Raw genomic sequence first — 57,671 nt, forward strand, 5'->3', positions numbered from 1 at the left:
GTTTCGGATAGGGGATGGTGATATAGGTTTCCAGCTTCGGCAGCAGCTTTCCTTCTATACGAATCGAGCCAACCGCAATCGTTCTTCTTGGGAATCGGAATACATACTCGTTACCGATGAGAAAAACTGTATTGTCCCAGCCCCAGCCTAATCGCTTCACTCGTTTCGATGACAGCTGTGGGAATTGTCTACCGATCAGCGTCCGCGCCTGCTCTTCGCTAATCTCCCACTCCGCATCCCATACATTCGTTCCTGACATGAATTGTCTGCCTCCTCGTCCCTTGCGTTATGTAGATACTTATATTCCTTTGGAGTTATGTATAACTTCCTACTATATCTTGAAATGCTTCAGTTGGAATATGCTTCAAAGCGAACAGAATCTTATGTCGCCAGTAAATATAGGAGGTTCGTTGATAATTATCAACTATCCACAACAAAGTTTAACATAGTCAAACAATAAAAAAAGAACACAAATCTATTTGTGTTCTTTTAAGAGATTATATCGTTTATCCCAGCCGCCACTCTACTATCCCTTCGTCAATACGATATGCCTTAAAGCCTTTTTGTTGGATTTTCTCGACCGCCTGCGTCGTGAATACGCAGTAAGGCCCGCGACAGTACGTTGCCATTTCTGTATTTTCAGGTACCGTCTCCAGGTATTCATCAAGCTCCTCCATAGGTACAGAAATAGAACCTTCCACATGATCGGCTTCATATTCGTCTTTTGGACGAACATCCAGCACGAGGAAGTTGCCGTTGTTCATCCGCTGCAGTACCTCTTCTTTGGAGATCGTCTGGACAGTCTGGTAATTGTTTAGGATATCCTGCTTGATGCGTGGCACGTCCGGAAGCTGATTCTCGGACACTTTCCATAACGATTGCAAAAATTCCGCTACCTGCGGGTTTGCCAGGCAATAGATTACATAAGTTCCTTTTTTGGTAAAGCGTACAAGATTCGCATCCAGTAGAATCTGTAGATGTCGCGATACATTGGCGACGCTCATACCGGATTGATGAGCCAGCGCTTCGACTGCTTTGGGACCATTGGACAGCAGATTCAGGATCTCCAGCCGTCTCTCGCTGGATAGACATTTTCCGATACGTGCATATTGGAGAAATAATTGTTCTTTATAATGATCAGCAATTTGCTTGTTATCCATAGTTGTACTCACCCTTTATATTCAATGACTTAATTGAATTCTATAATATTTAAATGTGAAATTCAATAGAATGCTCTCTTTCACAAAACATGATAGACCAAATCATGATAAACCAAACAAGCCGTCTCCCTTGGGAAACAGCCTGTCTCTACTATGAATGGTTCTCTACTGCATCTCTTGCAAATACCTCGTATCCGCAAAATAATGCATTTAGAAATCCAATATTTTTTTCTTTAGTGCATACTCTACCAATTCAGGACGGCTTTTGAGATTCAGCTTTTCCATAATCTTGGCTTTGTGCGCTTCTACCGTTTTAACGGAAATAAACAACTTTTCGGCGATTTCCTTATTACCGTATCCTTTAGCGATCAGCGGCAGAATCTCCAGTTCCCGGCGGGAAAGCAGTTCGTAGACATCCTCGCTGCCTGCACTGGTGTCATTTTTGACAAACTCGCGTACAAGTGAAGTCGCCAGCTTGGGATGAATGTAGGTGCCTCCCTCGTGAATCGTACGAATCGCGAGCAGCAGCTCTTCATCCGGCGCATTTTTGAGTACATAACCGGATGCTCCGTTACGCAGTACATGGAACAGATATTCTTCGTCATCATGCATGGTCAGGATCAATATACGGGTATCGGGGTAATCGTCCTTGATCTTGCCGGTAGCAATCAGTCCGCTCTCTCCCGGGGGCATACTGAGATCCATCAGGAGAATATCGGGCTGATGCTTGGCGACCATGGTATACGCCTCGATCCCGTCTGCTGCCGTGCCGACCACTTCCATATCCGGCTGAAAATTCAGTATCATCGCAAATCCGCTCCGGACAATCGCATGATCATCCGCGATTACAATTTTCATCTATTCTATCTCCTCACTGCTCCTGCGGCTGGGGCTGTACGGGAATCTCCACGACAATCCGTGTTCCCCTGCCTGCCGCAGAAAATATATTCACATGTCCGCCGACCAGTTCGGCGCGTTCCTGCATCCCGTAGAGACCCAGACCGGTTCCTGTAGGTGCATCACCTGGATTGAATCCTGCCCCGTCGTCTTCGACAATCAGCTGCAGCAGATTATCATTGTCCTGCAAAGAGACATGAATCATATCGACCTGTGCATATTTGAGTGCATTCAGAATCGCTTCCTGACCGATCCGGTAGATGACAGTCTCCAGTTCATTGCTGTAACGCCGCTGCTCCAGACCGGAATCGAATACAATGGTGAATCCGTAACTTTCATTAATCTTTTTGAAATGGGAGCGGAAAGCCGCCTCCAGTCCAAAATCATCCAGTGCAGCCGGGCGCAGCTCAACCGCCAGATTACGTATATCATCGAGCAACCGTGTCATGGAAGCCTCGGTTTGTTTCATTTTTTTGAGCAGTTCTTCGTCTGCTGTCATGTACTTGAGCACGCGCAAATCTATCACGGCACTCATCAGTTCCTGAGCTACACTATCATGCAGTTCTCTGGATATGCGTTTGCGTTCATTCTCCTGTGCTTCGATCACATGCTTCATCATTTTGTTCTGATAGAACTTTTCCTGCGTCTTGAATTGACGGGTCAGATCCCGCAGCATGAACACATATACACCATTCTCCCGGTCAATCGTATGGTATGTAGCCGCGTAAGGGACCATCCCTTTTTCCTTGGTATCCAGATATACCTGAAAAGAAGAGAATTCCTCCGATTCCGGACTGGTAAAATAGCATGCCAGACACGTACGCAGCTCTGTATCGCTCATATATCCACGGCAGACGCCGCAGATCGCCTGGGCTTTACCCTGATAGAGCTGCTGCAGTACATCTTCATTCACGATCTGTTCGGCTGCCGGATTCATGGCCAGCACCTTGCCCTGACGATTAAAGAAAAACATGGCTTCCATACTGTTGTTATACAGCTTTTGCATCAATGTATCCAACTGTTCTGTATCTCCTGATTGATTCAATTCAGCAGAAACTCCTTTCCGTTCAGCTCGCCAATACCACGACGCGTCAATTCCAGCAATTGCTGTACGCTCTGGCGCGTGACACGCTGTTCATCACGGAATCCGCCCAGCAGCACACCCGCTACTCTCGTATCATTCCAGACCGGTACTGCCCCAATACTCGTCAGTTGCTCTGTTCGGATAATCGGATAATTGAACAATGCATCCTGCGGGACATCATCATGAACCGACGAGAACATAAAGGGCTTGCCTGTTTTGAATACCATACCGGCTACCCCGCGCCCGCTCTGAAGCACAATGCCTCTGAAGCGTTCATTCAGATTGCCGGAAGCATATTTCCACTTGATTACATAGTGGTATTCGGCTGGTTCCACGAGCGCGAGCGCCATCAAATCATACCCACAGATCGCTCGGATCTGATCCAGCTCCAGCTGATAATCCACCTTGTTATTCATCGTATGGTCTCCTCATGGAACAGGGAAAGAAGGCAGCGCCCTCTCTCCTCAGCTCGATTTATGTCTTCTATACAGGATATAACTTCTGCCTACATAATTCAATGGAACACTCCACACATGCACCAGACGGGTAAATGGCCAGAATGCAAAAATCGCAAAACCGGTCAAGGCGTGGATTTTAAAAGAAACAGGTACATCCCGCATCAGCGCCGGATCCGGACTCAGCATAAACAGTCCGCGGAACCAGATCGAGATCGTCTCCCGGTAATCAAACTCCGGACGGGCAAAGTTGGTAAACAGTGTCGCATACAGACCCATAAAGACGATAAACAGTAGCAGCACGTTGACGATCAGATCGGATGCTGTACTTAGACGACGCACACTGCGAATCGTGAAGCGCCGCGCAGTCAGCAGGAACATCCCTGCCAGCGTCACTACGCCGAAGAATCCACCGCCATACACTGCGCCCATATGATACAGATGCTCGCTTACTCCAAGCGAGTTCATCCAGGTCTTGGGAATCCCCAGCCCTGCCACATGGCCGAGAATAACCGGGATTACACCCAGATGGAACAGCAGACTGCCGAGCATAAGCTGCTTTTTCTCAATAAATTCACTGGATTTGGCTGTCCAGCTGAACTGATCGGTCCGGTAACGGAATATATGTCCTACAATAAAAACGACGATACACATATAAGGGAATATCACCCACAAAAACTGCTCACTCATGTTCATGAGCTGGTGCCTCCTGTCTCACACAAGCTTTCAATGTCTCACGCAGTCCTTTGACCAGATGGTAATATGGACTGTTCAGCTTCTCCAGCGCCCGAACCAGATGGTATGTTCCATCTTCCAGAATGGCCAGCAGCATTTTAAAATTCTCTCCGGCACGCGGATCATGCTTCCACTCTGCCGCATACAGGAATTCGCACATCAGGGGCAGGAAGTCCGGCAGCTCGCCCTCGGGCATTTCCAGGCCGAACATCTCATACAGAATTTTGAGCTTGGCCAGCATCTGACCGCGCTCCTTGGCTTCTTCGAATTTGAAATAGGTCATATACAGTGCACAATCTTTTTGAAAATCAAAAGTCTCTGTGTACATCTCCTGAATCTGCTCCATGCTCAGATTATGCATGAGCTCCCAGTACCGGTGCGCATGTTCGCGCCCCGGATGGTTTTCTTCAAAAGACTCGGCCAGCAGATCCGGATGAAAATCCAGCTTCTCCGGATACATCAGCTGACGGGCAAAAAAGTGAAAAGAAGGTTTATACGTATATAACTGCATCAGATCAATCACGCCAGATCCCCCCGTAGAAGTTCTCGTCATGAACCGGACGACCATCTTTGTCGACCTGATTCGTACTCATGGAATCAATCGCGCTGCAGCCATTACAGCCGCTGCCCATGCTGGTATTGCCCATCATATCGCTGTAACCGGCCAGACCCTGTGCACGGTAAGGGTCCATATGACCTTCTTTGTGCGAAGTCGGGATAACGAAACGGTCTTCGTACTTGGCAATCGCCAGCAAACGATACATCTGCTCGATCTGACGTACAGTCAATCCGACCCGCTCCAGACGGCTCTCATCGAATTCCTGATTGGTAGACTTGGCACGCATATAAGCACGCATCATCGCCATACGCTGCAAGGATTCTTTTACTGTAACGGTGTCTCCTGCTGTCAGCATATTCGCCAGATACTGGATAGGTGTACGCATCTCTTCGATCGCCGGGAAAATCATATCCGGATTCTCGATTGAGTCTTTGCCTTCAAAATAGTTCATGATCGGGCTCAGTGGTGGTACATACCAGACCATTGGCATTGTGCGGTATTCCGGATGCAGCGGGAATGCCAGTTTGTATTCAATCGCCAGTTTGTATACCGGTGAGTTTTTCGCTGCTTCGATCCAGTCTTCGGTAATACCATCCTTGCGAGCCTGGGCAATAATAGCCGGGTCGTTCGGATCGAGGAACAGATCACACTGGGCTTTGTACAGATCCTGTTCATTTTCTAGGGAAGCTGCTTCGCTGACACGATCCGCATCATACAGCAGTACACCCAGATAACGAATACGGCCGGTACAGGTCTCCGAGCAGACCGTTGGCAGTCCGGCTTCTACACGTGGGAAGCAGAACGTGCATTTCTCGGCTTTGTTGGTCTGCCAGTTGAAGTATACTTTTTTGTAAGGGCAGCCGGTCATGCAGTAACGCCAGCCGCGGCAGGCTTCCTGATCGACCAGTACAATTCCGTCTTCATCCCGTTTGTACATCGCTCCTGATGGACACGAAGCGACGCAGCTCGGATTCAGACAGTGTTCGCACAGACGTGGCAGATAGACCATGAATGACTTTTCAAAGTTGAACTTGATCTCTTCTTCAATCTTCTCGATATTGGGATCGAGCGGGCCGGTAATATGCGCTCCGGCCAGATCATCTTCCCAGTTGGGACCCCAGTTCAAATCCATTTTTTCGCCGGTAACTGCCGAATGCGGACGGGCAACCGGTGAATGTTTTTGATCCTTGGCATTGGTGAGATTCTCGTAGTTATATGTCCATGGCTCATAATAATCGCGCATCTCGGGCATATCCGGATTATAAAAGATTTTACCGAGTGCGACTTTGGACAGCTTGCTGCCGGACTTAAGTTCCAGCTTGCCCTTGCGCAGCTGCCAACCACCGCGATAGATCTCCTGATCTTCCCAACGCTTCGGATAACCGATACCCGGCTTGGTCTCTACATTGTTGAACCACATATATTCTGCACCTTTGCGGTTGGTCCAGGTTGTTTTACAGGTCACGCTGCACGTGTGGCAGCCGATACATTTATCCAGGTTCATTACCATGGCGACTTGCGCTTTAATCTTCAAGCCAGTTAACCTCCTTCATTTTGCGGACAGCTACGTACACATCGCGCTGATTACCGATCGGGCCGTAGTAGTTAAATCCGTAACTGAGCTGTGCATAACCTCCGACCATCTGTGTCGGTTTCATATGAATGCGTGTCGGTGCGTTATGACTGCCGCCGCGCGTATCCGTAATTTCCGATCCCGGTACGTTAATATGCTTGTCCTGCGCATGATACATGAACATGGTGCCACGCGGCATCCGGTGACTGACTACAGCGCGTGCGGTTACGACACCATTGCGGTTATATACTTCCAGCCAGTCGTTATCGTTCAGATCATGGGCAGCTGCATCTTCATTGTTGATCCATACCGTTGGACCACCGCGGAACAGAGTCAGCATATGCTGGTTATCCTGGTAGGTGGAGTGAATATTCCATTTACCATGCGGTGTCAGATAGCGCAGTACCAGTGCATCCTGTCCACCACGAACTTCCTTGTCGCGAGGACCGAATACCATCGGCGGAAGGGTCGGCTTGTAGACCGGCATGGCTTCGCCAAACTGCTGGAAAATCTCATGATCGATATAGAAATGCTGACGTCCGGTCAGTGTACGGAAAGGCACCAGACGTTCAATATTGGTTGTAAATGGTGAATACCGGCGTCCCTGCTTGTTCGAACCGCTGAATACCGGTGTCGGAATAACTTCACGCGGCTGGGCGGTAATGCTCTGGAACGTAATCTTCTCGGCAGCCCGGTCGGCGGAGATGTCTCGCAGCTCTACACCTGAATCCAGTTCGGCTTGAGCGTAGGCTTTCTGGGAGACGCGTCCATTAGTAGCAGAGGACAGATGCAATATGGTATCTGCTACCTGCCGGGCGGTCTGTAGCTTAGGCAGTCCGTCCTTGACGGTCTCATCATAGTAGACACCGTTTAGACGCTTCAATTCTTCATATTCCTCGGCTACCGAGAAGCTGACTCCATGTGCTCCGGTCTTGCCGATCGCCAGATTCGGTCCGAGTGATACGTATTTATCATGAATCTTGGTGTAATCACGTTCTACAATACTGAAGCTTGGCATTGTCTTGCCTGGCTGGGCAGCTACTTCGCCTTTGGCCCAGTCTTTGACCATTCCCATTGGTTGTGAAATTTCTCCCATGGAATCATGACCGAGCGGTGCTGTTACCAGATCTTTGTATACCCCTGGCAAATGTGTTTTGGCCATATCGGAGAATGTCTCTGCCAGTCCGCGATAAATGTCCCAGTCGGATCTGGATTCCCATAGTGGATTAACCGCCGGATTGAACGGATGCACAAACGGGTGCATATCAGTGGAAGACAAATCGGTCTTCTCGTACCAGGTCGCTGCTGGCAGTACGATATCCGCATAGAGCGGTGTAGTCGTCATCCGGAAGTCCAGTGCTACCATCAGATCTAGCTTGCCCTGTACATCTTCACGCCATACGATCTCTTCCGGCTTGTCTTCTTCATTAGGTGTAGCCAGCAGATCATCGGATGCGCCGAGCAGATGCTTCATAAAGTACTCCTGGCCTTTGGCAGAACTGGAGATCAGATTGGAACGCCAGATAAACAGCGAACGCGGGAAGTTCTCCGGTGCATCCGGATCTTCTACAGCAAAGCGGGTCTGACGTGAAGTAATCTGCTCCACCGAACGCTTGATAATTTCTTCATTGGTCTTCAGACCTTCCTGTGCCGCCTCTTCCGCGAACAGCAGGCTGTTTTTGTTAAACTGCGGATAGGATGGGAGCCAGCCCAGACGTGCAGCGAGTACATTATAATCCGCTGGATGCTGATAATTGACTTCTCCACCTACCGGTGATTTGAGTGAATCTACACCGCTCTCTTCATACTTCCACTGATCGGTGGCAAAGTAGAAGAACGACGTCGCATTCTGCAGACGTGCCGGACCCTGCCAGTCTTTGGCAAAAGCAACCGTGGACCATCCTTCGATCGGGCGACATTTCTCCTGACCGACATAATGCGCCCAGCCGCCGCCGTTCACACCCTGTGAAGCAGTCAGTACAACCAGATTCAGAATAGCCCGGTAAATCGTATCACTGTTAAACCAGTGATTGATGCCGGCGCCCATGATGATCATCGAACGACCACCAGTATCAATTGAATTCTGGGCGAATTCACGGGCGATCTGTACAACGACCGACGCTTTGACACTTGTAATTTTCTCCTGCCAGGCTGGTGTATAATACGAGCTCGCATCATCGTAGCCGCGTGCGTTGTATTCACTGTCTGTGCGTGCTACGCCGTACTGACTCATCATCAGATCATAGACGGTGGCAATATAGCGCTCTGTTCCATCAGCCAGTGTGATTTTCTGTGCCGGAATCACGCGTTTAAAAATTCCGTTCCCACTATTATCAAAGTAAGGGAATACCACTTCCAGCCACTCGGCATCCGGTCCTTCTACACTGAGAGCAGGTTCAATGACCGTTCCATCTTCACGTTCCAGAATCAGATTCCATTTGGCATCCTTTTCCCAGCGCTGTCCCATCGTTCCGTTCGGTACGATCAGTTCGCCAGCGGTCTGGTCATAAATCACCGGCTTCCAGTCAGCGTGCTCGGACATATTGCCCAGATCACTGGCACGCAGGAAGCGGCCTCCTTTGAGAGAGTCTTCATGAGGGTCCAGCAGGATCATGAAAGGCATATCGGTATACTGCTTGGCATAGTTCATGAACATCGGTTCCTGACGCTGCTGGTAAAATTCATCCAGAATGACATGCGTCATAGCCTGTGCGAGTGCAGCATCCGTTCCCGGATGAGGAGCCAGCCAGTTATCGGCAAACTTCACGTTCTCCGCCAGATCGGGTGCGACCGAGACGACTTTGGTTCCTTTATAACGAACTTCGGTCATAAAGTGGGCATCCGGTGTACGGGTCAGCGGTACGTTCGACCCCCACATCATCAGATAGCCGGCATTGTACCAGTCCGAAGATTCCGGTACATCTGTCTGTTCACCCCAGATTTGCGGAGAAGCTGGCGGCAGATCCGCATACCAGTCATAGAAGCTGAGCATTTGTCCGCCCAGCAGCGAGATAAACCGCGCTCCCGACGCGTAACTGATCATCGACATAGCCGGAATCGGTGTAAAGCCAGCGATACGATCCGGTCCATATTTACGGATCGTATAAATCAGCTGTGCAGAGATCAGATACATCGCATCTTCCCAGCTAACACGTACATGACCGCCTTTACCGCGCGCTTTTTTGTAAATGTCGGCTTTGGCTGGATCTTCTACAATACTTGCCCAGGCATCAACCGGATTGGTGTGCTCTGCCAGAGCGGCCTGCCAGAGACGAACCAGCTTGCCGCGCATATAAGGATATTTGATACGCAGCGGACTGTATTCATACCAGGAAAATGTAGCGCCACGCGGACATCCGCGAGGTTCAAATTCCGGCATATCCGCACCACAGGATGGATAATCGATCTGCTGATTTTCCCAGGTGATAATTCCATTTTTCACAAATACTTTCCAGCTGCAGGAGCCGGTACAGTTGACGCCGTGTGTTGTTCGCACGACTTTATCATGAGACCAGCGCTGCCGGTACATATTTTCCCACTCGCGGTTTTTCTCTTCCAGAACGGACCAGTTATTCGAGTAGCTCTCAATCGGCTTGAAAAAATTCAGCTTATATTTACGTTTCATGAATGTTGAACACTCCTTATTTGTTATACAGAACGGACAGCGGAATCCGGCTGTATAATCATTCGGTCTTTTTATTATGGAATTGATTGTCTGTCATGCCCATTAGGGAATCCCCTTTGTATGTTCGGGAATGTCCTTATACATCGAAATACATTGAAAATTACCAATGGATAATCTACTTTTGCATCAGAATAGATGGTAAATTATAGGTAGTTACGAATGTTAACGATGGAAAAGCAATACGGGTAGCTTTTAAAAAGATATCTTCCTTTTATATGCCTACCTTGTACGAATGCAGAGCTACACCACAATACACATATATGAATATCTGTTCATTTCCATCGTCAACTTCAAAATTTGATCCAGAAGGGAGATCTGTAAGCGTTATCTTTTTTAAAGGAAATGCTGGCGATGATCTGTCTCACATGTATCTTATCCTCTTTACTAAAGGAGAAATGACTAATGTTGATGAAAAGATGGTTATGTGTATGTATTGCTCTGGTGATGATGCTGAGTTTTATTCCTGCTGTTCATGCCCAACAGGTTCAAAAAGAGGTGACTCCCGCTCTAATGGGCGAGTTGGATGGTACTTTATCACTTCATGGCTCTACAGATGTAGCTTATACCAATAAAATCGGATCAACTGGGAATACTAATCTGTCTCTATATCTTCCTCTCGCCGATAACGAGAAGATGATTGTATCTTATGAGTTTTACGACTATAACAAGAAAAAGTGGGAACCGCGTGATGTAAGAATTGTGCATGGTCCGGCAAGTGGATTTTTTGGAACCCTGGAATCCGAATTCGAGCAAGGGGAATTTAGAGTCGCTGTCAGTACCACCAGTGAAAATCCTAAATCGGCATTCTACCATGCTGAATTTGTTGCCTGGTAATATAAACTAGCAGATTAAAATAAAGCAAAAGTCAGCGCAAACGGAGATTTTTCCGTTCATGCTGGCTTTTGCTTCGTTTCGTTTTGATTATGCAACTGAATTATGTACTTTATTTTAATAAGCTTGAAATAGATCAGGATAACTGTTCTCCAATTGTCCAATACAACTATCTATCGATTATTCAATTCACATCTTTAGGATTATATACTTAATTATTTACATAATAAATCATTGATATGTGCAAACCATTTCACTAATTATTCTCGGACTTTGATTCCTAGCAACCGTATACTATTTTCATTTTATTGAACTTATACTCGCTAATATTATATCTTCCTTTATTCTTTAATAAGGATCTTCATCAAAATATCAGTATATAAAATAGAATCATATATCCACATCCACTTCTTCCTTCTGTTATTAATATCTGATTTAATACGATTTAAATCGTGCTATTTCGCTATTTTCTTTTTCCTGATTTACCATTAGATATATAGCTATTTAGAAGTAGTATTATTATATTGATTTACATAGTTTAGTATCTTTCTCTGAAGTAATTTCCATCCAGATCTTTATATATCTTCCTTATTCCAATTTTGTAATCGTTATCTTATAATAAGTTGCGTAAACGTTTGCACAACATTATATCAAGGAGGATTGATTTATTTGTTACCTGGTAAAATGAAGTTCAAAAAGTGGGCATCTCTTTTGTTTGCGATGCTGCTGCTCGTCTCGCTGCTATCTGCTGTCGGTGGTTCTACGACAAATGCGGCAGATAATTCAGTTACCGTGTATTACAAAAAGGGCTTTGCCACTCCGTACATACATTATCGTCAGGCTGACGGTAACTGGACGGCAGCACCTGGAGTGAAGATGACCGATGCCGAGATTAGCGGCTATGCCAAAACAACGATTAACATTGGTACGTATTCCAAATTGGAAGCGGTATTCAATAACGGTACCGGAACATGGGATAATAACGGTTCTAAAAATTATTTCTTCAACACTGGTACTTCCACCTATGTGCCAGGCGCTAACAGTGCTCCCGGTACTATTACTGCCGGTGCACCAGGCGGTACGGTAACACCTCCACCAACTGATCCGACGACACCACCGCCAGCAGACAATTTTGGACCGGTGGACTGGAGCAAGCGCAGTATCTACTTTATCATGACGGATCGCTTTGATAATGGCGATACAAGCAATGATAACTACGGTGGCTTCAACTCCAACAAAAGCCAGCCGATTCAGTGGCATGGCGGCGACTTCCAAGGGATTATCAACCGCCTGGACTATATCAAAAACATGGGCTTCACTGCGATCTGGATCACTCCAGTAACGATGCAAAAAAGCGTAGCTGCTTATCATGGCTATCACACGTATGACTTCTACTCTGTAGATGGTCATCTGGGTAACATGGCCAAATTCCAGGAGCTTGTCAAAACAGCTCATAGTAAAAACATCGCTGTTATGCTGGATGTCGTGGTTAACCATACCGGTGATTTCCTGCCAGGCAATGGCACAGCCAAAGCACCATTCGACAAACCAGACTGGTATCACAATGCCGGTGAGATTACTCAAAATGACTACAACTCCAATAATCAATCCCGTATCGAGAATGGTGATGTAGCCAGTCTCGACGATCTGAAGCAGGAGAGTCCGGCAGTTGCCACCGAACTGAAAAATTGGGGGAAATGGATCATCCAGCAATCCAATGTAGACGGCTTGCGTGTCGATACAGCCAAGCATGTACCAAAATGGTTCCTGAAAGACTTTGATACTGCGGTTAATACATTCACTATTGGTGAAATATTCCATGGTGATCCTGTCTATGTAGGCGACTACAGTAACTATCTGGATGCGGTACTGGACTTCCCAATGTATTACACAATGCGTGATGTATTTGCCAAAGATGGCTCCATGAATCTGATCAAAGAACGCTACACTCAGGATTCACGTTACAAAAATCCTAATCTGAATGGTACATTCCTCGATAACCATGATGTGAAGCGTTTCCTGAATGAAGCAACCGGCAAACCGGGCGCCAGTTCCGACAAATGGCCTCAGCTCAAGGCTGCTCTTGGCTTCCTGCTGACCTCACGTGGTATTCCGATTGTGTATCAAGGTACCGAACAAGGCTTCAATGGTGGTGACGATCCAGCCAACCGTGAAGACATGAAGTTTGATACCAACAATGAACTGTACAAATATATCGCTAAAGTCAACGCAATCCGCAACAGCCACCCGGCTCTGCAAAACGGTTCGCAAAAAGAGAAATGGGTCGACAATACATTCTATGCCTATCAACGCTCCAGTGGTACCGATGAAGTGGTTGTGCTGATCAACAACTCATGGGGCAATGAAACACGCACGATTCCGAACCTGGATAACTTCGGCAATGGAACTGTACTGAAAAATCAGATGGGTACCGATTCTGTAACCGTTAATGGTGGTTCTATCAATGTAACGTTGGGACCAAAAGAAGTAAAAATCCTGACGAAGTAAATATTTGTTGATTTGATTATCTTTTGAGGAGATGGAGCTAGAGACAGGATGGCTATCGTTTCCAAAAAAATCACAAAAAGAGAGCTGCTCATTAGCAGGCTCTCTTTTTGCATATTAAACGTCGCTATATCCTTAATCTGCTGCAAATTCGATTCATTCCTGCTTTGTTACTTCATGATAATTTTCCTGTAATTTGATTCGTATTCAAACACGCGCCTACTTTAAAGGACTTTAGAATCTATTTATACATTTACTTATAGTCCTAAAGAATCATATAATAAACAAATGCAAATATCGTTTTAACTAACGAACTATACATAAAGGTGGAGATTTTTTGAGGATATTCAGCTTAAACAAACCTTCTATCGGTTCTATCAAAATTTTAATCGCTTTTATTCTGCTCGGGTGCACTTTGTTTCCTGCTTCTTTTGCTGTTGCAGCCGACCAGATTGTATTTCCCAGTTCCGATCGAACGCGTTATGAAGTCATATTCGATTTTACCCAGTATGTAAACAACAATGCTCATATTGATATTACTGTCATTCAGTCTGATTTTGATACTGGTGCGCGAACTAGAGTGAATTACGCTTTTGAGGATTCTTCGTTGAATCCCAAACAAAAGCTGAATGGTAATATTTCCGAGATTCATGGAGTTATTGATGGCTCATCCAGTCAATTGCGTGCATATGCCAGTTTGCCTACAGAAGGTATTATTCCTGGCGATGGAGGGGAAGCATTATACCGATTCGATTTGACTACAGGTAGCCTGACTAAAATGGCAGAATACCAAGAAGCAACATGGATTACTATTTTACCTCAATTGCAGCTTTATCAAGTACATGATTATTTAAATAATGAGGTACATTTACATACTTACTCTCTTGATACAATGAAGCCCCTGTTTACAAAAGGCGCGTATAGTGCGATTGAAACTGTCGATCAGCTAAAAGCTTCATGCACCTCAGGCTGTCAGCATACCGACTATATTATATCTACTCTAAACAAAGATAATGAGCGGATTCAAAATTATAAAGTTCAGTCTCATGGCAAGCTTACACCTGTGCAAATCAAATATGAGGAAGTTGAAAAATCAGGGGCTACTATCCGATATTTACATGGAAATGGTGGCAAGTTGAAGCTGGAATATTACACAACACCGAATAAACAAAATGCTGCTCGTGTGACTTGGATTAAAGGCAGTAGCAAAAAAGTGATCCTAAATACCAAGGGCCGTATTTTTACTTATGCCTCACCCGTATTTTCTCCAGATGGCAAAAGCATTGCATTTGCTACCGAAATCCTTGGTGAGCATATGCGCAAACTCGATTTCACAGTATATGTGTATAATACCAAAGATATGAGTCTGGTAAGCAAAATCAAGCCAGATTACGGCCTTGGAGTGTACCGACTTATCTTTGATAGCAATACTTTGCTGCGTATTAAGTATGAAACTTCACGGCCCGGAGATTACAGAGATGTCTACCATGACCTTCTAACTGGTACCGCTGTTACCGCCGGGTATGATAGTCTGACTATCCGTGATGCGGATCATTACGATAATTTTAAATACGATCATCTATTTAGTCTTGAATTACCGGTTCCAGTACTTGTGAATAATAAATATATTCGCTATAGCAGACATGGTTCTTTCCGCAAAAACGGTAATATTTATGTTCCTCTTACTGATCTTGCAGCGCAAACTGGAACTCAAGTGACAATGGAACTGGCTGATATTCGATTGGAGCGTAATGGACATATAATGACGGTGAGCAAAAAATCTCTGGAATCACTCGGTGACAATTGGTTTATTCCTGTTCGCCAACTAGAACCGATTGGATTGAAAATGGCTTATAGTCGAAGCATAGCTGTTTTTCTTGAAAATACAGATAAATGATTTTATTTTCAATTACAGCACATTATAAATTCAATATTTTGGATTGAATATAAATACAATTCTTAAATCACTTTAATCTATGAATCCATATGAATCTCGGCAAATTGCTCTGCAGTCGCATACCCATAGATCCAGTAATCATTGCCTTTTTTGACATAGGGGATGCGTTCTTCCCTCAGTAGTGTAACAAATTCCTGCTCTATATCAAGCAGACGCGACTCAACCAGACGTCCCTGATACTCGAGACGTCTGGGTTTGATGCGCAAAGCCGGATTTTGCAAGGGGGTAAACCGAGCATCATCCGACATATCTCCAATAGCGGCATGCCAGTCTCCATTATAATTTACATCCTGTTCAAAATACTCCGGGTATGGCAGTTCCTCCAACACATCCTTCATCTGAAAAGGTGGAGCAAAAGGTAACCGTTTATAAATCCCCTGCAGCAGCCGGTTCCAGCGCGTATCGTTAAGAACCGAAGTCAAGCCCCGGCGTTCGACTTCCTTTTGGACTTTTATCTTGTATTTGTCATATTCCATTGGTCTAATATCTCCTGTCCTGATATCCTTATCCCCCTATTATAGCATCGCATGGTATAATGGTGGATCAGTCACACGTATAGTTGAAACTACAGGAGGCACCACAGCATGATTACCGATCCATATACACCGGAGATTGTCCAGGAGACGATCCGGTTTACAGAACTTTATACACGAATGGCCAGACAACTATTCGAGTCGCTGTTGACAGCAAAATGCAATCAGAACATGTCTATAGAACAAAAAGTTTCCCGTTTCGAAAATGTTATTGAACAAGATGACCTGAAGCCAATCTGGTATAAAGGCCAGTACTGGAATATCGATCCCCATGGAGAACACTGTCTTTTCAAAAGTGATAGCGGTCTGCCTATTGAAGTACGCATTCATGATAATAGCTGGATCGACGCAGGATTTTTCAGTCACTTTTTGCAGCATCTTCCGGCAGCACAGGTGCTGGTACGTCGTCTCAAACCGGCTGATTTCCACTCGGTCATTCAGCTTTTTGAATATATGACTGCACAGAATCTGCTAATCCAGCTCGATGGTACCAATTTCAAGTTGCAGCCGATCCAGTAGACTGTAACGAACCGTCAAGCTACATCCATTCAACCCAGATGCAGCAAGATCCATAGGTTTCCTTTTGCAAAGCTTGGCCTTTATATCTCATTATGTGCAGCAGCGATCAGATGATACGGACGATACTCCTGAATAGACAGCTCAATCAGCAGACGGGAGAGCAGCGTATCATCAATAATCGCTTTGCGTTTGGCTTTTAGAATAATCTGCTCCATATCCGCGTAGCTGCATCCCTCCATCTTTTGGCTTGCCCAGTCATGCAATCCTGACTCGCATGGAAATTCATCACATAACCGGCGAATATACTCCAGCCGCAGCTCGGCCGCCGGATTGCCATACACCATCTTGGTATCAAATCTCCGCCAGATCGCATTATCCAGTTCAGTCTCCAGATTGGTGGCTGCAATAAAAATACAATGTTCTGGGAATTCATCGAGACATTGCAGTAGTGTATTCACTACACGTGCCATTTCTTTGACCTCGTCATTATTATCCCGTGTACGGGCGACCGCATCGAATTCATCCATAAATAACACACAGGGCTCCAGACGCGCATATTCAAAAATTCTGCGTACATTGCTGCCTGTCTCACCGAGATGCGCATGAATCAATGCATCCAGACGGACGGTAACAAGAGGTAGCTCCAACTGATGCGCCAGATGAAAGGCTGTCAATGTCTTGCCTGTTCCTGGCGGACCGAACATCATGATCTTGTTGGGTACAGGTACATCATGGATCACAAATTTGTCTTTCATATCGATAATTTTCAGAAATTCGCTGGTGATCATCTTGTTCTCGGGTGACAGCACAATATGCCTGGCACGGTGTCCGCATTCTTTGACACTATAGACCGAAGCCATCTCAATCCCTTTGGTTAGCGGCATTTTGCCATAATTACGTCTATTCTTGCTCATAGGGGGTTAAGCACTCCTTATCATGTATAGGGATAGTGATTGATTTGTAAAAGTAGCCGGATTATCTATATGCGGTGAAGTCAGACTATCTAAATGAAGGAAGTGGATCATTCAGATTGCGCCAGCTGGAATTCATCTCTTCCGTTGTAAGCAGTGCTTCATCCAGACTCCGTTCAATCGCTGCGCGATCCATCTCTACTCCGATAAATACAAGCTTGGTTACACGGTCTCCCCACTGCTCATCCCAATCGGGCGTTCTGGGCACTTCTCCGTTAAAGTGTACATCCAACTCCTCCTGACTGAGTGCAGCTACCCACAATCCTGCCGGTGACAATTGTTTGGAAGTGCCCGCATGACTGAAACTGATCGCCATATGATTACGCGTTGCCAGCCAGATCAGCCCTTTGGAGCGAACGATCGTATTCGGATAATGAGTCACCCAGTGAAGTAACCGTTCTGGATGAAAAGGAATTTTCCGGCGATATACAAAAGAGTTGATTCCATATTCTTCGGTCTCCGGGGTATGTTGTTCTTTGAGCAATTCCTGAATCCAGCCCGCCGATTGGCTCGCCTTTTCGAAATCAAAACGTCCGGTATTCAAAATATCTGCCGGATTCACCTGTCCATATGTGGAGTGAATCAACCGAGCATCCGGCTGCAGAGCATGGAGTGCCTTTTCCAGACGTTCCAGTTCGGCTGCATTGACCAGATCGACTTTGTTGATGATTAGCACATCACAGAATTCTACCTGGTCAGTTAGCAGATGTACGATACCACGCATATCCTCTTCACCTGCTGCCTGCCCACGATCAAGCAGGGTCTCGCGTGAATAATAATCCTGCCAGAACTGCGGTGCATCGACAACCGTGACCATTGTATCCAGCCGGGTCAATCGAGTCAGATCAATCCCATTCTCCTCATCCACATAAGTAAAGGTCTGTGCGACAGGCACCGGCTCACCGATCCCGGTCGATTCGATCAGGATGTAATCAAATCGCTTTTCCCTGGCAAGCTTCTCGACTTCCACAAGTAGATCTTCACGTAGAGTACAGCAGATGCAACCATTAGACATCTCGACCAGCTTCTCATCGGTACGCGACAATCCGCCCCCATCCCGAATCAAATCAGCATCGATATTCACTTCACCCAGATCATTAACGATTACAGCAACCCGCAGCCCTTCTTGGTTATTGAGCACATGATTCATAATTGTCGTCTTGCCTGCACCCAGATAACCGCTAAGTACGGTTACCGGAATCCGCTCATCTACGTTGTTTTCTATGTTCATAGTTGTCATATTACCGACCACCTTTATACGTAATTATTACGATTATAGATTATGACCTAGAAAGCTTTTTTGTAAAATATGCTGATCTACTGTTGAACCTGTACCGGCCATGGCAGTGGGTTGGTAAATGTGCTCCAGTCCTGCTCCAGCTCTTCGTCATTTAACAGACATTCATCCAGCTCTGTCTCCAGTTCCATCCGGTTCATATCAATCCCGATCATGACCAGCTCAGTCAATCGGTCTCCCCAACGTTCATCCCAGCGCTCACGCACATCCGGCTCTTCTGCCAGAATAGTCTGCTGTTCCTCTGACGGCAGTGCAGCAACCCATTGACCTGCTGGCCCGAACTGTATGGATGGTCCTGCCTGACTGAGACTCGCAGCGAGGTCTCCGTCGGCGGCGAGCCAGACCAGACCTTTGGCACGTACGACCTGTTCCGGCCAGTAGCTCATATATTCAGCGAGACGCTCCGGGTGAAAAGGAGCCCGCCGACGATAGACAAAGGAACTGATTCCATACTCTTCGGTCTCCGGTGTATGCTCTTCCAGCTCCAATTCACGAATCCAGCCTGCTGATTGACTTGTTTTCTCAAAATCGAACAACCCGGTGTTTAAAATAGCTGACGGATTAACCTGTCCATTTGTTATGCGAATAATACGTGCTGTCGGCTGCAGCTGGCGAATAACCTGTTCCAATTGCTCCAGTTCCTCTGGATCTACGAGATCGCACTTGTTCAGCAGTAGTACATCACAAGTCTCAATCTGGTCGATCAGCAGATCGACAACATCACGGGTATCTTCGTTATCTGTCGCCTGGTTACGATCCAATAATGTCTCTCCGGATTCATAATCATGCCAGAAACGGTTGGCATCTACGACAGTTACCATGCAGTCCAGCCGCGCCAGCCCGGTCAGGTCAATCCCCAGTTCTTCATTGGCATACGTAAATGTCTGCGCAATCGGTACAGGTTCACTAATACCTGTCGATTCAATCAAAATATAATCAAATCGTCCTTCCAGCGCCAGCTTCTGCACTTCCTGCAGCAGATCGTCACGCAGAGTACAGCAGATACAGCCGTTGGACATTTCGACCAGTTTTTCTTCTGTACGCGATAATGTTCCCTGTTCCTTGACGAGTGCTGCATCAATATTAACCTCGCTCATATCGTTTACAATAACGGCTACTTTTAGTCCCTGACGATTATTCAGCACGTGATTCAACACTGTGGTCTTGCCTGCGCCGAGATAGCCGCTGAGTACTGTTACTGGTAATTGTTTTATAGTCATGTTGATTCTCCTTGGGTTTTGTATTGATGTATACCATTATTACACTGAGTACAGTAGATAAGATGTATTTGGGATAAATGTACTCTGCTTTGTAAAAGATTGTTGGCAATCATATCTTAATTATCTTTTCACTTAATAGTAATAATTACGATTAAATAACAATTTATATGATTATTATGTATTTTGTCAACTGTATAATTCCAAAGAACCGTAATATATAATAAGAAAGAACTATATAAAGCTACATACTACGTTGAGAAGGTTGGAACTTGTATGGGACTCTATGAAATAGAGATGGGACGATTACTGGATGGGCAAAAGGAGCATAAAGGCATTGGTCAATACTATATTGTTACGCCAGAAGAGTATCTGCTAACCGATTCACTAGAAGATGTAAATGGCATACATTATACTATGGCAAATATCGAAGAAATGCTGTATCAGGGATGTCGGCAAAATATTCAAAAGTTTGCAGCTTCCAATCATAATCAGGCAGTATATACTTTTTCTATTTTTGTAGACAGCAGTAACGGAATGTATCTTCTTTATTTGAATAACCATTCATACTGGCAGCAAGTCAGCCAGCATTATTTTAATGATTATACAAAAAGCTATAAAGAGACCGGTAATGAATTGTATAATCGCTCATTGGAACAGGTCCAAATACAAATGAAATTTGCTGCGGGTGCTTTTCCATTTAGGCTAGACGATCTGGGCGATGAAATTGACACTGCGCTGGATGCCTATCGTCAATTAAATGAGCAAATTAATGATCATGAGGAGTATATGAATAACCCTCCAACTGAATTGACTCCCGACAAACGCCAACAACTTCAGCAGCTTGATACAGATTCGATCACTATTATAGATGCCATCTTAATGAATTACGATGGTATGTACGCTGTGGCCATTAGAGCACTAGAAAGATTGCAAACCGATTTGAAACAACTGGATCAGACGGATGACTTTATTGCATATGTATGCTCGTCCAATGGGGAAGGTGGCGAGATTCTAACATGGACCACACTAGCTCGCAAAAGTAATTCCATCGACCGAATTTATCTGGCTAAGCCAGAAGAAGAGAAATACGATATAGAAATTGAGCAAGTTAGAAGTCAGCAAGCTATACGCCGTGTTGAAGATCAGTTAAATTACTGGATAGGCGAAATTAAAAATAATGCATATAATTTAGAGGAAAGTATTCTCTACCATTGTAATAAAAGCGATTATTTGGCTTATACGGAGATATTAAATTTAGGGAAAGACGTTCTGCCTATACTAGAAAAAGCGCTTCAGTTCGAAGATGATAGATTAGTGATTGAAGTGTATGAGATGCTTCTGGAAGATTTACGGTACGGTTGATAACTAGTTTAGATAAGTATTATAAAAACAGCCATTTCTCTAATTCTAATAACTTTGATATCAATAGTTATATAAGTGCCTTACAGATGGTTATCTGTAAGGCACTTTTTTAGAGATTCATATTATAGCAATCAGTCGTCAATATTCTAATTTTAGATTAATCTTTTTTCATGTCACATTGGAGTCTAATAGCCGAATAAGCTCACGCAGTTTCATCCGTATTCGATCCAATGTAATCATCGTTTTGTATATCTTCGGATACCCTGAAAGATCATATTTTTCCAAAAACCTATACTGCGGATAGCGATCATAAAACGACTTGTCCAGCCACATTTTGTACGTATACCGCTCCAGTGCATCACCCAATCGCTCCATTGTCCGGCGACTCGCCAGCCCAACGATAAGCGACTCATAGGTGTCAAAGTCCGCGTTAATGACATCGTTAGCTGCATACCGCCGGAATTCTTCGGCAAATTCCTGTTGAAGCCAGTTCCATTCCTCGTACAATGCCATTGTCTCATATTCCTCTATATACAAACGCTGAATCTCTGCCAGTACATTCTCTTTACTCATCTTTAATCACCTGGTCATTCATGACCTGATACGAATTATTTTTCTTTTTCCATCCTCTTACAAAGTTCGGCATTACATTCAATAATAGAGATTTCTACTCTAACCATGCTGACATCCCTCTCCAAATATCTTGCTAGCCTACTCTTCTTCCGTCAAACACAACTCGATAAATGCAAACCAACTCTCTGCTTCGACAGAACGATTCTCCCAGTCATGCCAGTAATACAGCACCTGTCCATACGTGCCTCCGATATCCGGATCGGTATCGAGACAGAGATAATCTCCTGCTCCATTGGTTGCTAATGGAATCCAGGCGGGACTCCATAGGGTCGGCTTGATTCCCGGTCCGTTATCTACCTCCATTTCATCCTGATCCACCTCTTCATTTAGAAACTGCCACTGCTCCAGGATCGAATCAAGCGATAGCAGAGTCAGATTACGTACCAAAGGAGTAACGCCAATCTCATCCCGCTGCCCGCCATATACCTGATAGAATGCCTTCAGTTCCGCGGGAATCTCTGCCTTGATACTTTCTGCGAGTCGACTCCAATCCTGTCCCTCTACTCCAGGCAAAAGCTGTAGATTTTCTTCTGTACTACTTTCTCTCGCGATTGCCCGTGTGATAAGTTTCTGCCATAACTGTGCTGCCTGTGTCATATGGATAGTTGAACTCCTTTCTTACCTGCGAAAATAATGTTGATATTATGGACAATAGAAATTATAATTTCTTTTTTCATGATTTTGGTTTTTCTATTATGAATTTTTCATATGTTGAAATTTTGAATTTAGGTAAATAAAGTTGTCACCAAAAGCTTCTCCTCAAAACCAAAGACAGGTTCATTTCTCAATTAGCTTCGTTACGCGATTTTGTTGATTTCCAGTTATCGTACCGATAAGAGATAACTTCACTGATCTTTTGGTAATTGTCTGCATTATCTTGAACATGATACTCACTGGGCAAATTCTCTGCCAATACGTAAGCATAATCCAGAAAGTAATTTTCTTCCTTGTCTGCATCTGTATAATACTTCGCAAAAGCGTTGCCTTCTTCTGTTAGATCTCGCGAATTAAAAGTCCCGCCTATATTTCTCTCGTAGAACTGGGCACCAGACATTTTACCTTGTCTGACTAGTAGCAGGTCTTCGTCATGTATTGCTTCAACTTTTTCATCTATCATTTTATGTTCGATAAACCAGCCGATCAGCATTCCAAACGGTATAAATCCCTGGAATTGGTCCAACTCTTCTGGAAATTCACCGTCATAATGCCATTTGGCTTTGTCATATGTATGTGGCTTCATCCGATTATTAATAGGGGTGGAGTGATTTTTGTCATCAAAAGTATTCATAGTTAATAGAGCTCCTTTATCAGGATATAATATATAATTATTTTACCTTGTATTTATTGGTTCAGCACTGGATCTTTGGAACCGTACCATTTTCAGCTTTTCCGTAGAATGTATCATGTAGTACAGCTATGTTAAAATGTCTATATCACATCCACTTTAGAACTAAAATAAACAGCAAAAAGGTGATATTATCCGACATACTATGCAATCATGGATCGTCAAAACCCTGGTCTTTATAGCACTATTACAGATTTTCTACTACATACTGCGCGACTTGATCTTTGCGCATATCGATTTACCTGTCCGTATTGAAAATGTGGTTCAGCTGGTAGCGATCGCGTTCATTGTGATCCTTTCTCTGGTACTGACCGTGCTGCTCACCAAAAACAATGAATACAAAGCATAAGCCAATTCATTTAGGCAAAAAGGAGCATAGCGCTATCATGGCGTTATGCTCCTTTTTGCTTCATCTTCTATGTTCATTTCAGGTTTTCTACATTTCTTACTCTTTTCCTAATTGTATGTTCAACTGCTCTCTTTTACTTCAAATTATTCTGCTTTATCTCATTTACTTGCTTGTACTTCATTCATACGTCTTTACTCCCACGCTGTTACAATCTCGCGTTTGCGTTCTTCCAGCAGCTGCTCTTTGTCATCCCGGTAGAACAGATTATATGTGTCAAATGGAATAATACGTCCATCGGGATGTACGATATGCACGCAGGACTTTTTCACCGATCGGACGTCAAAATTATATGCATCCAGGAACTGCATAATGATTACGCGGAATACATTATCATAGTTAATCTGCTTGGGTACCGCCGCCAGCGGCAGGCAGCAGAGCAGACTTTTCAGCGACAATGCCGAAGATATCGGCGAATGACCTGTTGATAGTAGTTCAAATAGCTTGCCACGGATCACCGGGTCATTCTCGAATACAATAGTATTGCTGTCTCCCTCCAGTAGCACTTCAGGCTCGATCATGCGGGTCAATGGCAGTACCTGCTTGCCCAGCTTCAGTGCATAGCCCATTGCCAGACAGTCGGGATGACAAGGCACCGGCAAAATATCATTTTCATTGAATACGCCCGACTGATCAATAATCATCTGGCGTACTTCGCTGACGGTCAAACGATCTGTTGACGGATCATAGCCTTCCAGGCGACCGGCAGCCTGAATAGGCTGAATAGTGACGCCGCGCACAGCACGCTGTTTTAATCCATACTGGATAATTTTGCCGATCTCGTGATCATTCAGCCCTTTTTTGAGGGTAACGACCAGTGTAGTCGACAGATTGAATTCATTCAGATGACGAATCGCATCCTCGCGAATCCGCCGTACATCTGCACCGCGCAGCTCCTTGAGTACCGATGCTTCGAAGCTGTCAAACTGCAAATAGATCTCGAACCCCGGCATATAACTCGCCAGTCGTCTGGTGAATTCACGATCCTGGGCTATCCGGACACCATTGGTGTTCAGCATAATATGCTTGATGGGACGGCTTTTGCACATCTCCAGAATCTCGAAAAAGTCCGGGTGGGTCGTCGGCTCTCCGCCACTGATCTGGACAATATCCGGTTCTCCTTCATTCTCCACAATTCGGTCCAACATAAATGCAATCTGTTCCAGCGAGCGATACGAGGTACGATGCGGTGAAGATTCGGCAAAACAGATCGGACATTTCATATTACAGTGATCCGTAATCTCCAGCAGGGTCAGGCAGCTATGCTGCTCATGATCCGGACAGAGTCCACAGTCATAAGGACAACCATATTTGATAGGAGTATTCCAGATCTGCGGCATTTCGGATGGTTTGACGAATTCACGGGTACGATGGTAATACTCTACATCGGTCGAGATCAGTACCTTTTCCGGTCCATGCACCAGGCAACGTTTGACCATATATATGCGGCCGTTTTCTTCAATAATCTTGGCTTCTGCTTTGCGATAGCAGGTGGAACAGATACTATTCGTCAATTCATGATAGAGATAAGGACGATTTTTGGGCATTGGATTGCTCCTTTTGTCTGAATAAAATATGTAGGAATAAGCGATATAGCAAATTTCATCTGCCTGCCTGTCTTTGTACTATTATCCTTGGTAATCCGCAGTTACTGCGGTTCGCTGCTGGGGTCCTTTACCAAAAAGAAGCCATCCATAATAGAGCAGTCCCGCCAGGCAGGCGAGCTGAATATTATTCAGTCCAAGGTAAGGATGCAGCGTCGGCTTGATAAATTCAATACCAAAGCGGAACAGTAAATATCCTGCCATGAACCACTGAAACATTCTCCCGGATATGTAAGTACCGGAGGCTCCTGCAATCTGTCCACGGCTCTGACGGTACAGCGGAATCAGCAGCACTGCCAGCAGGATCAGAAAAGCAATCTCGTACAACTGTGTCGGATGACGCATAATGCCATCGCCAAAATTGACACCGGTGATCCAGGTGGTTGCGATCCCGTATGTATGATCGTCCAGTCCAGTCAAAAAACAGCCGATTCGTCCTATCGCTATCCCGAGGATCAGCGGATAGACAAAGTCATCTCCGGTTGAGCTTTTCCATCCGACCATGCGTTTGGTCAATTCCACTCCGATCAGACCACCCAGCAGGCCGCCGACAATCGTCTTCCCTCCCCAGAGAAAATGTCCCTGACTCAGCTGCTCCCAGGTAGCCACAGGATTCTCAAACCAGAACAACAGCTTGGCTCCCAGTGCTGCTCCCAGGATCGTTCCAGCCAGAATCTGCAGACTCACCAGCTTGCTCATCTGGCTTGGACGACGTGTCCATAGATATACACGAAATCCGATAAAATAGGATAGTGTCTCGAACAGCACATGGGGATGAATCCGCCATGAACCAATATGTAGATAAAACGGAAACTCCATGACGCTCTCCCTTCTTTTTTGTCTATACGCCCATCAGCATGGCTCCGCATATTGCCGCAAGCAGCAGCACCAGACCACCTATCGCTGCCAGGAGCGGTACTATTACTTGTAAGAACCAGTTAAACTTGGGCCGCTCCCGATCAGGATCCGGAGGCTGAAAACGCGGAATGATAGGTATATCCGCATCACAATTGACCCGGCAGGCATCCAATTCGGGACTGTAACACTCTTCGCATAGTGCCTTGCTGCAGCGGGAGCACTGGTGAACTGCGATTCGATCTTTATGATTTTTACAATAAAAATTTTCCATCTTGCCACCTCCATCGGCATTTGTTTCCATTGTATACGCTCTCTATTATTTCGACCAGCTTTCATTGCGAACAATATATCAGACTATCGAGTAGATTGCGTCTTTTTATTCAGTCCATTCCAAAGAATGCCGAGCATTGTATCTCCGTTCCGGCATCTCATCTAATTATGTAAAAGAGTAAACATCCTGGTGGGATTAGCTCGAAGACAAACCCATACATAGTATAGTAGAGAATAGAGTCGCAGGATCTTCATTATAATTAACTATTGTTAACAGCAATTAAAAAGCAAAAAAAGCACTCCTGACTCCGATCCGCTTATCTGCAAAGAAGATACGGACGGAGAATCAGAAGTGCATAGATAAATAGTTTATACTGCTATCTGTTTGTAATTAATCAACTATATAATGAAAATGAACGAATTAGATACCTGTCCAGACGTCTTTCACGTAACGTCCATTCTGCTGCAGTTGACCGAGCCACTCTTCAGCTTCGTCAGCACTCACCTGATGCACCTGACAGTACATTTCCTGGAGTGCCTGTTCTACATCCGGTGCCATCTTGTTGCCATCTCCGCAAATATACAGCTTGGCTCCCTGATCAAGCAGATGGATCAGTTCCTCTGCATGTTCACGCATCGTATCCTGTACATACTGCTTGTGATCCGGATGCTGGCGGGAAAAGGCAGTATACAGCTTCACTATGCCTTCATCCGCATAACGCTCCAGCTCATCCTTGTACAAATAATCCTTATCCGGTGTACGGCAGCCAAAATATAGTCTGGCTTCCCCAAGCTCGGTTCCCTGTTCTTGCAGATGGTGACGCAGCTGCAAGAATCCACGGAAAGGTGCTACACCGGTACCAGGCCCTACCATGATGATCGGTGTCTGCGGATCTTCCGGCAAATCAAATCCCGAACGCGGCGAACGGATAAACATAAGTACGGTATCGCCCTTTTGGAGTTCGGACAAGTAGCTGGTTGCAATGCCATAGAACTCTCCTTTCCCGCTACGTGCAGGTCCGGCTACTACGCTCACTGTAATGCTGGCACGATCCGGCTGCATAGCAGGTGAACTGGAAATCGAATAATAACGCGGCTTCAGCGCAGGCAGCAGTCCCAGGAATTGCTCAAAAGGCATCTCGCAGGACATATAATCTTCCATCAGATCCAGCAGGGTAATCCGCTTCTCTAAAATCTCACGATGATAAGTCTCGTTCTCCAGCAGCGCCTCCAGTTCCTTGCGATGCGGCGGACACTGGTTATTGTCTGCCATCGCCCGAATCTGAGCACGGGTAGCTACATCCTGCAGTTCTACGCTCAGGGTCAACAATTCCATAATCGATACCGGACGATCCAGCGGTAGATAAGCGGCGCTGCTGCCTTTACCGATAATCTGGATACGTTCGCCCCCATCCATACGGAACCGGCGCAGTACGCGTTGTACCAATGATTGAGGATTACGTGGAATAATGCCCATATGATCCCCTTCATGGTAGCTCTCGCCCTGCGGCAGGGCAATCTCCAGATGCAGTGTACTACGTCCACTATCCGGCTTCTGTAGTTCATAAGCTTCCAGAATCTCGCATTCCAGTGCATTATAGCTACGTACCAGTGGACTTCCGACCGGTGAGTTGACAAATTCTATCTGGATAGCATTTTCCTTTTTGAGCTCTTGTTCATTGATTTCTACATGGAACACTTTGAACAGCTCGGGCCACAGCTCGCTTCTCCATTCATCGAGCTGCATCTCAAAGTCCCCGCTCGCATCCCCTTCGCCACGTCGGAAAATACGTTCAGCTCCCTTCTGCTCCAGCAGCTCATCGATCAGCTTGGGAATTCGCTGGTACGTACTGGCCCAGTTATGATCTCCACAGCCAAATACAACATACTTTATACCCTGGCAGCTATTATCATCGGCATTTTGCAACCAGTTAACGAATTTCTCGGCATTGCTGGTCGGCTGTCCATTATACGAAGAAGCTACGATCATGAGCACGCCTTCTTGTGGCAGGTTACCTGCATAATCATCGAGCGGCGCAGCCGTTGTCTCAAATCCGTACGTTTCCCCTCCTTCTTCCAGTTCTCTTGCAACTGCTTCTGCTGTACCCAGATTCGAACCATAAAGAGCGAGCAGCGGTGTATCATGCTTCTGGACTGCCTCCGAAACTTCTGGTTCTTGTTGTTGTTTACTGCCTTCGGTGCCTGGAATAGCGACAGCAACACGAGCTGTACGTGGATGCACCTTAATACGGAATCCGTCGGGCTTCAGTGTCAGCGTCTCCCGGATTTTCAGTTGATACTGCTCGGAATCCTCAAACTCAAAATGCTTCACCAGCATACCGAGTACCAGTGTAGCCTCATACATGGCAAATTGCTGTCCAATACAGGCACGCATTCCGTGTCCGAATGGTTTGTATGCATGCTCGGGAATCTGTGATTCATCTTCAAACCGCTCCGGTTCAAAAGCTTCAGCATTTTCTCCCCAAATCTCTTTGTTCCGGTGTAGTGATGGAGTAATAATATTGACGCTCTGACCTTTTTTTAGTGGATATTGGCCTGCCAGCATTGTATCTTCCTTGGCCATTCGGGAAAAAGCAGGAGCTGTCGGCCACAGCCGCAGTGCTTCTCTCAGAATCATACGAATATATTTGAGATCACGTACCTGCTTGTAGCCCGGCACCGGGTCAGCCAGAACACGATCCACTTCAGCGCGGGCCTTTTCCAGCTTATCAGGGTTATTGATCAAGAAATACAGTGCAAATGACAGGAGTCCGCTTGTTGTCTCATGACCGGCAATCAGGAAAGTAATCATCTGGTAGCGAATATTCTCATCCGGTAATTGATCACCGGTCTCAGGATCAATTCCGTTTAACATTCGGCTGAGCAGATCATTTTCTCCATGATCGCCGTTTTCTTTGCGCTGCTGGATTAGCCCATCAGCCACTTCAAACATATAATCTATATTTTTCTGGAATTCGCGCTTTTTGTGTAGCGCCAGTTTGTTCTGAATTTCCAGTCGATGCCCCTGATTCATTGCCTCATCCAGTGCCTCGACCATACTTTCTACAAAAGGATGGGGTTCCTGGCTGTAAAAGCTGTTGAATCGATAATTGAACGCACATAAGCCGATTGTATCCAGAGTGAGACGAGTCATATCGTCAGGAACTTCAACCATTTCATCCCGATTCAACCGGGACCATTTCTGCACGAGTTGTACGGCGATATCGACCATCTTGTCATGGTAATCCTGCATGGCACGCTGACTGAAGCTTGGCATCAGAAGACGATGGGCTTTGCCCCAGTTTGGTTCATTTGTCCAGCTGGTGAACAGACCATCCCCGGCAAAGGGACGTACACGCTGCAGTGGACTCCATACATTTTTATCAAATTTGGACTCATCCGATAGCTCTTTAACCAGATCGGGATCGGAGGTATAAATCTCTTCGCGGTCAGGGAATCCCAGACGAATCAGCGAACCATATTCCTCAAGCAGACTCATTACACTTTCCACCGGATGCTCCGCATCAATGAGCGGTAGATTACCGAGTGGACCGAACGTTTTGGGCTGTGGAATTGTAGACATTATTAATCTCCTCCTGTCTGAATATGAAGCAATTATGATGCGGAATGAATATTCATTCCGTTTAAGATGAAATTTGATATGACGATAATGATATATCAAATGGAGTTGCTATTTCAAATATGGACAGCGATCAGATCCCAGCAGCACTGATCTACCTGACGGAGCAAAACGTCTTCATCTGCCATCGTGATAGAAGTCATTCTCTGTTTGTACATTCCAAGAAATGCACCAAACACCATCAGAATTAGCGTATGAGCAGGTATATCCTTGATCATCCCCTGTTGCTGTCCACTCAAGATAAATCGATCCAGTAAGTCGAACAGCTCCCGATAAATCTTCAGGCTCTGTTCATCCAATAATCTGAAATAATAATGCGTATCAATAAAGTGCAGCGCATTCAGATCCGTTTCGGCAAATCGGGCCAGTCTGCTCATAATATGATGGAACTGTGCTCTCGAATCACTGCTTCCCGGAAAGTCTTGTTCAAATGCCTGATGCAGTTTTGCCAGCCGATCCTGGAATAATGCATTAACCAGCGCTTCTTTGCTGGAGAAATATCGGTAAATGGTACCTGCGCCTACATTTGCCCGCTGGGCAATCTCGGGTACGGTTGTCCCGTCAAAACCTCTTTCGGCAAATAGCGCGAGTGATGCTTCAACAATCTGTGTCCTTTTATCCAGCGTTTTGTTCATGCATTCACCTCTTTAAATCGGTTTGAAATAACATTCTGTTGGTATCATTAAAAGTTGGACTTTGTGTCTTATAACCTTCTATAGAAGTACCTAAACGTACTATTGCAAATTCCAAACAACAAAAAAAGCATCCCTGTATCTGTATGTATTGCACCTTGCGGTGTATCCATACGGCTTTCAGGGATGCCTGGAATGAAAATGACCATGATCAGTTAGCGGATGAGCTAAATGAGAAGTCATATTTTAATCAATGATAAATCCTTTTTCTTTTTCGGCGCGGAGTTTTTCAGGAGTAACATCATTACCCATAGCATCGACAACAGTCAATTGGGAAAATGTGCTAAGTACCTGTCCACGAATCTCACGCAGATACTCCTGACGCAGTACACGCTGTTCTTCTTTTTCTACATCGTTCAGACCGTGTTCACGTTGTTTTTGTGCCAGTTCATTAATACGGTTTAAGCTTTGGATCATCATAATACCTCCGTTGTTATGGCAGCTTTTTGCTGCATTATTTTGGTTTGTGCGATTTAATTAACTTGCTTGGATAATATAGATTTTTTAATTAGTCTTAAATTGTATATCTCATATTTAAGATATTTTTAGTATAACACATATTCTTATAAATGCAACCCCCTTTACTTATCGTGTTTTTTCCTTATGATATGCTGAATTATAAATGTCACTTTGGCTATTTATTCATTTGTCCGTTTCTTTTATGGAAGGCATACCATCCTGCTATACAAGTTACGATCAGCTGAATAGTCAGAGCTCCCCACGATAATACAGCAGATAGTTGATACTTCTCACTTATATAGAATATAGCGATACTGATCATCATCACCGCTATACCGGTGAGCATCCATTTTTGATTCATTCCCAATCTACGCTTTACACTGGATGTAGCTGGAGATAATGCTTGATTGGACTCATTCTTCTCCTGTCTGTAATAGACAATCAGATGAAGCGCTAATAGACTGATCGCAAGCCCCTGCCAAAGCAAATAAATGTCCCCTGTACTGCGATAGAGACGAAATGACATGACTAAAATACAAAATCCAAGTGCATAATCGATCCATTTCCCCATTTTGTATTCTCCTTTTCCCTTAACATTAAGTTGCTTCCTGTCGGCTATGTACGCGTGCTAATTCCTTGTTTTATACTTGTATATTGCTCTTATCAATCACTCCTGTTTACAAATTCTGCATGTTTACCTATTCATATCAGAAATAGTGTATCCTTTTTCTGGAACAAAATAAATATTGACCAATAAATCGATATAACGTAATATTACGATATAATGATTTTGATTATTATCATTCTCTACTTTTTAATTTAACATACTGTACGTTATCAAAATTAAATTAGGAGGCACCATTATGAATTCTGCTTTTAATATACAGGATTGGAAAAAGTATGAGGAGCCTGCCGAAGTGCTCAAGGCACTCTCTCATCCCGTACGTCTCTGTATTGTACGCGGCTTGCTGCGCAAAAAGAAATGCAATGTGTCCTATATGCAGGAATGTCTTGACCTACCACAGTCTACTGTATCGCAGCATCTGCAAAAGCTGCGCAGTGCAGGTATTGTCACAACAGAACGCAGTGGTCTGGAAGTAAATTATATTATCGCAGATGAGCGGGTTGAACAGCTGATTACCGTCTTTTTCGGAGAGGAAGAATAATATGGAAAACAAAAATCATAACCGCAAAATTATTATTGTTGGAGGGGTAGCCGGCGGTGCTTCTGCAGCTGCCCGGCTCCGCCGACTGGATGAGCATGCAGATATTATCATGTTGGAAAAAGGACCTTATATTTCATTTGCCAACTGTGGATTGCCTTATTATATCGGTGGAACAATTACTGACCGAGAACGGCTGCTTGTACAGACTCCCCAGGGTATGGCGGACCGCTTTCGAATTGATGTACGAACGGATAGCGAGGTGACATCGGTCGATCCGGAGCTACAGGTAGTCCATATCCGCAGTACCGAACGCGGCGAATATACCGAGAGTTATGATGAACTGATTCTCTCTTCCGGCGCAAGACCGGTTATTCCTCCTATTCCCGGCGTTGATCATCCACTGATCCATACCGTCCGCAATATTCCCGATATAGATCGGATCAAAAAGCAAATAAGTTCATCTAACAACGTATCATCAATCGTTATAGGCGGCGGATTTATTGGCGTGGAAATGGCCGAAAATCTGCGGGAAGCTGGTCTGGACGTTACATTGATTGAAGGCAATGCCCAGCTGCTGACTCCATTCGATCCGGAGATCGCGGCTTCTCTCGCTCAGGAAATGCAGCAGCATGGTGTACAGTTGTTATTCTCGCAGAGGGTCACCGCTTTTCGGGAAGCTGCAGAGGGCATTATTGTAGAGCTAGGCAGTGGTCAGGAGCTGCAAAGTGACCTGGTAATTCTCGCTGTAGGTGTAGCACCGGATACCGGGTTTCTCACAGATAGCGGGATTAAGCTGGGCGCGCGCGGACATATTATAGTGAATGACAAACTGGAGACCAGTGTACCACATATCCATGCAGCAGGCGATGCGATTGAAGTTCAGGATTATATTCATCAGATTCCTGTTACCATCCCGCTGGCAGGACCGGCAAACAAGCAAGGCCGGATTATCGCTGATCGGCTGGGTGGACTGGATTCTACCTACAAAGGGACACAGGGTACTTCCATTATCAAAGTATTCGGTCTGACCGGTGCAGCTACCGGCAGCAATGAAAAAACTTTGCAACGAATGGGTGTCCCGTATCAGACAACTATTGTGCATCCAAGCTCTCATGCCTCTTATTATCCGGGTGCTACTGCACTGACCATCAAGCTTTTATTCACACCGGAAGGACATATCCTCGGTGCACAGGCTGTTGGTTACGAAGGCGTAGACAAGCGAATTGACGATATTTCTGTAGCAATCCGTCTGAACGGTACAATCCATGATCTGACCGAACTGGAGCTGAGCTATGCACCACCGTATTCTTCAGCCAAGGACCCGGTGAATATGGCTGGATATGCTGCCCAGAATATTGTGAATGGTCATGTACAGAATTTCACCTATGCTGATATCCCTTCCCGTCATTCAGAGCATTCACTGCTGGTAGATGTACGGACGGATATTGAACACCAGAATGGTCATATCCCTGGTTCTATCTCGATTCCTGTCGATGAACTGCGTTCACGTCTTGGCGAATTGGATACAGCTAAGGAAATCTGGGTTTATTGTCAGGTTGGGCTACGCGGTTATACAGCAGCACGAATTCTGGCGCAGCATGGTTATCAGGTGAAAAATCTCAGTGGCGGCTATAAAACCTATAAGCTGATGCATCCGGCTCCACCATTTCCCGATCAAGACCCAGCGCGCCATCTGCTTGCACCTGCAGATGATCATCAGTCTACGCAAAAGATGGATAATGTCGTTCAGCTCCATACACCTGCAACTGACTCATCTGTCATCAATCATCTATCTGTGACTGAATTCTCTACTCTACCTCTACATTCTTCTGAAGTTACCAATCATCTGCCTGCTTCTGTCGAATTGAATGTCTGTGGTCTTAGCTGTCCGGGGCCGCTGATTCAGGTCAAGCATAAAATAGACGAGCTGCAAAATGGTGATACGCTGCGAGTCGTAGCATCCGATCCCGGTTTTTATGAAGACATACAGTCATGGGCTACCATGTCCCATCATCCGCTGCTGGAGATTAGTCGTGGCAATGGAGGAACTATTACCGCTCTGCTGCGCAAGGCGGAGCAACCGGTCCTTCATCAGGAGGAGCAGCACTCAGCATCTCAGCACTCTATGACTGAAGATCCTTCGGGCCAACCTGCAAGTACTATGGTTATCTTTAGCGGGGATCTGGACAAAGCGATTGCTTCCTTTATTATTGCTACCGGTGCTGCTGCTAGCGGGCGCAAGGTTACGATGTTCTTTACTTTCTGGGGTCTCAGCGTGTTGCGCAGACAGCCAGCTACCCCGGTACGCAAAAATCTGATCAGTCGTATGTTCGGCGCTATGATGCCGGGAAGTAGCCGTCAACTAGGGCTATCCCGCATGAATATGCTGGGTATGGGGCCACGCATGATCCGTGGTATTATGCAGCAGAAAAATGTACTTTCACTGGAAGAGCTGATCCAGAGTGCTACCTCTCTTGGCGTGGAAATGGTAGCCTGTCAAATGTCGATGGATGTGATGGGTATTCAGCACGAGGAATTAATCGATAATGTCAAAATCGGCGGTGTAGGCTACTATCTTGGTCAGGCCGATCAAGCTTCGCATAATCTGTTTATTTAACGAATACTGATCTTCATAAGCGCAGCTACTCTTCTGCAATGAACTTTAACGAGTGTTTGCTACACTAATAAAATCAACAAACAACATTCAAATCAAAAAAACGTGGAATCCATTCTCTGTAAATGTTACAGAAATGAATTCCACGTTTTGGTATATGCAGCGTCTACTATAGAACAAGCGGATACTTAGTTGTGCTTTATTTGACGACCCGTCTAGCCGTAACATAACGTTTGGCATAGTAGGACTGGGACAGACTGCTGATGGTTACGCCGCTGCTGCTGGCTGCATGAATGATTTTGTTATGACCGATATAGATAGCGACATGGGAGATTCCTCTGCCCATCGTATTAAAGAAGACAAGATCGCCTACAGACAGGTTGCCTTTGGCTACAGGTTTGCCGATCCTCGCCTGTTGTCTGGCTGTACGCGGCAGAGTCTTATTTAATTTCTTATATACATAACGGGTGAATCCGGAACAATCAAATCCTCGTGTACTGGTTCCTCCAAGCACATAAGGAGTACCGATCACCTTGCTGGCTTCTGTTTTAATTTCACTTTTGAATGTTGGCGAACTTGCAGACGCGCCGGCTGGATTTGCTGTGCAAATAATGGAGGCAGCCAGCAGAGACAATATCATTTTCTTCAAACAAATACTTCTCCCTTCGGTGCTTGCGGAGTTGCTTCAACCTCTGTCCAGGGGTAATCTGAGCTCTCTATCTATGTAAACAAATTCCCTTTATAGTAAGGACCCGCGGTGCAAACTTAATAATTTAAACAAACGGACGACATTAGAATCATTTATTAAATTTTTGTAACCTTTAACACCATAAATCATTTACCTATCTTTTGTCAAATACCGTCGCAATTTGTTCATTTATAATGGCATTGACGCATTTCTGATACATAAGATGCATATTCATTATTTCTACACCCGGGATTATAGTCTACATCTTCTTCGATGTAACTTAATGACTATTATGTATACTGCATTACTTGCTGTTAAAGTAGCATAAATAAACAAAAAGCCTGATCTCAAGGACCAGACTTTTTGTTTATTTTTATTTAATTCATACTGTTGATAGATCTGACTATCATGCTCTCTGGTAGGTTATCGAAGAAATAATCTTACGGAACAGCATTTTTAATATTGGTTATTTCCGTACTTTTACCTGCTCCTGAATCGCGTAGCGAATGATATGATTGCGATGCTGTTCCTTGATATCGCTGTATTGAAGGGCTACCTTGTAACGTCCGGCATCCAGTTCATTCATGTATACCAAATCCGCTTTGAAAGGCAGTGAGATTTCATTCTCTCCCTTATAGAGATACATGGTACCGGAGTACTTGTCATGTTCGACAGGTGTACGGGTGTAAAAGGACAATCCGCCACCACTAATATCATGGGTATAAATCTCCAATTGCTGCTCTGGTTCCTCTTCTACTTTCAGATCACAGCGTACCGAAGAGCCGATGCGCAAATAATCACGATTTTGAATTTTGATAATATCGGCAGGATCGGGAGCATGCAACTTGATCTTGAGCGGCTCTCCTTCGATACGCTCCATCCGGGTCTGGAACTGATACTTTAGCTTGTCATTGCCCACAAAAAAGACAAATACATCCCGTTTGATCATCTCGCTTAATACCAGTTTTTCTTTGCGGGTAATGTCGCTCAGTACAATCGCCTGCTCATCGACTGTCTCTACACGTCCCACCATCATATTGCCTTCATTGTCCTGTACATCCAGGTATTGATTAACAAAAACATAGTTCGCGATCTTCATCATCTATTCTCCTTCTATCCGATTAGCCAACCGCCTATCCTGATGCAGTTGTTGTATGGGGTAATGCCGATTTCATATTATTTTATAAGTTTAACAATCAAGTAAATCTATTCTCTCTATGCTCAGGGTAATTCTATAAGCAGATCGATTCAGGTATTTAGTTACCCTTTTATCAATATAATAACACAATAGACCTATAAATAGAACAAATTTTGTCGAAAAATTAGTTAATATGTACCATTATTATGCTTGTTTATTCTATTAATAGCTTAGATAGATACCCTGAGACCTATACACTGGTTATTCAGGACATCATAAAAAAACCGCAGCGTTTACAACGCATACGGTTTTTGTCAGTTATAATATATATCGTACTTATGATGATAATCTGCTCATTCAGGCTGGCTGACTCTCTGATAAAGGTATCTCGGCCGGCGGTGACTCGGCGCGCAGCACACGTGTTGCATTCAGTACAGCCAGCAAAGTTACGCCTACATCCGAGAAAACTGCTTCCCACATGGTAGCAATACCGAATGTTCCCAGAATAAGAAATACTGCTTTGACTCCCAGCGCAAATATGATATTCTGCCATACAATACGGCGGGTACGTCTGGCAATCCGAACGGCTGTCGCCAACTTGGAAGGTTCATCGGTCATAATGACGATATCAGCAGCTTCAATTGCTGCATCGGAGCCCAGTCCGCCCATAGCTACACCTATATCTGCACGGGCAAGTACCGGTGTATCATTGATTCCATCACCCACAAAGATCGTCTTCTCCCGTTTACCACGCAGTAGTTCCAACTTCTCAATCTCTTCTACTTTATCCTGAGGTAGCAGCTCGGCGTGTACTTCATCTATTCCCAGCTGTCTGCCGACCGCCTCTCCAACCGCCTTGCTATCACCGGTCAACATGACTGTGTGGCGGATTCCCTGTGCTTTGAGCTGTTGAATAGCCATAGCTGCATCCGATTTGATCGTATCAGCGATCAGGATACAGCCCGCATATTGTCCGTTATAGGCCAGATGGATCACAGTACCTGAAGCATCGGGTTCTGTATAGTTTATCTGTTCCCGCTTCATTAATCTTGCATTGCCTGCCAGGATCCGCTGACCATCTAATTCAGCCTGGATACCGTGACCGGCAATCTCATCATAATTACCCAGCCGTTCCTTATTTATAGTTCCCTGATAGGCTGTACGAATAGATTCAGCAATCGGATGATTGGAATGAAGCTCCGCATAGGCAGCCAGCTCCAGCAGCTGCTCTTGTGAATATCCATTTGCCGGGTACATTGCAGTTACGGCAAAAGTCCCATGAGTCAGTGTACCGGTCTTATCGAAGACGACATAACGTACATCGTTCAGTGCTTCCAGATAATTACTGCCTTTAATCAAAATTCCTGCTTTGGATGCAGCCCCGATTCCGCCAAAAAATCCGAGTGGAATAGAGACGACCAGCGCACATGGACACGAGATCACGAGGAAAATCAGCGCACGGTATACCCAATCCGAGAATTCTGCTCCACTGACCAGCAGCGGCGGAACAACAGCCAACAGCGTCGCAATAATAACGACGGCCGGTGTATAATAACGGGCAAACCGTGTAATGAATTTCTCTGTAGGTGCCTTTTTGCTGCTGGCATTCTCGACCAGTTCGAGAATTTTGGCTACTGAGGATTCACTGAAGATACGGGTAACTTTCACGGTCAATACGCCATTTTTGTTAATACAACCGCCCAGTACTTCCTTGCCGGGAATCACTTCACGAGGAACCGACTCACCAGTGAGTGCCGAGGTATCCAGCATCGAAGAACCGTCAATCACGATACCATCCAGCGGTACCTTTTCACCGGGCTTGATTACAATATGATCTCCAATCTGTACAGCTTCGGGAGATACTTGTTGGATTCCGTCTTCTGTCTGAATACTGGCATAATCCGGACGAATATCCATCAACGCAGTAATCGATCGACGGGAACGATCTACAGCCATTCCCTGGAACATCTCTCCTACCTGATAGAAGAGCATAACTGCTACGCCTTCAGGATACTGCTGTACGGCAAAAGCTCCAATCGTCGCTACCGACATCAGGAAATACTCATCAAACACCTGTCCACGCAGTATATTACGTACCGCCTGCCATACAATATCGGCGCCGGCAATCAGATAAGCGGCCAAAAAGACACCAAACTCAGCCCAGGCTGGAAGAGGCATCAATAAACCAGCCGCGGTCAATCCCGCTCCCACCACTAATCGCGCCATCATCATCTGGCGACGCGACAAGCCAAACTTCTGTTCCGATTCATCAGCTAATGCTGACTGCTGTCCCAGGGCAGGATTGGATAGAGATGAAGATTGGGATTGCTTGATCCTTACAGTCACCTGCGGCTCAATCCGGTTAACCGTACGAGTCGCTTCGTCCACTATAGCTTCTTCACGCCCGTTTACCGTTTCCAGCAAGAGCGTTTTGTTAACAAAATTGACTGAACAGGCAGACACACCCTGAATTTTCTGTACACTATTCTCGATCTTCAGCGCACAATTGGCACAGTGCAGACCATCGAGAATCAGCTCACGTCGGACGACTTTATCCTGTGTATGTTCCACGGATAATCTCCCCTCTCAATAACAATACATGAGTAATTGTTCATATGTTAGGTTCATTATAGTTCGTCCGTAGAACAAAGTCAAAACTTCCCGGTATTCTTTTGCGAAGCAAATATTTGATCGTCTACTCTGACTGCCGCAAACTGGATATCGCTTATTCGAACAGTATTTTCATCATCAATTATTGTTTTTGTGAGTAAGCAGCATACCCGGCAAGAAGATCATTACCAGGATAACAGCAGACATCAGAAATCCACCCTGATACCCTTCTATGTTAACATTCGCTGCCGACTGGCCCGTATAAGCAGTGCCCGCAACGATCGCAGCGATGACTGCAGATCCAAAGCTGGACCCCAGATTCTCGATAATGTTAATACCGATACTGGCTTCAGGGATCTGTCTGCTATCCAGCCCGGTATAAGCGTCACTGGTAAGTGGTAGCATAATTCCGCCAACACTGGTACCACGAATAAATAATAAAAGAGCTATCCAGAACATGCTGGTCTGATCGTTAATAAATACCATTGGTATCGAACCGATCAAGGCAAGAACCAGACTGACAATGACTACATATCTGGCACCGATACGATCGATCATAATCCCGATCAACGGTCGGGTAATCAGCATCCCCACTCCTTGCGGAATAAGTGCAAGTGCTGATTCGATCGCCGTAAAATGACGGAAATTCTGAAAAAAGAGCGGCAGGATCAGCATTGGACCCATAATTGCCATATTAGCGAGGAACAGCCCTGCACTTGATGCAGCAAACCTCCGGTGAACGAATAGATTCATGGGGAGTACGGTCCGATGTCTGCGAAAGTGATCGTAAGCCATATATACTGCTATCAGCATCAGACCTATCGCTATCCACCATACTGTCTCATGATTATAAAACGAAGCATACCGTGCAGCTTTGGTAATACCATAGATCAATGAAGCACTGATTGCAGACAACAGAAGAATACCTGGAAGATCCAGTCGGCTGTCCTGATCAAAAGGCTCAAAATCGGGAATGTATCTTATCATCAGAGGAACAGCGATGCAGAGGATGAATACATTGATAAAGAAAATCCAGTGCCAGGAGGCCATCTGAACAATAATACCTCCAATTACCGGACCCAGAATAGGTCCAAGAATCATCGGCGTGCTAACGATGGCTATTACTTTGCCAAGATGGTCGGGTCCTGCTGTCTTGACGAGGAGTGCGGACATAAGCGCAGTAATAATTCCCGCACTGAATCCCTGCATTAGCCTGAAACAGATAAAGCTGGCAATATCCCAGCTGATTCCTACCAGAATCGACATCAATCCAAAAGCCACGACTGCACCGATAAAAATCCGTTTGCCGTTATATCGATTCATCAACCAACCTGATACAGGTACAGCAATTGCCAGTGCCAGAATATAACCGGTGATGGCCCACTGAATCATATCCAGCGTCGTATGAAAGGCTTGATTAAGCGGGTTGATAGCAATATTGATCATGGTAGAGTCCAGCATAGGAGCAATTGCACCCAGAGCAATCGCCCAGGCAGCGCCAAGTGTTTTTCTTGGTAATCGAAATGACTGATTTGAATGGGTTAACATAGAAGTACCTTCTTCCTATCATTGTTTCCTTGTCAACAATATATCTGATTTTTGTTTCCTTGTCAACAAAAATCAGATATAAAAAAACAGCCGTTTCTAATGCAGACAGGCTGTCTTTGTGGATATTGTTCATATAAAAAATAAATTTTGATCAGTTAATCGTAATCCCTTGTTCCTGTATTTCCTGATCCAGATGCTGACTGTATTTCTGTATGAAATTCAACATGCTATCAAATTGTTCGTCTGTAATCTGTTCGAATACAAGCTGATCCCGCTGTTGGAATTCCCGATGAAGCTGATCATGAATTGCAAATACAGACTCGCCCTGTTCGGTTAGCTTAAAATAAATTTCTTTTTTGTTATCCTGCTTTTGATAACTCTGGATCAATTGTCGATCCAGTAGCTTTTTGGTTATTTTGCTTATAGCGCCCCGGGTCATATAGAGAGACTCTGCGAGCCGCGTAACATTCGTCTCCGTATGTTTGCCAATATAATCGATACAATGCACTTCCGAAGGCTTGTATCCCTGAAGACTGCGTTCCATTTTGTATTTGTTCAGCCAAGCCATTTTATTAAATAATTCCCTGAATTCTGTCATAACCTGCTCCTGTTTATTCATGGCTTGCCCTCCTATTACTTATACCTTCACCCCTCTCATTTTAGCACTTTTTCTGTCACAGCCCCAGCCCGATATGCATTCTACTCTACCAGCTGCTCGATATCCGGTTGCAGTCGATTTCGTAACATATACAACATGACTGCCCCTACTACAAAAGCAGCCAGATCCGAGATGACGAGCGACCAGACTACCCCATGAAACCCATTCATCCGGTTGGCAATATACAGTACGGGAATAAGCGTAATCCCCTGAATGACTGACATAACAAAGGCAGCTGTACCCTGTCCCGTAGCCTGGAAGATTCCTGTGAACAACGATGTAATCCCTGTAATAAATAAAGATAAAAAGGTCACATGCAAAATATAACTGCCCATTTCGATTAATAACGGATCATTGGTGAACAGACCAATCAGATGACCGGAGATCAGATAGACGATAGCACCAAATAGCACAGCCAGCACCAGTATTCCCTGAATGGTAAACGTAATCGTCTGCTTCATCCGTAATCGGTTAGCGGTAAAAGAAAAGGCAATCAAAGGCACCACACCTTCGCATAATCCCATCACGATAAACTCGGGAAATTGCAGCAGACGTGATGAAATACCATAGGCTGCTACGGCTTGATCTCCATACTCGATCAGAAACAGATTAAAAATAAGTGACATCGCTCCCATAAACAAACTCATAATAAATACGGGCACACCAATTTTGAGGACATTGCTCAGAATTTCTTTGTTCATTTTGAACCACCCAAGCGAGATGCTCAGGAACTTGCTTTTCCAGCCCATATGAATAGCGTAGAAAATGCTCGCAGCCAGATTTGAAATAACTGTAGCTGAAGCTACACCTACTACACCCCAATGAAAAACGAAAATAACCAGCGCATCCAAGATGATGTTGACTATTACACTGATAATCATACCAATCATCGAGGTGATGGCTGACCCTTCCGAACGTACAATATTCTCTAGTGTGAAACATAAGACAACTACAGGCGCACCGATCAGCATTACCGTCACATAGTCTTTGGTAAAAGCAAACGAGCTCGGGGCCGCTCCCAGACCATGAACGATCGAATCAACGAGCGGCAGACCAGCTGCTATAACGAGCAGTCCCAGAATCAGACTGCTATAAAAAGCAAATGAAGACACATGTTTCACATCTTCATATCTCTTCTCTCCCAGCAAACGGGAAATAAATGTCCCACTACCTATACCAATCAGATTGCCAAACGCCATCAGAGCTGCAAATAATGGCAAAGTGAGCGCCAGGGCAGTTAGCATAGCCGTATTATGCAGAGTGCCCAAAAAATAGGCATTCAAAATAGAATAAATAACACTCATCGACATTCCAAGCATCATTGGTACAGCAAAGTGGGCAACTGCCTTCGCAATCGGAGCTTTTTCAAAATAATGAAGATTTTCAGCATTCATCGTTATCACTACCTTCTTTTTATATTCAATCTAACACCGTTAGTTTGTGCCTTACAGTGTTAGATGTTATCATATCTTTATAGATCCTGTAAAGTATAAACTTACACTGTTAGATAAAAAGGATGATGAAGATGAAAAAGCAACAACCCCAGATTTCAGAAGATAAAATTCTGGAAGCTTCGTGGGAACTTCTGGGCGAAGAAGGGATTGAAAAATTCAGTCTAAGGCGGCTTGCTACCCGTCTGGATATACAGGCCCCCTCCCTGTACTGGTATTTCAAAAGCAAACAAGATCTCTATCAACGACTTGCCAATCAGGTAAGTAAAATCATTTTGGAAGAATTCTACTCCGATGGAGACTGGAAGCAGCAAATGACCGAACTGGCAGCGGTTATCCGCCGTGTGCTCAGACGTTACCCCTGCTCTACCCAGATGATGATGATGACTCTGCCCAATGAACCCGATATTATCCGTTTTACCAACCGGATGCTGCTTTGCGTGGAATCAACACCACTGGAGCAGGATCAGAAATTCCAGGTAGTTACTACTTTTGTAAATTACATTTTCTATTTCGTAATGGATGATTATCAGCATCAGCGTAGTGTTGCAGCCATAACCGATAGTGGAGAGACCCTTCCGGGTGAAAAGATGATGGGTTTGCTGGATTCAATGAGTGAGGGGGAAGCAGGTCTTTTTCGCCAATTGTTCAACAGTAATAAGTTTGAGCTGATGGGAACAGATCAGTCTTTTGAATTCGGACTGAAACTGATTTTGCTTGGCATTGAACAGGCGATCAAGGAATATACAGATTAAAATAACAAAAAGCGCCGATCGGATATCCGAAGGGCGCTTTTTGCTGTTATTTACCGTTTACTTGGATTGAACCATAATAAATACTTATAAATATCATTTCCTTCCGTTTTGATTTTATCGTTTATTGCCTTTCCAAGGATCTTTGAGAGATACTATCCGATTGAATACTGGACGATCCGCAGTTGTATATTTATTATCCACACAGAAATAACCGTGACGAATAAATTGAAAACGATCACCTGCAGATGCTTCGAGCAGCGAGGGCTCCCCTATGCTGCCAGTCACACGGATCAGGGATTCCGGATTGATCCGATTCTGCCAATCAGCCGGGTCTACAGGTGTCTCATCCGATTCACGAAGCAGCGAATCATATAGATGAGTCTCTATACGGATGCCATGCGCAGCTGATACCCAGTGCAGCGTTGCTTTGACTTTACGACTGTTAAAGCCGCTGCCACTTCGTGTTGCTGGATCGTACGTGCAGTGCAGCTCTACGACTTCTCCGGAAGAGGGATCGCGAACAACATGTTCACAACGAATAAAATAAGCCCCTTTTAGTCTGACTTCCATTCCCGGTGACAGACGGTGAAATCCGCGAATTGGCTCCTCCATAAAGTCTTCCCGCTCAATCCAGAGTTCTCTGGTAAATGGAAGCTCTCGTGTACCCATTTCTTCATTTTCCATATTATTTTCTACAGTCAGCCATTCCACTGTGTCGGCTGGATAATTAGTGATTATAACTTTAATAGGATCTAATACGACCATGGCACTGCGCGTATTGGGCTTCAGATCCCGACGAATGGCGTGTTCCAGCATAGCGATATCTACTGTGCTGCTCGTACGGATCATTCCAATCTCCCTGAAAAAGGAATGAATACTCTCCGGTGTATATCCCCGCCGCCGTAGCCCTTGCAGGGTAGGCAGGCGTGGATCATCCCAACTGTCTACATAACCTCCCTCTACCAATTCACGCAGGTAACGCTTGCTTGTTACGACTCCTGTAATATTGAGCCGTCCGAACTCGCGCTGCTTGGGCGGTTCATTCACTTCCAGTTCACTCAGTATCCATTCGTATAGCGGACGGTGTTCTTTGAATTCAATCGAGCAAAGAGAATGAGTAATCCCCTCCAGCATATCCTGGATCGGGTGGGCAAAGTCATACATTGGATAAATGCACCACTGTGTCTCCGTGCGGTAGTGCGATGCATGAATTATCCGGTATAATACCGGGTCCCGCAGTGTCATATTGGCAGAAGTCATATCAATCTTCGCCCGCAGTACTCTCGTTCCGGCAGCATATTCGCCGGCACGCATATCTTCCAGCAATTTCAGATTATCCTCGACAGAACGGTTGCGATAAGGACTGTCTGTTCCCGGTTCAGTCAGTGTGCCACGATACAGGGTCATTTCTTCCGGTGTAAGATCACAGACATAGGCTTTGTTTTTGCGTATTAACCGGATGGCAGCTTCATAATAATATTCCGCATAATCGGAGCCAAAATACAGCTGTGGACGGTAGCCGAGCCACTCTATATCTTCGATAATCGAATGCACGTACTCCATACTTTCTTTGAGTGGATTCGTATCATCCATCCGCAGATTGAATATTCCTTCATACTGCCGAGCCAGCTCTGCGTTAGTAATAATCGCAAAAGCACTGCCGATATGCAAATAACCATTAGGTTCCGGAGGAAAACGGGTCGCTATGGGACGGCTGTATACATGGGTGCGAATATCTTCTTCAATTACTTTATGAATAAAATGGGAGTGATTCTCGTTTATAGCAGTCATGGGGTGACCTCCTTGATCGGTTCCGGCTACATATTCTTACCGGATATTTTTTCTCGTCTGCTCTGCTTGTTGTATAGCACATATTCAGACTAACCTTATTACAGACACAACAAAAAAATCCCACCTCCAAGACGTATGGTCTTGGGGACGAGATTCTGATCGCGGTGCCACCCCAGTTTGCGGATATATCACTATATCTGCCTTATCAGGTACGCCGCTGTACAAATCCAGTATAACGGTTATACCCTAGCTCTGTAACAGGAGCTCCTGTCGTACCATACCCGGTTCATCCGGTCCGATCCGCTGCTCAGAGGCTTGTTTCAAATAAAGCTTTTTGACTCCTTTTCAGCACCCGGAGCTCTCTGTACAAAAAGTAATTTATTCTACTCTTCTCATCATCGCATTTGATATTGAAATTATACTACCATTCGGCAGTCGGTTTGACAATAGAGGCCAGTATGCTGACACCTTATAATTACATTCAATTACATGCCTGTCAGCGAGAAACTTTTGATGCGGTTACCAATCTCATCCCGCACACGCTGGAATACTCCCCAGCGCTGCAAGTCATTGCCTTCTGCCTTGGCAGGGTCATCGAATCCCCAGTGTTCGCGGCGAATATTCGATGGTGTCGCTGGACATTTGTCATCGGCATCACTGCACAGAGTTACGATCATATCGGCCCGGTTTAACAATTCCATATCAATTACGTCGGATGTCTGTCCCGAGATATCGATATCTACTTCTTTCATCGCTTTGACCGCATTCGGATTCAATCCATGGGCTTCAATGCCTGCGCTGTAAATATTCCATTTCTCGCCCAGATATTGTTTCGCCCAGCCTTCCGCCATCTGACTGCGGCAAGAATTGCCTGTACACAAAAAATAGAGAGTTTTCTTTTCCATTACGCCCAGCTCCTTTACAATTATTTACCAGTCTGTAGACCCGTTCACAGCCGATATACTGCTTATCTACTATCAAGCACTCATAACGATAAAACAAACCTTTGGTATCTATTGCTTACTCTTTCTTACATCTGGGCAATCAGCAGTAGCCAGAGATACAGACCCAGCAAAGTCAGGAACAGCGTAGGAATCGTCAGGATAATACCTGTTTTGAAATAGGTTCCCCAGGAGATACGGATTCCTTTGCCATTCAGTACATGCAGCCAGAGCAGTGTAGCCAGTGAACCGATCGGCGTCATTTTGGGACCCAGATCCGATCCGATAACATTGGCATAAATAAGACCTTCCTTGATCACGCCTGCAGCAGTTGTTCCCTGAATAGCCAGCGCACTGATCAGTACTGTCGGCAGATTGTTCATTATCGAGGACAGTATGGCAGAGAGAAAACCCATGCCCATAGTCGCTGCGAACAGACCATGATTGGCTGTTACCTGGATCATACCTGCCAATATATCAGTCAGTCCGGCATTACGCAGCCCGTACACCACTACATACATCCCGATCGAGAAAAACACAATTGCCCATGGTGCTCCTTTGACGACTTCGCGTGTAGGCACTGCCTCACTGCGGTTCGCCATGACCAGGAAAAAGATAGCGATAACCCCTGCTACCAGTGAGACCGGGATATTGAAGAATTCGCTGACAAAGTACCCCACCAGCAGCAGTCCCAGTACCCACCAGGACAGCCGAAACATACGGATATCCTTGATCGCATCGACCGGCGGCTTGAGGTTTCGTTCATCAAAGTTACGCGGAATGCTTTTACGGAAAAAGAGATACAGTACCAGAATACTCGCACCCAGTGCAAACAGATTTGGTACAATCATCCGGCCCGCATATTCCATAAAGGTAATATGAAAATAATCTGCCGAGACAATGTTCACCAGATTGCTGACTACCAGTGGCAGCGAAGTAGTATCTGCGATGAATCCACTGGCCATAATAAACGGTAGAATATGCTTGTCACTCAGTTTCAGTGCACGCACCATCGCCAGAACAATCGGCGTTAGAATCAGCGCGGCCCCATCATTGGCGAACAGAGCTGATACCACCGCTCCCAGCAGGGAGACATAAATAAACATGCGCAGCCCGTTCCCATGAGAGATACGTGCCATATGTAGCGCCGCCCATTCGAAAAATCCGATCTTGTCGAGAATAAGAGAAATCAGAATAATCGCGACAAACGTCAATGTCGCATTCCATACAATCTGTGTCACATCCCAGACATCCTGCAGGTTAACGACTCCTGCCAGCAGAGCCAGCACTGCACCTCCGCATGCCGACCAGCCAATCGAAAGATTGCGAGGCTGCCAGATTACAAAAACAAGGGTAATCACAAAAATAAAGATCGCAAGTATTACACTAAGCACAATAACTTCCTCCACATGATCAGCATTACAATATTCGTACTGTTAAACAGGCATAACACTTTTTGAATCACTTGTACCCGTGATTAGCCGAAGTAAGTTTCGCCTAAAAGAATCTACACTATATTAACAGCAGCTGTCATTACCAGGGCTGCAGCAGTCTGATTCTGTTTTGTTCATCATTCGCAAAATCTCCTCGCTACCGGGCATATGATCCAGTACAGCCTGAATATGCGGCTTGTCTGCAATATTTAGCGAATAGTAGACCCATTGCCCCCTGCGCTCTTCTTTGACAATTTTATGGGATTTCAGCTTGCGCATATGCTGGCTGATACCTGGCTGCGAGATTTCGAAAATTTCTACAAAATCGCATACACACCACTCTCGTTCCTTAAGCAGTGCCAGCATAATTAATCGAGTCCGGTCGCCCAGCAGCTTGATCTGTTCCGCCAGCTCCGTCATCTGATCCAATTTGTTAAAATGAAGCTCCGTTTCCAACTTGATCCCTCCTGTTATGGAAACCTGATAGATGTATCCATATAGATATAGTCTATAATGCCATAGCCAGAGTCATCAGTGTTAATTACTATATAAGCATATGCTTATATAGTAAAGACTACAAATGATATCGTCAATCCTTTTTGTTTACTATGTATACAATCGGCTGTTTCTTTTTTATTTCCTCTATTCGTAATCACAACGATTTTTGTTATAATGATACTATATGATCTGCGAGGAAGGTGAAAAACGTGAAGCAGGAAGCCATTATAGAAGAATGCAGCCATTGCAATGATGCTACGGAAGCTTCACAGCAGGAACTTGCTCGTCTGAAGCAGGAATTGATCAATAATGATACTGCGCTGTCGATGGCAGAGATTTTCAAAGCACTGGGCGATCCTACGCGTGTCCGATTGATCTATGCTCTTCTTCAAAAGGAACTTTGTGTCCATGATATTTGTGAAGTGCTGGATATGACCCAGTCTGCAGTATCCCATCAACTTCGTTATTTGCGCAATATGCGTATCGTCAAGCCACGCAAAGTCGGCAAAACGGTCTTTTATTCACTGGATGATTATCATGTGGAAGAAATTTTCAGACAGACCCATCAGCATTTAACCCATAAATAATTGCTGCGTTTATACAGAGCAACCTGCTGCTCCATGTAACCATATAAAAAGGAAGTCTCTATCCGGAGACTTCCTTTTTGGCATTTATAAATTGATAGGATCGGTTAGATAGCTAATGCTTGTTGCCTTCACATTGCATGTCCGGTGTATCCAGCTGAATCGTAATATGACTGATACCATAATGGTGCTGGATCAGCTCACGTGCAGATTTCATAATCTGACTCCCGTAAATGGTATCATCAATTAGCAGATGACAACTCAGCAGCGGCAGATCTGATGACAATGACCAGACATGCAGATCATGAACACTCTGTACATGCGGGATACCGGCCAACTCACGGGTAATCTCTTCGGTATGGATATGAACCGGCGTACCTTCCATCAGAATATGCACAGAATCCCGTGTGACCCGATAAGCGCTGATCAGTACAAGTACAGCCACGATGATACTTGCAATGGGATCAGCCAGTGTCCAGCCGAAGAACATAATCAGCAGCGCAGCAACAATCGCACCTACCGAACCAAGCAGATCACCGATAACATGCAAAAAAGCACTGCGAATATTCAGATTATCGGACGTATCGCCTTTCATCAGGATATAGGCTGCCAGTATATTAACAATTAGTCCGATAACAGCAATCGTTAGCATGCCGGAACTCATAATACTCTGCGGCTCACTGAGTCGCTGGAATGCTTCCCAGAAAATGTAGAGCGAAATAACAACCAGCGCGATTCCGTTCAAAAAGGCAGCCAGCACTTCAAAGCGCTTGTATCCATAAGTCTTGGTACCGCTGGCTTGACGTTGTCCCCATACCATGGCGACAAAGCTGAGTCCCAATGCTGCTGCATCACTAAACATATGCCCGGCATCCGATAGCAGCGCCAGACTGTTCGTCATCACTCCTCCAATCACTTCTACGATCATAAAAGCTGCAATCAGAAAGAAAGCAAGTCCAAGTGCCTTTTTGTTCGCATTATGTGAATGAGAGTGACTGTGACCATGTCCATGATGATGAGAGTGACCATGGTGAGAATGTTCATGACGATGATCGGCATGTTCACCGTCAGATATAGGGGCCGTACGAGGGGTAGAGGTCATGATGATCCGCTCCTTGTATTATTATTTGTCTTATTCCCGTCCCAAAAAACATATGAGCAACTATTCATGTGTTTATTATAGTATACCTCTTCTATTCTGGCAACATAGAAGGATCATAATGATCCAGATCGGCGTAGAGGATGTAGATAAGTCATTTTCTATCCAAAAAAGCCTTCTTTCCACTTACGGAAAGAAGGCTTTTCGGATACTCTTTGGTGTTATCTCTTTTTGTTCGTACATGTCTACCGAACGTCTTTGCGATTTATTAGCGGATATCCTGGGACATATCCTGAATCCAGTCTTCACTGCCTTGTGCATTGATCACCGATTCATGGGAAATTGCCGCTTCCTGGATATTACCAAATCCCCAGTAGCCTTTTGGCACATCCGGGAACATGCCTTCACGATTCAGCAGTGGACCTCGATTTAGCATCACATTCATCATCGTCGCTGCCTCTACCCGGCGGATCTTGGCATTCGGGCGGAATGTTCCATCCGGATAGCCCTTGATCCATTGGTTCTGATAGAGCTGCTCGATCGAGCTGGCCGTAACACTGATCGATCCGCTGCTGCCCTATGCCTTGTGCTTTGCTGCAGGTGCCATGATCTTTGTTGTCGCTGAAGAAGTCATTCCCGGCTCACAGGAAAAAGGCAACAAGGATTTTGCATCCATGTGCCTGATGATTGGATTTACTGTAATGATGATTCTGGATGTAGCGCTGGGCTGAAGATATACAAAAATAAGCTGCCATTCATGCATGACCCTATGAATAATCTACTGATCAGCAGAATCAGGAAATAAAAAAGGATGAAGTCAACGATTTCATGCTAAAAGGAATACTACGATAGTCAACTAACATGAATGAGCAGATCAATAATGTACACTGTACCTTATCTAATCAGACAAACGGCAAGCTCCAGAGAATAGGAGCTTGCCGTTTGTCTGATTAGATATAATGTTCATGAGATGGAATTGCTCAATGAAATACGAGCCATACTACAACCGGTGCGATAAAAGAAGCAACAATGGCACTGATCGTCATCGCAATCGAGCTCATTGAAGACGCCTGTTCTCCAATTTCAAGAGCCTTTGCCGTTCCCAGAGCGTGGGATGAGCTGCCCAGCGCGATTCCGCTGCCAATCACATGATGAATCCGGAACAGACGCAGCAGATAGACTCCACATACTGCCCCGGTAAATCCCGCAATCATAACAAATACCGAAGTGAGCGAAGAGTCTGCTCCCAGATGGTTGACGATCTGAATCGCTACTGGCGTCGTCACCGATTTGGGGACAATGGATAAAATAAATGGCTTGCTGAATCCCAGTGCCAGCGCAAGCAGCATACCGCTGAGCATACCTGCAAATACACCAGCCAGTGATCCACCGACAATAGGCAGCCAGTTCTTTAACAGCTGATGTCGCTGCTTATAGAGCGGATAAGCAAGCGCTACTACAGCAGGCCCGAGTAGCTGATTGATCCATTGTCCGCCTTTCATATAGGTACTATAAGGAATATTCAGATTAATCAGCACGATTACAATAATGGCGGTTCCCGTCAGTGCAGGCATCAGCACCGGCAAACGGAATTTTTTGTAAATCATAGCCATGACAACATAAATGAATACGGTAGATACGACAATACCTGCACTCAGCATGATGTTCATACCCGAGTCTCCTTTTCCCGGTATTGAACACTATTTCTGCTGGCACCAGGCTGTCCCTGAGACAGCACTTTTTTCTCGGCAGTGCGTGCTCCAGGTCCTCCTGCCAGCCACTGGCTTACATGTCCAGCGACTGCAATGGTCAGGATCGTACTGACAATGACTACTACAACCAGCAGCAATCCTTTGCCTGCGAACAGATCCAGATGGTTCATAACCCCTACCGTTGCCGGAATAAAAAATAACGGCAGATAAAATAAAATAGTAGTACTTCCCTTCTCGATCCATGAGACCGGAATCACCCGGCATAACAGCAAAACAAATAACAGCAGCAAGCCGATAATACTGCCGGGGATCGGCAGATTCAGCCACGCCTGCACATAGCTGCCTACCAGATAAATGGCGTATAGCAGCATGATCTGGACAACAATCAGAATGACTTTCATGATTCATTTCCCTTCACTCTTGTATTCTCTCTATCACAGTATGAGTATCTATATACGTATAGCTTACCAGAAATATACTCGTTATTGCGCAATAGGTATGTATATTTTTCCACAAAAAAAAGCCATCCTCACAAATATAGGATGGCTTTAAATTCGAAATGGATAAGGGTAAATCTAATGTTCCCGCAAAATAGTCATAATTAGTCTATCAGGACACCAACGATCTGCCTGGGTCGCTTGCCGACACTCAGATCTATTATTAGACGCCGGCAGACTTGGCATTTGATGCTGGTTTGCCGGATTTTCCTTTGGAACGGGAAGATTTACTTTTGCCTTTCCCCTGCTTGCGAGCAGGAGACGCGATTCGTTCGGCTTCATGTTCCAGAGCTGCTGAAGCAGCATCCAGCGTCGCCGAAGGTACCGCTACATCGGCAATAGCTGCTGTCGGCTGAGTCGGATACATACGCTGGAATAACAGCGTCTGCAGAATCAGGAATGATCCGCTGACCATCCAGTACAAAGGCATCGCTGCGGGTGCGCTAAAGGAAAAGAACGCCATCATAATCGGTGACACATACCCCATTATCGCAAACTGCTTGCGCTGCTCGGGCGTCATGTTAACCTGAGACACCTTGGCCTGGAACAAATACAGTACCGCTACAATAATCGCCATAATCCAGTCGGGATGCCCTAACTTGAACCAGAGGAAGGAATGGGTCGACAGCTCGGGCGTCAACCGGATAGCTGTATACATCCCCGACAGAATTGGCAGCTGAATCAGAATCGGCAGGCAGCCGATATTCAGCGGGTTGAAGCTGTGCTTTTTGTAAATCTCCATCATTTCCTGCTGTTGCTGCTGCTTGGAGGCCGTATCGGTTTTGTTCTCGTATTTTTTCTTGAGTTGATCCAGCTCCGGCTGCATGACATTCATCTTTTGCTTCATCGCCTGCTGGGATTTGGCTTGTCTCATCATCAGCGGCATCAGCGCAAATCGTACGGTCAGCGTCAATACAATGATCGCCAGCCCGTAACTTCCGCCAAACCATGAAGCAATATGCTGCATACTGTAAGATAGTGGGAATACTACATAATGATTAAAAAATCCCGGTGTGTCGGAGTGAATCTCGGTAGCTCCGCCCGTGCCACAGCCGGACAGCAAGACTACCATCATCAATGCCAATATCAGGCCAAGCAGACGGCCTCTTTTACCCGTAAATGTGAATCCTTTGATCGTTTCCATGTTGTTCCTCCTCGTTGATGGTTCATACCGGCAATCAACGAGGAGGAACAATCGGAACTATCATCATCAGGCGCTTCTTTCCTGCGTATCATGCGCGAAAGGCGCAGTGGTGCAGGATGGCTGCTGATGGACAGGATCAGCGGATAGAAATAATGCTGGCGGGATTTGCCGCCTACTGTCCAGAATTCGGTAATGCCGCAATACAAGTGGGCAATATATGCGTAACCCACTGTCAGAATCAGCCCGATGGATAGCAGATACGGGAGCAAATCATGGAACTCGGCCAAAGTCTTCACCTCCTTATGTCATAATATAGCTATTATACTCTATCCAAATCAAATGCATAAGACAAAAATCGACATGATCATAGTCAAAACAGTGAACATCCACAAAAACTTGAAAACGTTTTTTCGATGATATACAATGTGGAGGTACAACTAAAACAGGATTGTTACTGGTGAAGCAGGCAAAACCTAAATTGGCAACGAAACCGGCGTCGTATGATGCTGCTTTTGTTCCGGTTTAGGTTTTTTTTATTGCCTTGGAGCCATAATGATCCCGTATGATCTGGTTGATCGGTCTCACTACTTCCCAACAGAAAGAGGTTATATCTATGTCCAATGTAATCCAGGGTTTTCCGAAAAACTTCCTTTGGGGCGGCGCAACAGCTGCCAATCAACTCGAAGGTGGCTATAATGAAGGCGGAAAAGGATTGTCCAGTGCGGACATGATCGCCTATATTCCAAAAGAACAACGCAGCAAAGAAATCTCCCATGCCATGGAGATCACTTCCGAACGCATCGAAAAAATTCTAAGCGGCGAATTCGAAGCACGCTTCCCAAAACGTGATGGTATCGATTTCTACCATCGTTACAAAGAAGATATCGCCCTGTTTGCCGAACTCGGTTTTAAAGTATTCCGCATGTCCCTTCACTGGTCCCGTATTTTCCCGAATGGCTACGATGAGCAGCCTAACGAGGAAGGTCTGCAATTCTATGATGATGTATTCGATGAACTGCTCAAACATGGTATTCAGCCACTTGTTACACTTTCTCACTATGAGACTCCACTGGGTCTGACAGAAAAATACAACGGTTGGGTAAGCCGCGAAGTGGCCGATCACTTTACACGCTATGCGGAGACCGTATTCAAACGCTATAAGGACAAAGTAAAATATTGGCTGACGTTCAATGAAATCAATGTGATTACGATCAGTGCATTTACCGGTGGTGGTGTGGTTGTTGACCGTCTGGACAATAAACTTCAGGGTATGTATCAAGCACTGCATCATCAGTTTGTAGCCAGCTCTATCGCTACCAAACTGTGTCACGAGATTATTCCGGATGCTCAGATCGGATGTATGCTGGCTCGTATGGAGACGTATCCGAACAGCTGTAATCCTGAGGATGTGCGCAAGGCGCAGCTGGCTAACCAGATGAATCTGTTCTTTACCGATGTTCATGCACGCGGTGAGTATCCAAAATTCATGGATCGTTATTTTGCAGAAAACAATATCGTCCTGCAAAAAGAAGACGGCGATGACGAGCTGCTGAAACAATATACAGTCGATTATATTTCTTTCAGTTATTACATGAGTATCACCGTTGCAGAGAATCCGGAAGGTGACAACGAAGCTGCCGGTAACCTGGTGGTAGGCAGTGTCATGAACCCTTATCTGGAGACCTCCGACTGGGGCTGGCAGATCGATCCGATCGGTCTACGTGTTACGCTGAATGCGATGTATGATCGTTATCAAAAACCACTGTTTATCGTCGAAAATGGTCTGGGTGCCTATGACAAAGTCGAAGAAGACGGCTCCATACATGACCCTTATCGTATCGAATATCTGCGCAAGCATATCGAACAGATGAAAGAAGCTATCAAAGACGGCGTGGATCTGATGGGCTACACAGCATGGGGTCCAATCGATCTGATAAGTATGTCTACTTCCGAGATGTCCAAACGTTACGGCTTCATCTACGTTGATCAGGATGATGATGGCAATGGTACACTCGCCCGTTCCCGCAAAGATTCCTTTGCATGGTACAAGCAGGTTATCGCCAGCAATGGCGAGCAGCTGTAAGTCAATACTCCCGGCATTGATACTCTGCCATCCAAAAAGAAGCCGCTTCCGGTTCCATCCGGGCGGCTTCTTTTTTGGATATGCAAATCGATAGGAAGAGCTTGTAGGATACTGCACGCGAAAACCGCAGTTCAGGCAAATCTCTTCTTTTATTCATATGATGAAGGGGAATACGCAACCATACCCTATTTATTGCTTTCGATAAGGGTTCGGAAGCTCACAGCCCATATCTTCCACCTGTGGATTAGCGGATAATCGATCATAGTGCTTAAGCTTATACTCCAGCACTTCCTGCACATCCTTCAGTCTCCGGATTTCACTGCTGATATGTTCATGCTGCTGTCTAAGTATCGTCTTGCGCTGTTCCAACGTACTCTCTCCCTGGCTAATCAGGGCACGGAATGCTTTCATTTCTTCCAATGTCATACCGATCGATTTGAGCCGGGTCATGAAAATAATGCTCTGTACCTGCTCGGCCGTATAAAAACGGTGTCCATTTGACTTGCGCTCTGCGGGTGGCAGCAGATCAATACGTTCATAATAGCGCAGTGTATCTTCACTGAGTCCCGTTAGTTCAGCAGCCTCACGTATGGTCATGGGCATATCCGGTATTTCAATCATCCTGCTCATCCTCTCATCAGACAATATTTTCCTGAATAAGTGTTACCTTGTAAGTGTATAGTTTACCAGGGAATAGGTCCATTCTCATCATAAAATTGACCAGTAGGACCATTCTCGTCGATAAGTGCCAGACCAATTACCGTTTGCGCAGCGTGTTCCACTGTACGTGGACCGCTGTTTCCATTCAAATCGGTTGCGGTATAGCCGGGGTCTACTGAATTGATCTTGATCGGAGTTTCTTTATATTCCTTAGAAAATATGACTGTTACTGCATTGAGTGCTGTTTTGGAGCTGTTATACGACAGCGAATTGGCTTCATAATGTTCATGCGATGGATCACTATTGAATGCGAGCGAACCGAGACCACTGGATACATTGACGATTCGTCCCTGCGGCGCTTTTTTGATTAAAGGAAGCATAATCTGCAATACCTGAATCGCACCGAATACATTGACTTCGTAGACTTTACGGATATCCTCGATTGCCTCTTCACTCGGCGCATTGCTGCCTGCTGCAATACCTGCATTGTTGATCAGCACATCCAATGATCCCGACCGCTGGCGAATCTGCTCTGCTGCGCTATGAATCGTCGCTACATCGGTTACATCGATCTGTACATACTCTGCCTGAATACCTTCGCTCTGCAGCTTCTCTACTGCCTGCTGTCCATAAGCAGGTTGACGTGCTCCCAGATAAATGTAGTATCCTTTTTGTCCCAACTGTCTCGCTGCTTCATAACCGATTCCTTTATTGGCGCCTGTAATCAAAACTGTCTGTTCCTGTGTCATCTATACCGTCTCCTCTATTATATGGTGTCATCTGGCGGCCGCCTACAGCAAGACTACAACTTGGAGTACACTCCAAGTCAAGCATCCTTTTGCCAAAATAATAAAAAAATCGCGCATGACTCTTTGCGATGCAGCAGAAATCGTCTGCTGCGGGCCTTGGTATAACCCTGATTTTCTGCCTGAAAGAGTATGCACGATCTTTTTTTATTTATTTATTTTATTTTTCACCCATTTATTTGACCATTGAAGAATGCTGGTTATCGGCTTCAATCCGATTGGAACGCCGGACTATCATGGCCTGAATCCAGAGGACCAGCTCAATGATCAGCAGAATACTAATGATCCAGGCGCCACCGCTTAGAATCCAGCGATGGATGCCGAGGGCTACAGTCGAACCGGTATGTTCCGTATACAGCTGTTCGGTACGCATCGTGAAAAAATAGAACATTCCGAGTGTGAATAGCCGAGTCCACTGTGCTGTATTGTAGATGCCAATACCATGGCGCCAGCCTTTTTGCCGAATCCGGCGAATGGCTCGCAGCCCTTCCGTACACTCTACCGCGATCAGAATCAGCAGCGTTATCCACCAGAGTATCAGAATA

52 protein-coding genes, 4 pseudogenes and 1 other annotated feature (2 of these 57 cut by a window edge) are annotated in these 57,671 nt (G+C 45.2%); of the genes and pseudogenes, 12 read left to right on the forward strand and 44 right to left on the reverse strand.

Going from position 1 to position 57,671, the window contains the following annotated elements:
- The 9 genes from H065_RS0106980 to H065_RS0107020 form a co-directional block, all read right to left on the reverse strand.
- A protein-coding gene (locus H065_RS0106980) for a phosphotransferase (protein WP_017812313.1) crosses the window boundary here: on the reverse strand, positions 1-259 show its 5' portion. The gene continues 656 nt to the left of window position 1, outside the view; 259 of the gene's 915 nt are visible here — the first part of the coding sequence; its start codon is at positions 257-259; the stop codon falls past the left edge of the window.
- A gap of 247 nt (positions 260-506) precedes the next feature.
- Positions 507-1,160, reverse strand: coding sequence for an ArsR/SmtB family transcription factor (locus tag H065_RS0106985; RefSeq protein ID WP_017812314.1), 654 nt, complete (start codon positions 1,158-1,160; stop codon positions 507-509).
- 210 nt (positions 1,161-1,370) lie between these two features.
- Positions 1,371-2,018 carry a response regulator gene (locus tag H065_RS0106990; protein WP_017812315.1) on the reverse strand — a complete coding sequence of 216 codons (648 nt, stop codon included), beginning with the start codon at positions 2,016-2,018 and terminating at the stop codon, positions 1,371-1,373.
- A gap of 13 nt (positions 2,019-2,031) precedes the next feature.
- Positions 2,032-3,102, reverse strand: coding sequence for a sensor histidine kinase (locus H065_RS0106995; protein WP_017812316.1), 1,071 nt, complete (start codon positions 3,100-3,102; stop codon positions 2,032-2,034).
- Positions 3,099-3,557, reverse strand: coding sequence for a GAF domain-containing protein (locus tag H065_RS0107000; protein WP_017812317.1), 459 nt, complete (start codon positions 3,555-3,557; stop codon positions 3,099-3,101). Before H065_RS0107000 ends, H065_RS0106995 begins: the two co-directional genes overlap by 4 nt.
- A gap of 48 nt (positions 3,558-3,605) precedes the next feature.
- Positions 3,606-4,292 carry a respiratory nitrate reductase subunit gamma gene (gene narI, locus H065_RS0107005; RefSeq protein WP_017812318.1) on the reverse strand — a complete coding sequence of 229 codons (687 nt, stop codon included), beginning with the start codon at positions 4,290-4,292 and terminating at the stop codon, positions 3,606-3,608.
- A complete protein-coding gene (gene narJ, locus H065_RS0107010; RefSeq protein WP_017812319.1) occupies positions 4,279-4,854 on the reverse strand; it encodes a nitrate reductase molybdenum cofactor assembly chaperone in 576 nt (191 codons plus the stop codon). Before narJ ends, narI begins: the two co-directional genes overlap by 14 nt.
- Complete coding sequence (gene narH, locus H065_RS0107015; RefSeq protein ID WP_017812320.1) at positions 4,847-6,424, reverse strand: nitrate reductase subunit beta; 1,578 nt, start codon at positions 6,422-6,424, stop codon at positions 4,847-4,849. Before narH ends, narJ begins: the two co-directional genes overlap by 8 nt.
- A complete protein-coding gene (locus H065_RS0107020) occupies positions 6,414-10,088 on the reverse strand; it encodes a nitrate reductase subunit alpha (RefSeq protein WP_017812321.1) in 3,675 nt (1,224 codons plus the stop codon). Before H065_RS0107020 ends, narH begins: the two co-directional genes overlap by 11 nt.
- A gap of 462 nt (positions 10,089-10,550) precedes the next feature.
- Between H065_RS0107020 and H065_RS0107025 the strand changes: the two genes are divergently transcribed.
- From H065_RS0107025 to H065_RS0107035, 3 genes and pseudogenes are all read left to right on the forward strand, one after another.
- Positions 10,551-10,982, forward strand: coding sequence for a hypothetical protein (locus H065_RS0107025; RefSeq protein WP_017812322.1), 432 nt, complete (start codon positions 10,551-10,553; stop codon positions 10,980-10,982).
- A 750-nt stretch (positions 10,983-11,732) separates the two neighbouring features.
- Positions 11,733-13,487: pseudogene (locus H065_RS0107030) on the forward strand (alpha-amylase family glycosyl hydrolase); the annotation flags it as partial.
- Positions 13,488-13,821: 334 nt separating this feature from the next.
- On the forward strand, positions 13,822-15,381 hold the full coding sequence (locus H065_RS0107035; protein ID WP_017812324.1) for a PD40 domain-containing protein: 1,560 nt from the start codon (positions 13,822-13,824) through the stop codon (positions 15,379-15,381).
- Between the two features lie 77 nt (positions 15,382-15,458).
- On the opposite strand, the gene H065_RS0107040 is transcribed toward H065_RS0107035, so the two are convergent.
- Positions 15,459-15,917, reverse strand: a complete 459-nt coding sequence (locus tag H065_RS0107040; RefSeq protein ID WP_017812325.1) for a DUF6678 family protein — start codon at positions 15,915-15,917, stop codon at positions 15,459-15,461.
- A gap of 108 nt (positions 15,918-16,025) precedes the next feature.
- Between H065_RS0107040 and H065_RS0107045 the strand changes: the two genes are divergently transcribed.
- Positions 16,026-16,493, forward strand: a complete 468-nt coding sequence (locus tag H065_RS0107045) for a hypothetical protein (RefSeq protein WP_017812326.1) — start codon at positions 16,026-16,028, stop codon at positions 16,491-16,493.
- A gap of 80 nt (positions 16,494-16,573) precedes the next feature.
- Here the strand turns inward: H065_RS0107045 and H065_RS0107050 are convergent, their stop codons facing one another.
- From H065_RS0107050 to H065_RS0107060, 3 genes are all read right to left on the reverse strand, one after another.
- Positions 16,574-17,407, reverse strand: a complete 834-nt coding sequence (locus H065_RS0107050) for an AAA family ATPase (RefSeq protein WP_017812327.1) — start codon at positions 17,405-17,407, stop codon at positions 16,574-16,576.
- Between the two features lie 85 nt (positions 17,408-17,492).
- Positions 17,493-18,704, reverse strand: a complete 1,212-nt coding sequence (locus H065_RS0107055; RefSeq protein WP_017812328.1) for a GTP-binding protein — start codon at positions 18,702-18,704, stop codon at positions 17,493-17,495.
- 77 nt (positions 18,705-18,781) lie between these two features.
- Positions 18,782-19,981 carry a GTP-binding protein gene (locus H065_RS0107060; protein WP_017812329.1) on the reverse strand — a complete coding sequence of 400 codons (1,200 nt, stop codon included), beginning with the start codon at positions 19,979-19,981 and terminating at the stop codon, positions 18,782-18,784.
- 294 nt (positions 19,982-20,275) lie between these two features.
- Between H065_RS0107060 and H065_RS0107065 the strand changes: the two genes are divergently transcribed.
- Positions 20,276-21,343 carry a hypothetical protein gene (locus tag H065_RS0107065; protein WP_238557913.1) on the forward strand — a complete coding sequence of 356 codons (1,068 nt, stop codon included), beginning with the start codon at positions 20,276-20,278 and terminating at the stop codon, positions 21,341-21,343.
- Positions 21,344-21,511: 168 nt separating this feature from the next.
- Here H065_RS0107065 and H065_RS25445 read toward each other — a convergent pair whose 3' ends face one another.
- From H065_RS25445 to H065_RS25450, 3 genes are all read right to left on the reverse strand, one after another.
- Positions 21,512-21,916 (reverse strand): YxiJ family protein, encoded by a 405-nt coding sequence (locus H065_RS25445; RefSeq protein WP_017812331.1) that lies wholly within the window; start codon positions 21,914-21,916, stop codon positions 21,512-21,514.
- Positions 21,917-22,054: 138 nt separating this feature from the next.
- The gene (locus tag H065_RS0107075) at positions 22,055-22,573 is read right to left on the reverse strand and encodes an SMI1/KNR4 family protein (RefSeq protein ID WP_017812332.1); all 519 of its coding nucleotides are present in this window, start codon (positions 22,571-22,573) and stop codon (positions 22,055-22,057) included.
- 187 nt (positions 22,574-22,760) lie between these two features.
- Complete coding sequence (locus H065_RS25450) at positions 22,761-23,264, reverse strand: DUF7832 domain-containing protein (RefSeq protein ID WP_017812333.1); 504 nt, start codon at positions 23,262-23,264, stop codon at positions 22,761-22,763.
- 202 nt (positions 23,265-23,466) lie between these two features.
- Here H065_RS25450 and H065_RS0107085 point away from each other — a divergent pair, with 202 nt between their 5' ends.
- Entirely contained in the window at positions 23,467-23,670 is a 204-nt protein-coding gene (locus H065_RS0107085; protein WP_017812334.1) for a hypothetical protein, read from the forward strand.
- Between the two features lie 191 nt (positions 23,671-23,861).
- On the opposite strand, the gene H065_RS0107090 is transcribed toward H065_RS0107085, so the two are convergent.
- From H065_RS0107090 to H065_RS0107120, 7 genes are all read right to left on the reverse strand, one after another.
- Complete coding sequence (locus H065_RS0107090; protein WP_017812335.1) at positions 23,862-25,274, reverse strand: radical SAM protein; 1,413 nt, start codon at positions 25,272-25,274, stop codon at positions 23,862-23,864.
- A gap of 81 nt (positions 25,275-25,355) precedes the next feature.
- Positions 25,356-26,150, reverse strand: a complete 795-nt coding sequence (locus H065_RS0107095) for a prolipoprotein diacylglyceryl transferase (protein WP_017812336.1) — start codon at positions 26,148-26,150, stop codon at positions 25,356-25,358.
- Between the two features lie 22 nt (positions 26,151-26,172).
- Positions 26,173-26,460: a hypothetical protein gene (locus H065_RS0107100; protein ID WP_026136085.1), complete on the reverse strand. Its 288-nt coding sequence runs from the start codon at positions 26,458-26,460 to the stop codon at positions 26,173-26,175.
- 420 nt (positions 26,461-26,880) lie between these two features.
- Positions 26,881-30,042, reverse strand: coding sequence for a bifunctional cytochrome P450/NADPH--P450 reductase (locus tag H065_RS0107105; RefSeq protein WP_017812338.1), 3,162 nt, complete (start codon positions 30,040-30,042; stop codon positions 26,881-26,883).
- A 113-nt stretch (positions 30,043-30,155) separates the two neighbouring features.
- A complete protein-coding gene (locus H065_RS0107110; protein WP_017812339.1) occupies positions 30,156-30,734 on the reverse strand; it encodes a TetR/AcrR family transcriptional regulator in 579 nt (192 codons plus the stop codon).
- Positions 30,735-30,977: 243 nt separating this feature from the next.
- A complete protein-coding gene (locus H065_RS0107115; RefSeq protein ID WP_017812340.1) occupies positions 30,978-31,208 on the reverse strand; it encodes a DUF896 domain-containing protein in 231 nt (76 codons plus the stop codon).
- A gap of 217 nt (positions 31,209-31,425) precedes the next feature.
- The gene (locus tag H065_RS0107120; protein WP_017812341.1) at positions 31,426-31,821 is read right to left on the reverse strand and encodes a hypothetical protein; all 396 of its coding nucleotides are present in this window, start codon (positions 31,819-31,821) and stop codon (positions 31,426-31,428) included.
- 292 nt (positions 31,822-32,113) lie between these two features.
- Here H065_RS0107120 and H065_RS0107125 point away from each other — a divergent pair, with 292 nt between their 5' ends.
- Both H065_RS0107125 and H065_RS0107130 read left to right on the forward strand, forming a co-directional pair.
- Positions 32,114-32,416 carry an ArsR/SmtB family transcription factor gene (locus H065_RS0107125; protein WP_017812342.1) on the forward strand — a complete coding sequence of 101 codons (303 nt, stop codon included), beginning with the start codon at positions 32,114-32,116 and terminating at the stop codon, positions 32,414-32,416.
- A 1-nt stretch (position 32,417) separates the two neighbouring features.
- A complete protein-coding gene (locus tag H065_RS0107130) occupies positions 32,418-35,033 on the forward strand; it encodes an FAD-dependent oxidoreductase (RefSeq protein ID WP_017812343.1) in 2,616 nt (871 codons plus the stop codon).
- A gap of 196 nt (positions 35,034-35,229) precedes the next feature.
- Here H065_RS0107130 and H065_RS0107135 read toward each other — a convergent pair whose 3' ends face one another.
- The 6 genes from H065_RS0107135 to H065_RS0107160 all read right to left on the reverse strand — a co-directional run bounded on the left by H065_RS0107135 (position 35,230) and on the right by H065_RS0107160 (position 43,066).
- Entirely contained in the window at positions 35,230-35,679 is a 450-nt protein-coding gene (locus H065_RS0107135) for a C40 family peptidase (protein ID WP_017812344.1), read from the reverse strand.
- A gap of 505 nt (positions 35,680-36,184) precedes the next feature.
- Positions 36,185-36,820, reverse strand: coding sequence for a flagellar brake protein (locus H065_RS0107140; protein WP_081604072.1), 636 nt, complete (start codon positions 36,818-36,820; stop codon positions 36,185-36,187).
- 393 nt (positions 36,821-37,213) lie between these two features.
- The gene (locus H065_RS0107145) at positions 37,214-39,427 is read right to left on the reverse strand and encodes a heavy metal translocating P-type ATPase (protein ID WP_017812346.1); all 2,214 of its coding nucleotides are present in this window, start codon (positions 39,425-39,427) and stop codon (positions 37,214-37,216) included.
- A 177-nt stretch (positions 39,428-39,604) separates the two neighbouring features.
- Positions 39,605-41,014 carry an MDR family MFS transporter gene (locus H065_RS0107150; RefSeq protein ID WP_017812347.1) on the reverse strand — a complete coding sequence of 470 codons (1,410 nt, stop codon included), beginning with the start codon at positions 41,012-41,014 and terminating at the stop codon, positions 39,605-39,607.
- Positions 41,015-41,165: 151 nt separating this feature from the next.
- The gene (locus H065_RS0107155; protein ID WP_017812348.1) at positions 41,166-41,633 is read right to left on the reverse strand and encodes a MarR family transcriptional regulator; all 468 of its coding nucleotides are present in this window, start codon (positions 41,631-41,633) and stop codon (positions 41,166-41,168) included.
- Positions 41,634-41,713: 80 nt separating this feature from the next.
- Positions 41,714-43,066: an MATE family efflux transporter gene (locus H065_RS0107160; RefSeq protein ID WP_017812349.1), complete on the reverse strand. Its 1,353-nt coding sequence runs from the start codon at positions 43,064-43,066 to the stop codon at positions 41,714-41,716.
- A 131-nt stretch (positions 43,067-43,197) separates the two neighbouring features.
- Here H065_RS0107160 and H065_RS0107165 point away from each other — a divergent pair, with 131 nt between their 5' ends.
- A complete protein-coding gene (locus H065_RS0107165; protein WP_017812350.1) occupies positions 43,198-43,878 on the forward strand; it encodes a TetR/AcrR family transcriptional regulator in 681 nt (226 codons plus the stop codon).
- A 114-nt stretch (positions 43,879-43,992) separates the two neighbouring features.
- Here the strand turns inward: H065_RS0107165 and H065_RS0107170 are convergent, their stop codons facing one another.
- The 4 genes from H065_RS0107170 to H065_RS0107185 all read right to left on the reverse strand — a co-directional run bounded on the left by H065_RS0107170 (position 43,993) and on the right by H065_RS0107185 (position 48,463).
- Positions 43,993-45,669: a glutamine--tRNA ligase/YqeY domain fusion protein gene (locus tag H065_RS0107170; RefSeq protein ID WP_017812351.1), complete on the reverse strand. Its 1,677-nt coding sequence runs from the start codon at positions 45,667-45,669 to the stop codon at positions 43,993-43,995.
- 140 nt (positions 45,670-45,809) lie between these two features.
- Positions 45,810-46,077, reverse strand: a binding site (T-box leader).
- A 77-nt stretch (positions 46,078-46,154) separates the two neighbouring features.
- Positions 46,155-46,574 carry an arsenate reductase (thioredoxin) gene (gene arsC / locus H065_RS0107175; RefSeq protein ID WP_017812352.1) on the reverse strand — a complete coding sequence of 140 codons (420 nt, stop codon included), beginning with the start codon at positions 46,572-46,574 and terminating at the stop codon, positions 46,155-46,157.
- Between the two features lie 125 nt (positions 46,575-46,699).
- Positions 46,700-48,004 carry an arsenical efflux pump membrane protein ArsB gene (locus H065_RS0107180; protein WP_017812353.1) on the reverse strand — a complete coding sequence of 435 codons (1,305 nt, stop codon included), beginning with the start codon at positions 48,002-48,004 and terminating at the stop codon, positions 46,700-46,702.
- Positions 48,005-48,127: 123 nt separating this feature from the next.
- A complete protein-coding gene (locus tag H065_RS0107185) occupies positions 48,128-48,463 on the reverse strand; it encodes an ArsR/SmtB family transcription factor (protein WP_193746767.1) in 336 nt (111 codons plus the stop codon).
- Between the two features lie 287 nt (positions 48,464-48,750).
- On the opposite strand from H065_RS0107185, the gene H065_RS0107190 reads away from it, so the two are divergent.
- Positions 48,751-49,128 (forward strand): ArsR/SmtB family transcription factor, encoded by a 378-nt coding sequence (locus H065_RS0107190; RefSeq protein ID WP_017812355.1) that lies wholly within the window; start codon positions 48,751-48,753, stop codon positions 49,126-49,128.
- Between the two features lie 112 nt (positions 49,129-49,240).
- Here the strand turns inward: H065_RS0107190 and H065_RS0107195 are convergent, their stop codons facing one another.
- From H065_RS0107195 to H065_RS28560, 3 genes and pseudogenes are all read right to left on the reverse strand, one after another.
- Positions 49,241-50,227, reverse strand: coding sequence for a cation diffusion facilitator family transporter (locus tag H065_RS0107195; protein ID WP_017812356.1), 987 nt, complete (start codon positions 50,225-50,227; stop codon positions 49,241-49,243).
- A 265-nt stretch (positions 50,228-50,492) separates the two neighbouring features.
- Positions 50,493-50,672 carry a hypothetical protein gene (locus tag H065_RS28155; protein ID WP_017812357.1) on the reverse strand — a complete coding sequence of 60 codons (180 nt, stop codon included), beginning with the start codon at positions 50,670-50,672 and terminating at the stop codon, positions 50,493-50,495.
- 48 nt (positions 50,673-50,720) lie between these two features.
- Positions 50,721-50,786: pseudogene (locus H065_RS28560) on the reverse strand (hypothetical protein); the annotation flags it as partial.
- Here H065_RS28560 and H065_RS27315 point away from each other — a divergent pair.
- Positions 50,770-50,955: pseudogene (locus tag H065_RS27315) on the forward strand (ZIP family metal transporter); the annotation flags it as partial. The pseudogenes H065_RS28560 and H065_RS27315 sit on opposite strands and share 17 nt — an antisense overlap.
- Positions 50,956-51,204: 249 nt before the next feature.
- Here H065_RS27315 and H065_RS0107210 read toward each other — a convergent pair.
- The 4 genes and pseudogenes from H065_RS0107210 to H065_RS27825 form a co-directional block, all read right to left on the reverse strand.
- On the reverse strand, positions 51,205-51,894 hold the full coding sequence (locus tag H065_RS0107210) for an LrgB family protein (RefSeq protein ID WP_017812359.1): 690 nt from the start codon (positions 51,892-51,894) through the stop codon (positions 51,205-51,207).
- On the reverse strand, positions 51,891-52,337 hold the full coding sequence (locus H065_RS0107215; RefSeq protein ID WP_017812360.1) for a CidA/LrgA family protein: 447 nt from the start codon (positions 52,335-52,337) through the stop codon (positions 51,891-51,893). The genes H065_RS0107210 and H065_RS0107215 overlap by 4 nt, the downstream gene beginning before the upstream one ends.
- Positions 52,338-52,743: 406 nt before the next feature.
- Positions 52,744-53,577, reverse strand: a pseudogene (gene yidC, locus H065_RS0107220) (membrane protein insertase YidC); the annotation flags it as partial.
- Complete coding sequence (locus H065_RS27825) at positions 53,520-53,864, reverse strand: hypothetical protein (protein WP_017812362.1); 345 nt, start codon at positions 53,862-53,864, stop codon at positions 53,520-53,522. The pseudogene yidC and the gene H065_RS27825, both read right to left, overlap by 58 nt.
- Positions 53,865-54,190: 326 nt before the next feature.
- Between H065_RS27825 and H065_RS0107230 the strand changes: the two genes are divergently transcribed.
- Positions 54,191-55,660 (forward strand): glycoside hydrolase family 1 protein, encoded by a 1,470-nt coding sequence (locus tag H065_RS0107230; protein WP_017812363.1) that lies wholly within the window; start codon positions 54,191-54,193, stop codon positions 55,658-55,660.
- 1 nt (position 55,661) lies between these two features.
- On the opposite strand, the gene H065_RS28160 is transcribed toward H065_RS0107230, so the two are convergent.
- The 4 genes from H065_RS28160 to H065_RS0107245 form a co-directional block, all read right to left on the reverse strand.
- A complete protein-coding gene (locus H065_RS28160) occupies positions 55,662-55,817 on the reverse strand; it encodes a hypothetical protein (protein ID WP_238557914.1) in 156 nt (51 codons plus the stop codon).
- 32 nt (positions 55,818-55,849) lie between these two features.
- On the reverse strand, positions 55,850-56,257 hold the full coding sequence (locus H065_RS0107235; RefSeq protein ID WP_238557915.1) for a MerR family transcriptional regulator: 408 nt from the start codon (positions 56,255-56,257) through the stop codon (positions 55,850-55,852).
- Positions 56,258-56,343: 86 nt separating this feature from the next.
- Positions 56,344-57,069, reverse strand: a complete 726-nt coding sequence (locus H065_RS0107240; protein WP_017812365.1) for an SDR family oxidoreductase — start codon at positions 57,067-57,069, stop codon at positions 56,344-56,346.
- A 232-nt stretch (positions 57,070-57,301) separates the two neighbouring features.
- On the reverse strand, positions 57,302-57,671 hold the 3' portion of the coding sequence (locus H065_RS0107245) for a TDT family transporter (protein WP_017812366.1). The gene runs 758 nt beyond the window's last position; only the last 370 of its 1,128 coding nucleotides appear in the window; its start codon lies off the right edge, out of view; its stop codon occupies positions 57,302-57,304.

The sequence above is a fragment of the Paenibacillus shenyangensis genome (genome assembly GCF_000346635.1).
GTDB lineage: Bacteria > Bacillota > Bacilli > Paenibacillales > Paenibacillaceae > Saccharibacillus > Saccharibacillus dauci.

Coding starts and splice junctions, on each gene's coding strand:
- H065_RS0106985 (WP_017812314.1), bottom strand. CDS start 1,160: ATGGATAACAAGCAAATTGCTGATCATTATAAAGAACAATTATTTCTC.
- H065_RS0106990 (WP_017812315.1), bottom strand. CDS start 2,018: ATGAAAATTGTAATCGCGGATGATCATGCGATTGTCCGGAGCGGATTT.
- H065_RS0107000 (WP_017812317.1), bottom strand. CDS start 3,557: ATGAATAACAAGGTGGATTATCAGCTGGAGCTGGATCAGATCCGAGCG.
- narI (WP_017812318.1), bottom strand. CDS start 4,292: ATGAACATGAGTGAGCAGTTTTTGTGGGTGATATTCCCTTATATGTGT.
- H065_RS0107020 (WP_017812321.1), bottom strand. CDS start 10,088: ATGAAACGTAAATATAAGCTGAATTTTTTCAAGCCGATTGAGAGCTAC.
- H065_RS0107025 (WP_017812322.1), top strand. CDS start 10,551: ATGTTGATGAAAAGATGGTTATGTGTATGTATTGCTCTGGTGATGATG.
- H065_RS0107040 (WP_017812325.1), bottom strand. CDS start 15,917: ATGGAATATGACAAATACAAGATAAAAGTCCAAAAGGAAGTCGAACGC.
- H065_RS0107045 (WP_017812326.1), top strand. CDS start 16,026: ATGATTACCGATCCATATACACCGGAGATTGTCCAGGAGACGATCCGG.
- H065_RS0107050 (WP_017812327.1), bottom strand. CDS start 17,407: ATGAGCAAGAATAGACGTAATTATGGCAAAATGCCGCTAACCAAAGGG.
- H065_RS0107055 (WP_017812328.1), bottom strand. CDS start 18,704: ATGACAACTATGAACATAGAAAACAACGTAGATGAGCGGATTCCGGTA.
- H065_RS0107060 (WP_017812329.1), bottom strand. CDS start 19,981: ATGACTATAAAACAATTACCAGTAACAGTACTCAGCGGCTATCTCGGC.
- H065_RS0107065 (WP_238557913.1), top strand. CDS start 20,276: ATGGGACGATTACTGGATGGGCAAAAGGAGCATAAAGGCATTGGTCAA.
- H065_RS25445 (WP_017812331.1), bottom strand. CDS start 21,916: ATGAGTAAAGAGAATGTACTGGCAGAGATTCAGCGTTTGTATATAGAG.
- H065_RS0107075 (WP_017812332.1), bottom strand. CDS start 22,573: ATGACACAGGCAGCACAGTTATGGCAGAAACTTATCACACGGGCAATC.
- H065_RS25450 (WP_017812333.1), bottom strand. CDS start 23,264: ATGAATACTTTTGATGACAAAAATCACTCCACCCCTATTAATAATCGG.
- H065_RS0107085 (WP_017812334.1), top strand. CDS start 23,467: ATGCAATCATGGATCGTCAAAACCCTGGTCTTTATAGCACTATTACAG.
- H065_RS0107090 (WP_017812335.1), bottom strand. CDS start 25,274: ATGCCCAAAAATCGTCCTTATCTCTATCATGAATTGACGAATAGTATC.
- H065_RS0107095 (WP_017812336.1), bottom strand. CDS start 26,150: ATGGAGTTTCCGTTTTATCTACATATTGGTTCATGGCGGATTCATCCC.
- H065_RS0107100 (WP_026136085.1), bottom strand. CDS start 26,460: ATGGAAAATTTTTATTGTAAAAATCATAAAGATCGAATCGCAGTTCAC.
- H065_RS0107105 (WP_017812338.1), bottom strand. CDS start 30,042: ATGTCTACAATTCCACAGCCCAAAACGTTCGGTCCACTCGGTAATCTA.
- H065_RS0107110 (WP_017812339.1), bottom strand. CDS start 30,734: ATGAACAAAACGCTGGATAAAAGGACACAGATTGTTGAAGCATCACTC.
- H065_RS0107115 (WP_017812340.1), bottom strand. CDS start 31,208: ATGATCCAAAGCTTAAACCGTATTAATGAACTGGCACAAAAACAACGT.
- H065_RS0107120 (WP_017812341.1), bottom strand. CDS start 31,821: ATGGGGAAATGGATCGATTATGCACTTGGATTTTGTATTTTAGTCATG.
- H065_RS0107125 (WP_017812342.1), top strand. CDS start 32,114: ATGAATTCTGCTTTTAATATACAGGATTGGAAAAAGTATGAGGAGCCT.
- H065_RS0107130 (WP_017812343.1), top strand. CDS start 32,418: ATGGAAAACAAAAATCATAACCGCAAAATTATTATTGTTGGAGGGGTA.
- H065_RS0107140 (WP_081604072.1), bottom strand. CDS start 36,820: ATGATGAAGATCGCGAACTATGTTTTTGTTAATCAATACCTGGATGTA.
- H065_RS0107150 (WP_017812347.1), bottom strand. CDS start 41,014: ATGTTAACCCATTCAAATCAGTCATTTCGATTACCAAGAAAAACACTT.
- H065_RS0107155 (WP_017812348.1), bottom strand. CDS start 41,633: ATGAATAAACAGGAGCAGGTTATGACAGAATTCAGGGAATTATTTAAT.
- H065_RS0107160 (WP_017812349.1), bottom strand. CDS start 43,066: ATGAATGCTGAAAATCTTCATTATTTTGAAAAAGCTCCGATTGCGAAG.
- H065_RS0107165 (WP_017812350.1), top strand. CDS start 43,198: ATGAAAAAGCAACAACCCCAGATTTCAGAAGATAAAATTCTGGAAGCT.
- H065_RS0107170 (WP_017812351.1), bottom strand. CDS start 45,669: ATGACTGCTATAAACGAGAATCACTCCCATTTTATTCATAAAGTAATT.
- arsC (WP_017812352.1), bottom strand. CDS start 46,574: ATGGAAAAGAAAACTCTCTATTTTTTGTGTACAGGCAATTCTTGCCGC.
- H065_RS0107185 (WP_193746767.1), bottom strand. CDS start 48,463: ATGACGGAGCTGGCGGAACAGATCAAGCTGCTGGGCGACCGGACTCGA.
- H065_RS0107195 (WP_017812356.1), bottom strand. CDS start 50,227: ATGACCTCTACCCCTCGTACGGCCCCTATATCTGACGGTGAACATGCC.
- H065_RS28155 (WP_017812357.1), bottom strand. CDS start 50,672: ATGATGAATGTGATGCTAAATCGAGGTCCACTGCTGAATCGTGAAGGC.
- H065_RS0107210 (WP_017812359.1), bottom strand. CDS start 51,894: ATGAACATCATGCTGAGTGCAGGTATTGTCGTATCTACCGTATTCATT.
- H065_RS0107215 (WP_017812360.1), bottom strand. CDS start 52,337: ATGAAAGTCATTCTGATTGTTGTCCAGATCATGCTGCTATACGCCATT.
- H065_RS0107230 (WP_017812363.1), top strand. CDS start 54,191: ATGTCCAATGTAATCCAGGGTTTTCCGAAAAACTTCCTTTGGGGCGGC.
- H065_RS28160 (WP_238557914.1), bottom strand. CDS start 55,817: ATGAATAAAAGAAGAGATTTGCCTGAACTGCGGTTTTCGCGTGCAGTA.
- H065_RS0107235 (WP_238557915.1), bottom strand. CDS start 56,257: ATGACCATACGTGAGGCTGCTGAACTAACGGGACTCAGTGAAGATACA.
- H065_RS0107240 (WP_017812365.1), bottom strand. CDS start 57,069: ATGACACAGGAACAGACAGTTTTGATTACAGGCGCCAATAAAGGAATC.